Annotated in this window: 58 protein-coding genes and 3 pseudogenes (1 of these 61 running past the window's edge); 36 read left to right on the top strand and 25 right to left on the bottom strand. The window is 44.6% G+C overall.

Features of this window, described 5'->3' with window-relative positions; translation table 11 throughout:
- Nucleotides 1-113: 113 nt before the first annotated feature.
- A complete protein-coding gene (locus FM037_RS19540; RefSeq protein WP_144047366.1) occupies nt 114-707 on the bottom strand; it encodes a LysE family translocator in 594 nt (197 codons plus the stop codon).
- A 327-nt stretch (nt 708-1,034) separates the two neighbouring features.
- Between FM037_RS19540 and FM037_RS19535 the strand changes: the two genes are divergently transcribed.
- Together FM037_RS19535 and FM037_RS19530 are read left to right on the top strand one after the other, a co-directional pair.
- Nucleotides 1,035-1,541 carry a DUF4136 domain-containing protein gene (locus FM037_RS19535; protein WP_229380946.1) on the top strand — a complete coding sequence of 169 codons (507 nt, stop codon included), beginning with the start codon at nt 1,035-1,037 and terminating at the stop codon, nt 1,539-1,541.
- Between the two features lie 30 nt (nt 1,542-1,571).
- A complete protein-coding gene (locus tag FM037_RS19530; RefSeq protein ID WP_144047364.1) occupies nt 1,572-2,000 on the top strand; it encodes a hypothetical protein in 429 nt (142 codons plus the stop codon).
- A gap of 54 nt (nt 2,001-2,054) precedes the next feature.
- Here the strand turns inward: FM037_RS19530 and FM037_RS19525 are convergent, their stop codons facing one another.
- The 3 genes and pseudogenes from FM037_RS19525 to FM037_RS30205 all read right to left on the bottom strand — a co-directional run bounded on the left by FM037_RS19525 (nt 2,055) and on the right by FM037_RS30205 (nt 6,504).
- On the bottom strand, nt 2,055-3,029 hold the full coding sequence (locus FM037_RS19525) for a lipase chaperone family protein (RefSeq protein ID WP_144047363.1): 975 nt from the start codon (nt 3,027-3,029) through the stop codon (nt 2,055-2,057).
- Nucleotides 3,030-3,054: 25 nt separating this feature from the next.
- On the bottom strand, nt 3,055-3,984 hold the full coding sequence (locus FM037_RS19520) for an esterase/lipase family protein (RefSeq protein WP_144047362.1): 930 nt from the start codon (nt 3,982-3,984) through the stop codon (nt 3,055-3,057).
- 364 nt (nt 3,985-4,348) lie between these two features.
- Nucleotides 4,349-6,504, bottom strand: a pseudogene (locus FM037_RS30205) (TonB-dependent receptor).
- Nucleotides 6,505-6,707: 203 nt separating this feature from the next.
- On the opposite strand from FM037_RS30205, the gene FM037_RS19510 reads away from it, so the two are divergent.
- Nucleotides 6,708-7,112, top strand: a complete 405-nt coding sequence (locus FM037_RS19510) for a cupin domain-containing protein (RefSeq protein ID WP_144047361.1) — start codon at nt 6,708-6,710, stop codon at nt 7,110-7,112.
- An 89-nt stretch (nt 7,113-7,201) separates the two neighbouring features.
- Here FM037_RS19510 and FM037_RS19505 read toward each other — a convergent pair whose 3' ends face one another.
- Complete coding sequence (locus FM037_RS19505) at nt 7,202-8,017, bottom strand: DUF2797 domain-containing protein (RefSeq protein WP_144047360.1); 816 nt, start codon at nt 8,015-8,017, stop codon at nt 7,202-7,204.
- A gap of 265 nt (nt 8,018-8,282) precedes the next feature.
- Nucleotides 8,283-8,783 (bottom strand): glycine cleavage system protein R, encoded by a 501-nt coding sequence (locus FM037_RS19500; protein ID WP_144047359.1) that lies wholly within the window; start codon nt 8,781-8,783, stop codon nt 8,283-8,285.
- A gap of 183 nt (nt 8,784-8,966) precedes the next feature.
- Here FM037_RS19500 and FM037_RS19495 point away from each other — a divergent pair, with 183 nt between their 5' ends.
- The 6 genes from FM037_RS19495 to FM037_RS19470 all read left to right on the top strand — a co-directional run bounded on the left by FM037_RS19495 (nt 8,967) and on the right by FM037_RS19470 (nt 18,319).
- Nucleotides 8,967-11,222, top strand: coding sequence for an ABC transporter permease subunit (locus tag FM037_RS19495; RefSeq protein ID WP_144047358.1), 2,256 nt, complete (start codon nt 8,967-8,969; stop codon nt 11,220-11,222).
- 366 nt (nt 11,223-11,588) lie between these two features.
- Nucleotides 11,589-13,241 carry a phosphate ABC transporter permease PstA gene (pstA, locus tag FM037_RS19490; protein WP_144047357.1) on the top strand — a complete coding sequence of 551 codons (1,653 nt, stop codon included), beginning with the start codon at nt 11,589-11,591 and terminating at the stop codon, nt 13,239-13,241.
- 140 nt (nt 13,242-13,381) lie between these two features.
- Nucleotides 13,382-14,200 carry a phosphate ABC transporter ATP-binding protein PstB gene (pstB, locus tag FM037_RS19485; protein ID WP_144047356.1) on the top strand — a complete coding sequence of 273 codons (819 nt, stop codon included), beginning with the start codon at nt 13,382-13,384 and terminating at the stop codon, nt 14,198-14,200.
- Between the two features lie 86 nt (nt 14,201-14,286).
- Nucleotides 14,287-14,997 (top strand): phosphate signaling complex protein PhoU, encoded by a 711-nt coding sequence (phoU, locus tag FM037_RS19480; RefSeq protein ID WP_144047355.1) that lies wholly within the window; start codon nt 14,287-14,289, stop codon nt 14,995-14,997.
- A gap of 834 nt (nt 14,998-15,831) precedes the next feature.
- Nucleotides 15,832-17,808 (top strand): BCCT family transporter, encoded by a 1,977-nt coding sequence (locus FM037_RS19475; protein WP_144047354.1) that lies wholly within the window; start codon nt 15,832-15,834, stop codon nt 17,806-17,808.
- Between the two features lie 148 nt (nt 17,809-17,956).
- The gene (locus FM037_RS19470) at nt 17,957-18,319 is read left to right on the top strand and encodes a YajD family HNH nuclease (protein ID WP_144047353.1); all 363 of its coding nucleotides are present in this window, start codon (nt 17,957-17,959) and stop codon (nt 18,317-18,319) included.
- Between the two features lie 71 nt (nt 18,320-18,390).
- Here the strand turns inward: FM037_RS19470 and FM037_RS19465 are convergent, their stop codons facing one another.
- Nucleotides 18,391-18,636, bottom strand: coding sequence for a DUF1289 domain-containing protein (locus FM037_RS19465; protein ID WP_144047352.1), 246 nt, complete (start codon nt 18,634-18,636; stop codon nt 18,391-18,393).
- Between the two features lie 322 nt (nt 18,637-18,958).
- Here FM037_RS19465 and FM037_RS19460 point away from each other — a divergent pair, with 322 nt between their 5' ends.
- The 10 genes from FM037_RS19460 (at nt 18,959) to FM037_RS19415 (ending at nt 29,820) form a co-directional block, all read left to right on the top strand.
- On the top strand, nt 18,959-20,149 hold the full coding sequence (locus FM037_RS19460) for a chemotaxis protein (RefSeq protein WP_144047351.1): 1,191 nt from the start codon (nt 18,959-18,961) through the stop codon (nt 20,147-20,149).
- A gap of 306 nt (nt 20,150-20,455) precedes the next feature.
- Nucleotides 20,456-21,751 carry a methyltransferase gene (locus tag FM037_RS19455; RefSeq protein WP_144047350.1) on the top strand — a complete coding sequence of 432 codons (1,296 nt, stop codon included), beginning with the start codon at nt 20,456-20,458 and terminating at the stop codon, nt 21,749-21,751.
- 227 nt (nt 21,752-21,978) lie between these two features.
- Nucleotides 21,979-23,028, top strand: coding sequence for a 3-oxoacyl-ACP synthase III (locus tag FM037_RS19450; RefSeq protein WP_144047349.1), 1,050 nt, complete (start codon nt 21,979-21,981; stop codon nt 23,026-23,028).
- Nucleotides 23,029-23,142: 114 nt separating this feature from the next.
- On the top strand, nt 23,143-24,030 hold the full coding sequence (locus FM037_RS19445; RefSeq protein WP_144047348.1) for an alpha/beta fold hydrolase: 888 nt from the start codon (nt 23,143-23,145) through the stop codon (nt 24,028-24,030).
- A gap of 95 nt (nt 24,031-24,125) precedes the next feature.
- Nucleotides 24,126-25,883 (top strand): olefin beta-lactone synthetase, encoded by a 1,758-nt coding sequence (oleC, locus tag FM037_RS19440; RefSeq protein WP_152828935.1) that lies wholly within the window; start codon nt 24,126-24,128, stop codon nt 25,881-25,883.
- Nucleotides 25,884-25,886: 3 nt separating this feature from the next.
- On the top strand, nt 25,887-26,981 hold the full coding sequence (gene oleD / locus FM037_RS19435; RefSeq protein ID WP_144047347.1) for a 2-alkyl-3-oxoalkanoate reductase: 1,095 nt from the start codon (nt 25,887-25,889) through the stop codon (nt 26,979-26,981).
- 58 nt (nt 26,982-27,039) lie between these two features.
- Nucleotides 27,040-27,516, top strand: coding sequence for a hypothetical protein (locus FM037_RS19430; protein WP_229380944.1), 477 nt, complete (start codon nt 27,040-27,042; stop codon nt 27,514-27,516).
- 104 nt (nt 27,517-27,620) lie between these two features.
- Complete coding sequence (locus tag FM037_RS19425) at nt 27,621-28,496, top strand: DMT family transporter (protein WP_185976862.1); 876 nt, start codon at nt 27,621-27,623, stop codon at nt 28,494-28,496.
- A 64-nt stretch (nt 28,497-28,560) separates the two neighbouring features.
- A complete protein-coding gene (locus FM037_RS19420) occupies nt 28,561-29,421 on the top strand; it encodes a LysR family transcriptional regulator (protein WP_144047344.1) in 861 nt (286 codons plus the stop codon).
- Between the two features lie 198 nt (nt 29,422-29,619).
- The gene (locus tag FM037_RS19415; protein ID WP_144047343.1) at nt 29,620-29,820 is read left to right on the top strand and encodes a hypothetical protein; all 201 of its coding nucleotides are present in this window, start codon (nt 29,620-29,622) and stop codon (nt 29,818-29,820) included.
- Between the two features lie 219 nt (nt 29,821-30,039).
- Here FM037_RS19415 and FM037_RS19410 read toward each other — a convergent pair whose 3' ends face one another.
- The 6 genes from FM037_RS19410 to FM037_RS19390 form a co-directional block, all read right to left on the bottom strand.
- Nucleotides 30,040-30,480: a hypothetical protein gene (locus FM037_RS19410; protein ID WP_144047342.1), complete on the bottom strand. Its 441-nt coding sequence runs from the start codon at nt 30,478-30,480 to the stop codon at nt 30,040-30,042.
- A gap of 8 nt (nt 30,481-30,488) precedes the next feature.
- On the bottom strand, nt 30,489-30,650 hold the full coding sequence (locus FM037_RS28595) for a hypothetical protein (RefSeq protein WP_185976861.1): 162 nt from the start codon (nt 30,648-30,650) through the stop codon (nt 30,489-30,491).
- Between the two features lie 269 nt (nt 30,651-30,919).
- Nucleotides 30,920-31,417: a DUF417 family protein gene (locus FM037_RS19405; protein WP_144047341.1), complete on the bottom strand. Its 498-nt coding sequence runs from the start codon at nt 31,415-31,417 to the stop codon at nt 30,920-30,922.
- Nucleotides 31,418-31,496: 79 nt separating this feature from the next.
- A complete protein-coding gene (locus tag FM037_RS19400) occupies nt 31,497-32,036 on the bottom strand; it encodes a carboxymuconolactone decarboxylase family protein (RefSeq protein WP_144047340.1) in 540 nt (179 codons plus the stop codon).
- 84 nt (nt 32,037-32,120) lie between these two features.
- On the bottom strand, nt 32,121-32,672 hold the full coding sequence (locus tag FM037_RS19395; protein WP_144047339.1) for a TetR/AcrR family transcriptional regulator: 552 nt from the start codon (nt 32,670-32,672) through the stop codon (nt 32,121-32,123).
- A gap of 106 nt (nt 32,673-32,778) precedes the next feature.
- Nucleotides 32,779-33,126, bottom strand: coding sequence for a DUF6508 domain-containing protein (locus FM037_RS19390; protein WP_144047338.1), 348 nt, complete (start codon nt 33,124-33,126; stop codon nt 32,779-32,781).
- A 184-nt stretch (nt 33,127-33,310) separates the two neighbouring features.
- On the opposite strand from FM037_RS19390, the gene FM037_RS19385 reads away from it, so the two are divergent.
- From FM037_RS19385 to FM037_RS19375, 3 genes and pseudogenes are all read left to right on the top strand, one after another.
- A complete protein-coding gene (locus FM037_RS19385) occupies nt 33,311-34,102 on the top strand; it encodes a substrate-binding periplasmic protein (protein ID WP_185976860.1) in 792 nt (263 codons plus the stop codon).
- 202 nt (nt 34,103-34,304) lie between these two features.
- Nucleotides 34,305-35,066: pseudogene (locus FM037_RS19380) on the top strand (alpha/beta hydrolase family protein); the annotation flags it as partial.
- Nucleotides 35,067-35,335: 269 nt separating this feature from the next.
- On the top strand, nt 35,336-36,091 hold the full coding sequence (locus FM037_RS19375) for a putative porin (RefSeq protein WP_144047335.1): 756 nt from the start codon (nt 35,336-35,338) through the stop codon (nt 36,089-36,091).
- Nucleotides 36,092-36,352: 261 nt separating this feature from the next.
- Here FM037_RS19375 and FM037_RS19370 read toward each other — a convergent pair whose 3' ends face one another.
- Both FM037_RS19370 and FM037_RS19365 read right to left on the bottom strand, forming a co-directional pair.
- Nucleotides 36,353-37,216: an RluA family pseudouridine synthase gene (locus tag FM037_RS19370; protein ID WP_144047334.1), complete on the bottom strand. Its 864-nt coding sequence runs from the start codon at nt 37,214-37,216 to the stop codon at nt 36,353-36,355.
- A gap of 95 nt (nt 37,217-37,311) precedes the next feature.
- Nucleotides 37,312-37,638 carry an SMR family transporter gene (locus tag FM037_RS19365; RefSeq protein WP_144047333.1) on the bottom strand — a complete coding sequence of 109 codons (327 nt, stop codon included), beginning with the start codon at nt 37,636-37,638 and terminating at the stop codon, nt 37,312-37,314.
- A 383-nt stretch (nt 37,639-38,021) separates the two neighbouring features.
- On the opposite strand from FM037_RS19365, the pseudogene FM037_RS19360 reads away from it, so the two are divergent.
- A pseudogene (locus tag FM037_RS19360) lies at nt 38,022-39,742 on the top strand (phospho-sugar mutase).
- 102 nt (nt 39,743-39,844) lie between these two features.
- Here FM037_RS19360 and FM037_RS19355 read toward each other — a convergent pair.
- From FM037_RS19355 to FM037_RS19345, 3 genes are all read right to left on the bottom strand, one after another.
- A complete protein-coding gene (locus tag FM037_RS19355; protein ID WP_144047332.1) occupies nt 39,845-40,129 on the bottom strand; it encodes an HU family DNA-binding protein in 285 nt (94 codons plus the stop codon).
- Nucleotides 40,126-40,413 (bottom strand): HU family DNA-binding protein, encoded by a 288-nt coding sequence (locus FM037_RS19350; RefSeq protein ID WP_185976859.1) that lies wholly within the window; start codon nt 40,411-40,413, stop codon nt 40,126-40,128. Before FM037_RS19350 ends, FM037_RS19355 begins: the two co-directional genes overlap by 4 nt.
- Before the next feature lie 245 nt (nt 40,414-40,658).
- Nucleotides 40,659-40,883: an amphi-Trp domain-containing protein gene (locus tag FM037_RS19345; protein WP_144047330.1), complete on the bottom strand. Its 225-nt coding sequence runs from the start codon at nt 40,881-40,883 to the stop codon at nt 40,659-40,661.
- A gap of 244 nt (nt 40,884-41,127) precedes the next feature.
- On the opposite strand from FM037_RS19345, the gene FM037_RS19340 reads away from it, so the two are divergent.
- The 9 genes from FM037_RS19340 to FM037_RS19300 all read left to right on the top strand — a co-directional run bounded on the left by FM037_RS19340 (nt 41,128) and on the right by FM037_RS19300 (nt 49,935).
- Nucleotides 41,128-41,436, top strand: coding sequence for a hypothetical protein (locus FM037_RS19340; RefSeq protein WP_144047329.1), 309 nt, complete (start codon nt 41,128-41,130; stop codon nt 41,434-41,436).
- 283 nt (nt 41,437-41,719) lie between these two features.
- Nucleotides 41,720-42,535, top strand: a complete 816-nt coding sequence (locus FM037_RS19335) for a GNAT family N-acetyltransferase (RefSeq protein WP_144047328.1) — start codon at nt 41,720-41,722, stop codon at nt 42,533-42,535.
- A gap of 136 nt (nt 42,536-42,671) precedes the next feature.
- Nucleotides 42,672-43,562, top strand: a complete 891-nt coding sequence (locus FM037_RS19330) for a helix-turn-helix domain-containing protein (protein WP_144047327.1) — start codon at nt 42,672-42,674, stop codon at nt 43,560-43,562.
- Nucleotides 43,563-43,896: 334 nt separating this feature from the next.
- The gene (locus FM037_RS19325; RefSeq protein ID WP_229380943.1) at nt 43,897-44,916 is read left to right on the top strand and encodes a hypothetical protein; all 1,020 of its coding nucleotides are present in this window, start codon (nt 43,897-43,899) and stop codon (nt 44,914-44,916) included.
- Between the two features lie 244 nt (nt 44,917-45,160).
- Nucleotides 45,161-47,479 (top strand): M16 family metallopeptidase, encoded by a 2,319-nt coding sequence (locus FM037_RS19320; protein ID WP_185976858.1) that lies wholly within the window; start codon nt 45,161-45,163, stop codon nt 47,477-47,479.
- Complete coding sequence (locus FM037_RS19315) at nt 47,473-48,015, top strand: M16 family metallopeptidase (RefSeq protein ID WP_185976857.1); 543 nt, start codon at nt 47,473-47,475, stop codon at nt 48,013-48,015. The genes FM037_RS19320 and FM037_RS19315 overlap by 7 nt, the downstream gene beginning before the upstream one ends.
- A gap of 122 nt (nt 48,016-48,137) precedes the next feature.
- Nucleotides 48,138-48,521 (top strand): VOC family protein, encoded by a 384-nt coding sequence (locus FM037_RS19310; protein WP_144047324.1) that lies wholly within the window; start codon nt 48,138-48,140, stop codon nt 48,519-48,521.
- A gap of 99 nt (nt 48,522-48,620) precedes the next feature.
- Nucleotides 48,621-49,115 (top strand): GyrI-like domain-containing protein, encoded by a 495-nt coding sequence (locus FM037_RS19305; RefSeq protein ID WP_144047323.1) that lies wholly within the window; start codon nt 48,621-48,623, stop codon nt 49,113-49,115.
- A 133-nt stretch (nt 49,116-49,248) separates the two neighbouring features.
- Nucleotides 49,249-49,935 (top strand): helix-turn-helix transcriptional regulator, encoded by a 687-nt coding sequence (locus FM037_RS19300; protein ID WP_144047322.1) that lies wholly within the window; start codon nt 49,249-49,251, stop codon nt 49,933-49,935.
- 22 nt (nt 49,936-49,957) lie between these two features.
- Here the strand turns inward: FM037_RS19300 and FM037_RS19295 are convergent, their stop codons facing one another.
- From FM037_RS19295 to FM037_RS19280, 4 genes are all read right to left on the bottom strand, one after another.
- Nucleotides 49,958-50,299 carry an NIPSNAP family protein gene (locus FM037_RS19295; protein WP_144047321.1) on the bottom strand — a complete coding sequence of 114 codons (342 nt, stop codon included), beginning with the start codon at nt 50,297-50,299 and terminating at the stop codon, nt 49,958-49,960.
- 15 nt (nt 50,300-50,314) lie between these two features.
- On the bottom strand, nt 50,315-50,617 hold the full coding sequence (locus tag FM037_RS19290; RefSeq protein WP_144047320.1) for an AzlD domain-containing protein: 303 nt from the start codon (nt 50,615-50,617) through the stop codon (nt 50,315-50,317).
- Nucleotides 50,614-51,330 (bottom strand): AzlC family ABC transporter permease, encoded by a 717-nt coding sequence (locus tag FM037_RS19285; RefSeq protein WP_144047319.1) that lies wholly within the window; start codon nt 51,328-51,330, stop codon nt 50,614-50,616. The genes FM037_RS19290 and FM037_RS19285 overlap by 4 nt, the downstream gene beginning before the upstream one ends.
- A gap of 85 nt (nt 51,331-51,415) precedes the next feature.
- A complete protein-coding gene (locus FM037_RS19280) occupies nt 51,416-52,291 on the bottom strand; it encodes an AraC family transcriptional regulator (protein ID WP_144047318.1) in 876 nt (291 codons plus the stop codon).
- Between the two features lie 199 nt (nt 52,292-52,490).
- Here FM037_RS19280 and aroQ point away from each other — a divergent pair, with 199 nt between their 5' ends.
- The gene (aroQ, locus tag FM037_RS29995) at nt 52,491-53,387 is read left to right on the top strand and encodes a gamma subclass chorismate mutase AroQ (RefSeq protein WP_267874788.1); all 897 of its coding nucleotides are present in this window, start codon (nt 52,491-52,493) and stop codon (nt 53,385-53,387) included.
- Complete coding sequence (locus tag FM037_RS29990; protein WP_267874787.1) at nt 53,384-53,761, top strand: type 2 periplasmic-binding domain-containing protein; 378 nt, start codon at nt 53,384-53,386, stop codon at nt 53,759-53,761. The genes aroQ and FM037_RS29990 overlap by 4 nt, the downstream gene beginning before the upstream one ends.
- 125 nt (nt 53,762-53,886) lie before the next feature.
- Here the strand turns inward: FM037_RS29990 and FM037_RS19270 are convergent, their stop codons facing one another.
- On the bottom strand, nt 53,887-54,366 hold the full coding sequence (locus FM037_RS19270; protein ID WP_144047317.1) for a hypothetical protein: 480 nt from the start codon (nt 54,364-54,366) through the stop codon (nt 53,887-53,889).
- Between the two features lie 157 nt (nt 54,367-54,523).
- Here FM037_RS19270 and FM037_RS19265 point away from each other — a divergent pair, with 157 nt between their 5' ends.
- Nucleotides 54,524-54,925 carry a thiol-disulfide oxidoreductase DCC family protein gene (locus FM037_RS19265; protein WP_144047316.1) on the top strand — a complete coding sequence of 134 codons (402 nt, stop codon included), beginning with the start codon at nt 54,524-54,526 and terminating at the stop codon, nt 54,923-54,925.
- Nucleotides 54,926-54,970: 45 nt separating this feature from the next.
- The gene (locus FM037_RS19260; protein WP_144047315.1) at nt 54,971-55,597 is read left to right on the top strand and encodes a GNAT family N-acetyltransferase; all 627 of its coding nucleotides are present in this window, start codon (nt 54,971-54,973) and stop codon (nt 55,595-55,597) included.
- A gap of 81 nt (nt 55,598-55,678) precedes the next feature.
- Here FM037_RS19260 and FM037_RS19255 read toward each other — a convergent pair whose 3' ends face one another.
- Both FM037_RS19255 and FM037_RS19250 read right to left on the bottom strand, forming a co-directional pair.
- Nucleotides 55,679-56,605 (bottom strand): metal ABC transporter permease, encoded by a 927-nt coding sequence (locus FM037_RS19255; protein WP_144047314.1) that lies wholly within the window; start codon nt 56,603-56,605, stop codon nt 55,679-55,681.
- Nucleotides 56,589-57,107, bottom strand: the 3' portion of a protein-coding gene (locus tag FM037_RS19250) for a metal ABC transporter permease (protein ID WP_144047313.1). 435 nt of this gene lie beyond the right edge of the window; 519 of the gene's 954 nt are visible here — the last part of the coding sequence; the start codon falls outside the window, past its right edge; the stop codon is at nt 56,589-56,591. Before FM037_RS19250 ends, FM037_RS19255 begins: the two co-directional genes overlap by 17 nt.

The following is a 57,107-nucleotide window of genomic DNA, read 5'->3' as shown; positions in this document are numbered from 1 at the left end:
GGGCTAGCCTTAATCTGTTTTGGTGATACATCGTGGGCAAGGATAAGGAGGAAAGGCAGAGTGCGCAAGCGTTCAGTGCTGAACTTACTACCTATCCTACTAAATAACTTGGCTTATGGCGACACCATGGGGATGATCGACACCACGAGTAAGAGTGCCATAGAGATGTTGAAGATTTTCTGTTGCCGTTCATTTTTGAGTAGGCGTTTTAAGGCGACGCCAAAACCTAACCAAGTCATGGCGCAGGGAAAGGCCACGCCGAGGAAAACAGCCGCGATAGTCAATACTTGGGGTGTTAATGCGGTATCAAGATTGGTGAAGGTGGCTATTGCGCCCACGGCCATGATCCAGCCTTTAGGGTTGACCCATTGAAAGGCTGCCGCCTGTATGAAACTTAATGGATTCGATGTCTGTTTGCCTTCCATCTTACTGCTGCTATTGGCGATAAGCCATGAGAGGTAGAGCAGATAAGCAATGCCTATATATTTGATGACTAAATGAATGACCGGATAGGTCTGGAATAAGGCACTCATGCCTAAACCTATGGCAAGTACCATACAAGGGAAACCAAGGCAGATCCCAGTTAAGTGCGGCAGGCTACGTTTAATGCCAAAGTTGACCCCTGAGCTCATCAACATAACGTTGTTTGGCCCCGGAGTTATCCCGGACGAGAAGGCAAACAGAGCAATAGCTAAAATGAGTTCCATGCTGGACCTGTAGGGGAAATCGGGAAGCCATATTAGCTAAATTGGTGAGACAGTGAAGCTAAATTTGCAACTGGGACTCACTTTCATAACCTGGTCGATAGTTAAGCATGCTAAGACAAGTATTCTAAGTGCTAATATTCTAGATGGCCCATAGGCAAATGTTCTCCATTTTGGTTACTTATGAGTCAGGTTAGGTTAACCTTTGCAATGTTATTGTTGATGCATTGAAAAATTGTTGAGTGCCAAGCTCTGATATCGAAAAGGAACCTCATTATCAAAAAACTAACCTGTTTATTTTTAATCACATTTTTGACGGCTTGCGTCACTGTGGACCATGTTGAAACCAGCCCAATGCGCACGACTATGGTGACTACGGGTGATCTAGGTTTCATTTCTGAAAAAACTTCTCGTTTTGCCTGGCATCCCTCATTGGAAAATGTGGTTGCGGATGAGAGAATTAACAGTGAAAAAGTCGTTCGTCATATGCGCACCTCGATCACTCAGATGATGGAGTCTAAAGGTTATCGACTCGTGTCCATCGATGAGTCTCCGGATCTGCTGATAGGGTTTGGTTTGGCACTCGAGTCCAACATGAGTGATGCCGAGATCTTGAAGGAAGCCGGATTAGTGGCTGGCTTATCGACTGCTGGTATCGATAGCGATCAGTATGAGAAAGGCTCAGTGTTAGTGGCGCTATTTAAGCCTATGCAACTACAGCCAGTTTGGCGAGTGTTAGCACAAGGTTTTACCGACTTTAAGCAGTCTGGTGAACAGAGACAGCAACGTTTTGACGAACTTATCTCTTTAATGTTGGGAAGCATTCCTAGCGTTTAATTTTAAAGATAGAAGTTTAGGAGAAGGATTTTGAAATTTTCAATGACACGAATCTTGGTATTGGCATTAACGCTGATTTCGTTTCAAGGTTTAGCGTCTGCAGACTGGGTTAAAATTGCAGATAAGACCGTCGATTATAAAACTGAAACCGATACGGTAACTCCTCATTACAGCGAGAAAAGTGTCACTCATATCAAGTTAAAGTGCACCCAAGGTTCGGTGAACCTGCATAAAGTCGTACTGCATATGAGTGACGGCACGAGTAAGACGGTGGACAACTTAGGTCTGTTAACCAAGGGACTGTCGAGCCGTAGTATCAGCGTACCTAAAGGTGATATTAAAATCGAGTCTATCGATTTAACCTATGACAGCGTCGGTAGCCAGACCTTGGCCATTGCCGGGCTTTCTAAGAAAGGTAAGCTGGACATTATGGGCAAGAAACCGGCAGACAAAGACTAATTCGTATTAGACCCGCATAGAACAAGCCCGCAAGGGCTTGTTCTATTTGGGGCTTTAGCTGGCATCATATAGACTGGGATTTGTTAAAAAAACCTGCAATCGCTTTACCTCTGTCGAGGTGAAATTCTGCTTAATATATATTGCAATTTTTAGCTCGTACTCCTCTGTATCCGCATACTCTTCCTTTATCGTCAGCTGAAACTCTTGATAGCCTCTTACCCGCGTTTTCCACTCATCTTGCGCTATTCTTACTTTCTCTACTCTGGCTGAGATTTCCGGTGTCATCTCCGGTGGTTGAACTTGCCTGTTATCGAGCATAGCGGCAATTTTTTCGGCTTGAAAGCTGGGAAGCAACGCTTGTTGCTCTGACTCATCTAACTGACTTATCTGATGTGCCAGTAATTGCTGCTTTTGTGCTGGGGTCAGGGAGTTATCTTGTCTGATGGCCGCTCTGGCTATCGCCTGTTGGTCGTAAGCATTGTCCTGTGCGAAGAAGGCTTGGATCTCCTGCTCACTGAAAAATTGAAATTGGCTATCGTGAGCCTGCTCGATAAACGCAAGGCTTTGGCTCATCTGCATATCTTCATCTATGCTGGGACTGAGATTTTTTATCTCAATAAGAGCCAATTGATAGTCACGATAACGTCCGAATAAGGCCAAAAGGTAGGCTAGTTCAGTCGAGTCTAGCGCTAGAGTATGAGCCAGCTGGATTAGCTGAGATTCTAAGGGCGTTTGATTTTGTTGGTATTCTAAGATGATGTCATCGAACTTCCATCTTAGTGCCAGCTCCATTTTTAATGGCTGCCAGATCACTTTAGGTGACTGTGAGGGTTGAGCATCTTCAATCTGTAACCTAAGTGATGGCTCTTGTTCTGGTGTTTTATTGGTTAACTTGGCTGCCGAGCTTCGATTTTCTGTAGTGATAGTCGGATACAGAACCAAACCAAGGCTGAGTAATATTAACGAAATCAGCCCAAGTATGCCGATAAGCTTAGTGAATTTCTGGCTTGGCTTAGTTCTGTCGTTCATGTTTATACCTATCCTATTAAATAGATTAGAGTCCGAGTTGGGCTAAGCGGCTTAGGTGCTGTCTGTATAGAGTGACAGGATTGGTTTCAAACCAGCTAACCAGACCGAAAGTCTGATTCACTTCATCTAAGTGATTCATCTTGTAGTTATCTTTGATGACTAAGCCTAAGTGCGAGCTACAACTTGATACCAGTCCATCGTTGGGCTCATTAAATAGCAGACCCGTTAGACTCAATGGGTAATCGCTGACATCGAACACGTGGGTGAGTTGACCGGAACCCGACCAGGAGAAGTAGTACACACCGTTGTCGGCGAGTGCTGAACCTTGGCCACAGTATTGGGCTGGTATGCCTTCTGGATAGCGCTGATTAAATGCGATAGAGCCGGCCGTAGTGAGTGATTCCATCGCTGCTATAGTGTCAGTCGGCAGACCGCTATTGCCGGAGATCCCGGCAATGATCGAGGCTAAGGTATTAAAACCTTGCTGAGCAAGCCATTCTATTGCCGAGTCGGCTGGTATTGCACTGCGAGCGAAGTCGGCAACATTGCTGCCCCAATTTACGCCGCCGATAGAGGTCACCGATGCCACCATTTCAGGGCTGACACTGGCGACGTAACGTATGGTTGGGCTGCCGTGACTGTGACCAATCAGGTTGACTTTATCGGCGCCAGTTTGTGCAAGAACGGCTTGGACGTAACTGCGTAATTGCTCCCCTCGCACCTCGCTTGAATTCGCCGGTGAAACATTTGCGACAAATACCTGTGCGCCTTGTCGCTGTAGTGCTTGTGGTATCCGGTAGAAGTAATCTATACCCCAGATATCATCGAAACCAAATAAGCCGTGAACCAGAACTATGGGATATTGTGTTGCCGATGTTGACGTGCTGGCCGTCGCATTGAATGAACTTGATAAGCTCAAGAGCAAAATTGTCAGTGTGTAGATCCATCTGTTCATATTATTCCCCAGAGTGTTGTGGATTGTCTTGTTACTTCGTCTTGTTGTTTAGTATTTTATTGTTAGCGGTTCTGTATGAAAAACGACCGCCTGTAATTATTGTTATCTCAATAATCTGATTGGATCAAGCTATGTTTTCTATTAAAAGTCAGGCTGGATAGGAGTTGTAGGTGTGTTTAAAACTAGCGATTGTTGTGTAAGCTGAGTAATAGCGTTAGATGTCGGACCTGTTTAAGACAGATCATGCTTTAGCAAAAGCTAATGAAATATTTTTGTTTTGCCAATATGAGACTCTGAAAATATTGTTAATGCAAAAAGAGGCAAGCCATTGCTTGCCTCTTTTTCAGTTATCTTGAGATTACGGCTAAAATGTTGCTTTTACCCCAAGGTTCACTGAGGTGCCAAGACCTTTAGTGTTAAAGCCTGAAAATGTGTATGCCTGAGAGCGTGCAGAGTAGTAATTTTGGTTGAACAGGTTTTCAACTCCCAGAGATAGCTGCCAGTTATTGATCTGATAGCTGCTGCTCAAGTTAACTAAGTTATAGCTGCTGACAGGCCCTTGTGTGCCGAGGTATTTACCATTGACAGGTTCGAAGCGTTTACGCTCGCCAACATAAAGGTAGCTAAGGCCGATTCTTGCTTCATTTACGGGTTGCCAGTCGAGTGTTGCCGTGAACTTAGGTGGTGAAATAGTCCTAGCTTCGAGATAAGTATCCTTGTCAGTGTTTTTGCCTTCTACCCAGCTGTAACTTACGCTAGTGGCCAAGTTGTCTTGTATCTGATAGCTGAATTGAGCTTCATAGCCCCAGATCTTCTGTGGTTCACGAATTGGCATGTATACGCCAGTTTCTTGATTATATTCACTGCGGGTGCCCAGTTCAGAATAACTTCGATATGCGGCAACTTCATAACTAAAATCTGCTAAATGTCCCGATATACCCACTTCGAAGTTGTCGACGATGGAAGCTTCTGTACGAATAAGCGAGATATCTTTAACGGTTGCGCTACGCAGTAAATCACCAAGGTCTGAGATGTCAGAGCCCTGAGAGAAACTCATAAATGGGTTGAAATACTCGTTCATATTGTACCTGACACCTATATTAAATGTTGTGGTGTCATAATCAATATCCCCCCTTTAACGTCCATAGGGACTGAGCAGGTATTGGCATCTTTGCACATTTTCAGTGTCTGGTAGTCATCGACGCTGACATTGACACTGTCTTGACGAATTCCAGTTTTGATTATCCAGTCATCATAGAACACTATTTTGGTCTGTAGGTAAGCCGCTAAGTTTGTCATGTCCATCTCTGGCACCCAGATCCGACCATCATCCAACGGCTGCGAGCTAACATCCTTGAGGGCATCCAGGCCATAGATGAAACTGACTTCGATATCATCCCAGTCTATTTGAGTATTAAAGTTAACTCTCAGACCTTTTTTATCGGATTTTATCAGCGATTGCCCGCCAGCATAACCTTCACTTGGGTTTGAGAGTACAGTGGAGTAATAGAACATGTTTTCGATGATTTGTGCGTAACCATCGAGTGTGAGTTGCGTGTTAGTCAAAATATCTTCATCGACATATTTCAGCATTAGGTTATGGTTACCGCGGGGCCCCTGAGGCTTACCCACCCTTGGATTACCTGAGGTATCTTTGATGGCATAGGTCTTAATGCCTGTATTAACGCTACCTACTACGTCAACATAATCGGTTTCCTGCTGGGAATCGTAATAATTGTAGGTAAGCTGAAGATACTTTTCCTCATCGAATGAATAGCCGAATTTAGTGAATAAATTTCTCGACTTACTCTCAGATAGACCATATTTTAGGCCGATCACATCGCCTTCAGAATCACGCTGTAAACCAGTTTCTTCTATGGCAGCATTCACCACGTAACTGAAATTATCGACAGTACCGTCTATGGAGGCATCGAAGCGATAACCTGGAGTATCTTCGAATTTTACCGCGCTGAATTTGCTCGATGCGCCTATTTGAATTCTGGCTTTATCCTCGCTGCTGGCCTTCTTGGTGATGTAGTTGATGATGCCACCCGATGCGCCATTACCATAAATTGAGGTCGCGCCCTTAATGACTTCGATGCGCTCTATGGTACCAGCATCGATGGATCGAATGCCTAACAGACCATTTCTTAGCGGTGTCGACTGTGGCACGCCATCGATCATTATCAGTGCCTGACGGCCACGTAATGTTTGCCCCGAGTTACTCGAGCTTCCCGTACTCGGTGCCATTCCGGGGACTCGGAACGCCAGTATGTTCTGTAGTTCTGAGCTGACTAGCATATCTTGTGTAAGCATCTTGTTGTCGATCAAGGTGATCGAAGATGGCACTTCATCGATGCGTTCAACACCACGACTGCCAGTTATTATCATTCTCTCCAGTGAATTAGAGGTGATGGAGTTAGCCTGATCATCGGCTTGGACTGAAAGTGACGGCAGAGCGAGGAAAAACAGTGCACATCGCGTGGTTATCGCTGATTTTTTTAATGAAAAAAATGACATTGTAGTTCTTCATGTAATAAAAGGTGATGAGAATGATAATGGTTACTGCATTTATTTAAAGTGTATTTACGTTTGTTTCCCCAGTGTTGATTCTGGTTCTGGATGGGGAATATTTTTACTCTGAATGTATTTTTTATGTATGATGCCGGTGTAAACTTTCTGATTTTTTTGATTAGATAAATTTATTAATCGTAGGATATTTTATGTTGAAGCTCATGTTCACCACGCTCGTGTTCGCATCATTAAGTGTGAGTGCCGCTACCTCTAAAGATCTAATCAAGTCTACTGAATCATGGGACGGCAATAAACTGCCTGCATACTCATTGACCCAACCTGAAGTGACCATTAAAGAGATAGTGATAGCGCCCGGTGAAGAATTGCCCTGGCATCAACATCCGGTAATTAATGCCGGCATACTTCTAAGTGGTGAATTGATGGTGTACACCCGCGACGGTAAAAAGAAAAACCTGAAAGCCGGAGACACGCTTATCGAACTGGTTAATACCTCTCATTATGGAAAAAACATCAGTTCAGAGCCGGCCAAAATCGTGGTGTTTTATCTGGCTGAGCAAGGGGATAAAGTGACTATTTTAGATCATAAACATTAATATTTATTAGGAATAATCCATCTTAATCGCTAAACAAAAAGCTCATGATTTTCATGAGCTTTTTTATTAAAACTGTTTATTGACTCAGCTTAGCCGACGCTAATCTCATAGGAGGTGAACTTGCGTAGATTGATCACACCAGTATCGAAGATTAAATACTGACCTTTTATGCCGAGCAATATGCCGCTGACCACAGGCTCTTTGTCGAAGTTATGTGAACTTATTTTGGTTGGAAACTCGGTGACGGGGAAGTGGATACTCTGTATCTCTTCATCGAGCTTCTCAATGGCGTAGTCGCCATGTGCCATGCATATTTCATGGATCTTGTTTTCGACTTCCGGCAGTAATTCTGCGGCTTTCGCTTTTAGATCTATTTCTTGTGCATTGCCCTTTAACATGGTGCGCCAATTGGTCTTATCGGCGATCATCTTGGCTAGTTCGACTTCGACGAGTCCAGAGATCTGTCTGGTCGACACCTTCAAGATAGCTAAACCTTGGGTGGCACCCTGATCAATCCATCGGGTCGGGAGTTGGGTGTGACGTGTGATGCCAACTTTGAGTCCTGAGGTATTTGACAGGTAAACGTAATGGGGCACGAAACAGTTAGCCTCTCCCCATTCAGGCTCGCGGCATGTCCCCTCGGCGAAATGACATGTTTCGGGCTTCATGATACACATGTCGCAGCTGGCCAGCTTTCTCATACAGACGAAACAATGGCCCTGAGAATAGCTCTTCTTGGTGCGCTTACCACAGTTACTGCAACATATTTTGCCTGTATGTGTGAGGGTGACACTGGTGCCGATTAGCGGATTCATGTCTAATAAATCATCGCCTATAGGCAACTGATACTGCACCTGCTGGTTATCATCCAGTGTGGCGCGCATCTTCTTGATGGTTCCTAACATATTTTTTCCTATCATTGGAAACTCTATCGTTCCCTATAATTTTGAGCATGACATTAACGATCTTATGTTTCTCATTATATCAGATTGTTGGTTTGATTCTTGATTGATTTAACCGATTGCGAAGTGATTATGTAAAGAAGCATTCTGAAGGCTAAGTGAGCAGGGGAGTAATCGAAGATAAAGTCATCGAAGAGAAAGGTTCTCCTCGATGTAGAGACTGAGTCTATTTTTTCTTGGGTCGGATAGCTATTGGGTCAAGTCTGCTTTAGCGGCTTATCTTATCGAGTACCACATCATCACCTAATGCATAAAGTGCTTCACATAGTTGTTCCTCTTGCTCGGGGTTTTTCATGCCGAGATCGAAGTTTGCTCTGAATAAGGCGATGCCAGTGTGGCAGGCTGTCTCATAACGACTGCTGAAGTGTTCGATATTGATACCCAGGGCGCTTATTTTGTTGGAGATCTCGTGTACCAGACCGGGTCTGTCATAGGCGACGAGTGAGAAGCTAAGATGTTGTAGTTTATTGGGCTGTTTGCTGGTCTTGGCATAGGTCAGGCTCAAGCCTTCGATACATTCCAGGCTTTCGATTAAGATGTCCCAGTTGGACGAAGGCACCTCTAACAGGAGTATGGCGGCGAAGATACCATCGATATGACGTAGTTCAGAATCCAGCCAATTACCGCCATGGCGACTCACCGCGTGGGCTATCTGTTCAACTAGTCCTTTTTTATCTGCAACCTGCAGTGTAACTAAATAACGTAACATATTGATATTTCTCCTGTCTTTAATTGTTTTCATCCTTGATTAGGCACTGTAACACTAGTGTCATCTTTACGTCATATAATGCCACACATCAGAATAATGAGAATGTTTCTAAGCTATTGTTAGCATAGCAGTTGAAACAATCCCAGTGAAAAGTCTACTGGCTATTTAATAAACGAGGTTCTAATGGAAACTCAGGTAAAACAACCTGATTCTAAGGCTCATAACCTACTGATGGGGAGAGGCTCAAGCAGCAGGGCAATTAAGGATAAGTTGACTCAAATTGGGGTGACTATCGGCGGAGCTATGGTATTTATCGCTCTGTTGTTAATTTTCTTTTATCTGCTCTATGTTATCAAGCCTATCTTCGATGATGCCGAAGTGTCACCAGTATCGAGCGTGGACCTCCAGGATTCAGTTCCGGCCCTGATGGTTGGAAGCGATGAACAAAATGAGATCATGTACCGTGTCTCTCAAACTGGTCGAGTCGATTTTTATGATGTTAGCTCATCAAAATTAATTGAAACTGAACAGCTGGAATTTCCCGAGGGTAGTCAAGTTGTCAGTAGTTCAGCCTCGGTGCCAAGTGAGCAGAGGTTTGCTTTCGGACTCGATAATGGTCAGGTGATCATTGCAGGTATCGAGTTTGGTGTGACTTATCCAGACAATAAGCGACTCATCACACCTAATTTGAGATTCCCTAACGGCAAGACGCCTATGACTGTCGATGAACAGGGGCAATCGATAAACAATCTCGCATTCGATTACAGTAGCGATAAGATGACCTTTGCTTATCAGGGAGATGATAATATTTGGCGTCTGTCACGTCAGGAGGGTGAAGAGAACATGATGACCGAAGAGGTCGAATGGTCTGCTTATAACGGCATCATCGACGATGCTCCGGTACGTGTTCAGCAACAATTGATGACTCCTAATCAGCGTCAACTCCTGCTCAGATCAGACAATAAACTCTTCGTCTATGATATTCGAGATGCCGAAGCTGTCTCCCTGAGTCAAGTATTAGAGTTGGGGCGTACTGGTGTCAACGTCACAAATGTTAGCCTGCTAGCAGGGGCAAGCTCTCTGTTGGTGAGTTACGATTCAGGTTTGGTACAACAGTATTTTCAGGTGAATGGTAAGCAAGGGCGTCAGTATCAAGAGATACGCGAATTTAGAAATCATGGCGGCATTAAGAGTGTTGCCTCTGAATTTTATCGAAAGAGCTTTGTCACTATCAGCGATAATGGCCAGTTGTCGTTGCTTTATACCACGAGCCAAAGAAAACTATTTTCCAAAGATTTTAACTTAAAGAATCCCAGCACCCTGGGCTTCAGCCCACGCTCTAACGCCTTAGTGGTCGAAGCTGACAACAAGTTACATATGTTCAGTGTTTCAAATACTCACCCTGAAGTGTCATGGAGCGCCATGTGGAGCAAGGTGTGGTATGAAAGTTATCCTGAGCCAAAATATGTGTGGCAGTCGACTTCGGGATCCGATGATTTTGAAGCTAAGTTGAGCCTGATGCCATTGGCGTTTGGTACCATGAAAGCCGCTTTCTATGCCATGATGTTTGCCACTCCTTTGGCGATTGCCGGTGCCATCTATACCGCCTATTTTATGACGCCTAAAGTACGCTCCATCGTCAAGCCAACCATCGAGATCATGGAAGCCTTGCCTACGGTAATACTCGGTTTCCTTGCCGGTTTATGGCTGGCGCCCTTGATAGAGGACCACTTGCCGGGGATCTTAGTCTTACTCACTCTCTTGCCGCTCTCGATACTAACCAGTGCTTTCATCTGGCATAACTTGCCAGGTAAGGCTAAAGAGTACTTGCCTGAAGCCTATCAGGAGTTGATGTTGATTCCGGTGATTTTATTCGTCGGCTGGTTCTCTTTCGCTATCAGTCCAGCATTGGAAATCGCCTTCTTTGATGGTGATTCAAGATTATTTATCACCAATGAACTCGGTATCACCTTCGATCAGCGTAATGCGCTGGTTGTGGGTATCGCCATGGGATTTGCAGTCATACCAACTATCTTCTCGATAGCCGAAGATGCGGTGTTCTCTGTGCCTCGTCATCTTTCCAATGGCAGTTTGGCGCTGGGTGCGACCACCTGGCAGACTCTCACTCGAGTGGTATTGCTTACTGCAAGTCCGGGCATCTTCTCCGCCATCATGATGGGAGTTGGACGCGCGGTTGGTGAAACCATGATCGTACTCATGGCGACAGGTAACACGGCTATCATGGAGTGGAGTGTGTTTCAGGGCATGCGCACCCTGGCGGCGAATATTGCCGTCGAAGTACCTGAGTCGGCCATAGGCAGTTCTCACTATCGGGTACTCTTCCTGGCGGCTTTTGTACTGTTTATTTTCACCTTTATTTTCAACACTATTGCCGAAGTGGTGAGACAGCGTCTACGTGAACGCTATAGCTCACTTTAATCGCTCATTTTAGTAGCAAAGAAATGATGAATATATATATGAACATGAATATATGGGTTTTACAGTTGAACTTATGGAGACACTCTCATGGGTAATTGGTTTAAATCTGTTTCTCCTTGGGCTTTGGGAATGAATGACATGGTGCTTGTTGCTAAGTTTGATCTACTTCTTGGGAGTCAGTGTCATGGGTAATTGGTTCAAGTCGGGTTCTCCTTGGGGCTGTGATATGACAGGTGGTGCGGTATGTTCAGCACTAGATGTATGGAGAAACTCACATGGGTAATTGGTTTAAGTCAGGTTCTCCCTGGGACTGTGATATGACAGATGATGCGGTATGTTCAGCACTAGATGTAGGGAGTCAGTGTCATGGGTAATTGGTTTAAGTCTGGTTCTCCCTGGATCTGGATGACAGGTGGTGCGGTCAGCATCAGTTTGATTGCAGTATTGGGTCTACTCTTGATGATTGCATGGCGGGGCTTGAGTTACTTCTGGCCTGCTGAGATCTATCAATGGGAGATGCAAGATCAACAGGGGACCCAATATACGCTTATCGGGGAGATATACGACACCGAGCAGGTGCCCACAGAGCAGTTGATCTCGGCTGGTCATGTGTTTGAAGAGGCGCCGGGTGATACGGTTACCCGTTACCTAGTTAAAACGGGTAACCGTGAATTTGTTGGCCTGGATTTTCGTTGGATTCTAGCCACTGATATCATCTCTCGCAGTCGACCCGAAGATATCGCGGTCATCGAGCGCAGCAAAAATGGCGATTTTTACGGCTACCCTGTTGCAGTCATCGAAAATGGTAAACGACTCGACTTCGATAATGTCGAAGCCTCGTTCGAGTCGCACATAGATCGTTCTGTGGCGCTCAATGATAAGGCGGTGGATCTTCAGAAGGGGGAGATTGGTTCGATAAACTACGCCATTGAGAAGCTTCGTCTGCAGGGACGTGGTTATGAACTCGATGGTAAGCTAACACCAGTGATTAAGGCCGACTTAGCCCTGAAACGGGCGGACCTACAGGCTCAATATCTGATTGTAGAGAAAAAGTTCTTCGGACTCAGGAAAGAGGCGGGTCGGGATTCGGTCGTTATCAAAGACATGCGCGGCGTGGAGGTTACCCTCAAGCTGGACAGCATTTTGGATGTGACTTATTCCAATCGTCTGGGCCCGCTGGATAAATTGGGCCATTGGTTCGTCGGTGTTGGTCGTTTCGTCAGTGACGATCCTCGTGAAGCCAACACTGAGGGCGGAGTATTTCCGGCTATTTTTGGCACTGTCTTTATGGTGATGTTGATGGCTGTGATCGTGACGCCTTTTGGGGTGATTGCGGCGGTTTACCTGCACGAATATGCCAAGAAAGGCCCGGTCACTAAGATGATCCGCATCGCCGTGATTAATCTGGCTGGTGTGCCCTCGATTGTTTACGGGGTATTCGGATTAGGCTTCTTCGTCTATATGTTCGGTGGCAGCATAGATCAGCTCTTTTTTCCCGAAGCGCTGCCGGCGCCGACATTTGGCTCCCCGGGTGTACTCTGGTCTGCATTGACCTTAGCTATCTTGACCTTACCTGTGGTTATCGTGTCGACCGAGGAAGGCTTGAGCCGTATCCCAAGTTCGGTACGCCAAGCTAGCCTGGCACTAGGGGCTACCAAGGCGGAAACTCTGTGGCGCATTATCTTGCCTATGGCGAGCCCGGCGATCATGACAGGACTCATTCTGGCTGTGGCGCGCGCCGCGGGTGAAGTGGCTCCCTTGATGTTGGTGGGTGTGGTTAAGCTTGCGCCAACCTTGCCCATAGACATGAACTTTCCCTTCGTGCATCTGGAGCGAAAGTTTATGCACTTAGGTTTTCATATTTACGATGTGGGCTTTCAAAGTCCGAACGTAGAGGCCGCGAGACCTCTGGTTTACGCCACCTCGTTCCTGCTGGTTACTGTCATTGTGTCATTGAACCTGACGGCGATTGCGGTTCGAAACCATCTACGTGAGAAATATCGCTCACTCGAGCACTAATATTGGCTAGCGGAGTAATGCAAACCCAGTATGATAGAGAAACAGAATCATACTTTTAAGTTGCAGTTATAAACCAAAAAGTTGTCACACAGTGACTCAAATAGAGATGCGTAGCAGATCTATAAGTGATAGGACATAAAATGATTTCGATAGATAAGTCAGCGATGAGTACTAAATCAGTGGACCTGAAAAACTTGAGCCAGGAAGAAACAGCCCTGGAGATCCGTAACTTAGATCTGAAATATGGCGATAAACAGGCCCTGTTTGATGTATCGATGAAGATACCGGAGAAACAAGTTACCGCATTCATCGGCCCTAGTGGTTGTGGTAAGTCGACTCTACTGCGTTGTATTAACCGGATGAATGATCTGGTGGATAACTGCCATATTAGTGGTGATATCCTGCTTCACGGACAAAATATCTATGACAAGAAGATCGATGTTGCCGCCTTGCGTCGTAACGTTGGCATGGTATTCCAGCGTCCTAACCCTTTTCCTAAATCAATTTATGAGAATGTGGTCTACGGATTGCGCCTCCAAGGGATAAACAATCGTCGCGATCTTGATGACGCTGCCGAGCGCTCTCTTCGCGGTGCCGCGATATGGGATGAAGTGAAAGACAGACTTCATGATAACGCCTTCGGCCTTTCAGGTGGTCAGCAACAGCGTCTGGTGATTGCTCGCGCGATAGCTATCGAGCCTGAGGTATTACTACTGGATGAACCCACATCGGCTCTGGATCCCATCTCGACCTTGATCATTGAAGAGCTGATCAGTGAGCTTAAATCAAAATATACCGTGGTGATAGTGACCCACAACATGCAGCAGGCGGCTCGGGTGTCAGATCAAACCGCATTTATGTACATGGGCGAGCTGGTTGAGTACGCCGATACCAACACCATTTTTACCACGCCGCAGAAACGTAAAACGGAAGATTACATCACCGGCCGTTACGGGTAATTAAGGCTAATTAGAGTGAGTCAACCAATCCAAGTCCAGTGAGCTAAGCTCCCTGGGGATGAGATACTGAAAAAGGGTTAACACCGATGGATAATATGAATTTAAATAAACACATTTCGGGTCAGTTTAACGCCGAGCTGGATGATATTCGTAACCGCGTCTTGGCCATGGGTGGCCTGGTAGAGCGTCAGTTGGAGCAAGCTCTGGATGCTATTGCAACCTTAGATGCTGAGCTCGCCCAGAGCGTGATCGAAGGCGATCATAAGGTTAATGGTATGGAGGTCGCGATCGATGAGGAATGTGCCCGTATCATCGCCAAAAGGCAACCTGCGGCGAGTGATTTAAGGTTAGTGCTGGCCATCTCTAAAACCATCACAGATTTAGAGCGTATCGGTGATGCTTGTGTGAAAATTGCCAAGGTTGCTCTGGATAAACGTTTGAAAAAGCAACAACCTCTTCTGGTGAGTCTCGATAGCATGGGACGCCACGCGACCCGCTTTCTTCACGGCACCCTAGATGCCTTGGCTCGCATGGATGCTGATGCAGCTTTCGCGCTACATAAGGAAGACGCTAAGCTAGATAAAGAGTATGAAGGTACCATCCGCCAACTTATGACCTATATGATGGAAGATCCCCGTTCAATACCTGAGGTGTTTGATGTGCTTTGGGCGACACGAGCGGTGGAGCGTGTCGGCGATCGCTGTCAGAATATCTGCGAATACATCATCTATTATGTTAAAGGAAAAGATGTACGCCACGTTTCTTATGAAGAGATGGAAAAAGACCTGAACTTATAACTTGGCTAAGCGAAAAGTCTGGTAATAGAAAAGATGCCCGGCAATCTCATATCTTATGAAGAGATGGAAAAAGACCTGAACTTATAACTTGGCTAAGCGAAAAGTCTGGTAATAGAAAAGATGCCCGGCAATCTCATATCTTATGAAGAGATGGAAAAAGACCTGAACTTATAACTTGGCTAAGCGAAAAGTCTGGTAATAGAAAAGATGTCCGGCAATCTCATATCTTATGAAGAGATGAAAAAGATCTGAGTCTTTAGGCTAAATTTTGAGCCCACAATGGTGTAAATCTTGATTAAAAGCAGCTTATCGCTGCTTTTTTGTTTTAATTGTCTAGCCGCACATTACTGGATCGGCATAGTAGGTTATTATATTAGCGAGTTTTGTGAGTATCTGTTTTTTTGACAGAGCAAGGATATGATTACCGAGCTCTGTAGATAAATCGATACGCAAATTCTATTTAATAGCTGGGCAGCAGCCCGCTCTAACACCTGGAGTCTGCAATTTGGATTCGGATCTTGTGTTCAGGAGCTGGCGTGAGCCGGACTCACTTTAGTGAGAGTCTTGGGCTGGGTTATTCAATATGATTTGTTTCAGCATCTTTTACGCTAAATTTCCTATTTTTATCTATTAAGCGGATGAAAGGCTTTTAAATACCTAATCGTATGCCAGAAGGATTTAGTGGGCTTTACCACAAAATGCAACTTCCCGGTTGCTGCATATACTTAACCTGTGTCGGATTTGATGCGTCATGGTGTGAGTGTGTCGTGCTTCGGGATCCGAGTGGCGTCATCATTACTTGTGTGCCGCCGCATGTTAACGTGCGGGAGCTATATGTCTATTAAGACCAGTATCAATCCACCTGTTTTTTTTCCATCGTTATTTCTCATCATCTTGATGGTGTTCGTCGGCTCTGTGTGGCCAGAACAAGCCCAAGATGTATTCAAAACGGCTCAGACTTGGTTTCAGGTTAAAGCTGGTTGGCTTTACATCTCAGGCGTAGCCATCTTCCTTATTTTTATCATCTTTGTCATGTTTAGCCGTTTCGGTGATATCAAACTTGGGCCAGATCACGCTGAACCCGATTACAGCTATAAGAGCTGGATAGCCATGCTGTTTTCTGCTGGTATGGGCATAGGCCTGATGTTTTTCGGTGTTGCCGAACCTGTGATGCACTATATGTCGCCACCTGATGCTACTCCTGAGACGATTCAGGCGGCAAAAGATGCGATGAAGATAACCTTCTTTCATTGGGGGATCCATGCTTGGGCCATCTATGCCGTCGTTGCCCTGAGTCTGTCTTATTTCTCTTATCGTCATAAATTACCTCTGTTGCCGAGAAGTGCCCTTTACCCCTTGATTGGTGAGCGTATTTATGGACCCATAGGTCATGCGGTTGATACGTTTGCCGTGCTAGGTACCATGTTTGGCGTAGCTACCTCTCTGGGCTTCGGCGTACTGCAGGTTAACTCGGGTCTTAACTATCTACTCGGTGTGCCGGTGAATGCTATGGTGCAGGTAGGCTTGATCATCGCGATTTCGTTGATAGCTACCCTGTCTGTATTCTCAGGTTTGGATAAAGGGGTTAAACGACTCAGTGAGCTCAATTTGGGGCTGGCAGTGCTTTTGTTGATTTTTGTGCTTATTTTTGGACCAACGGTCGAATTACTACAGGCTTTTGTGCAAAATACCGGTGCCTATCTGAGTGATATAGTGGGTAAGACATTTAACTTATATGCTTATGAACAGAAGAATGATTGGATAGGCGGTTGGACCTTGCTCTATTGGGGCTGGTGGATCTCCTGGTCACCTTTTGTCGGCACCTTTATCGCACGAGTTTCCCGAGGCAGAACCATTAGGGAGTTCTTGATTGGCGTGTTATTTGTGCCATCGGCTTTTACCTTCTTATGGATGACGGTCTTTGGTAATACCGCTATAGATGCCATCATGAATCATGGCGCTACTTATCTGTCCGAAGCGGTTTCATCGGACGTGTCTGTCGCCCTGTTTGTCTTCTTCGAACACATGCCTTTCTCGACGCTGTTGTCGACTATTGCCCTGTGCTTAGTGATCACCTTCTTCGTCACCTCGTCAGATTCAGGCTCCTTGGTGATCGATAATCTGACTTCGGGAGGTGATTTAGAGGCTCCTGTGTGGCAGCGTGTCTTCTGGGCTCTACTTCAGGGTGTGGTTGCTTCAGTGCTCTTGCTGGCAGGTGGTCTACAGGCCTTGCAGACTGTGGCTATTGCCAGTGCGCTGCCATTCTTGCTAGTGATGTTGTTGATGTGCCTAGGTCTTTATAGGGCACTGCGAGATGATTGGATCAAGATCAATAGTGTGCAGTCACATAATACCAGTGTGCAGTACAGTAAGACCGATGTGGACTGGGAAGATCATCTCGATGTCCTGGTGTCCCATCCCAGTGAAGATGATGTACAGGAGTTCCTCGAGCAGGTGGCGACGCCGGCGCTGACTAAGGTGTGTGAGAGCTTCGTTCGTCGTGGTATTCCGGCTAAGTTTGTCAATTTTGATAATCGAGTCAGGTTTGTTATCCCTAGTGAAGATCATAACGATTTTGTCTATGGTCTGCGTATCAGAGCCTTCACCATTACCAATCCGTTAGTCAGCGAAGTCGACGATGGTGAGACTGATTACTATCGCGCCGAAGTTTTCCTTGAGCATGGCGGCCAGCACTATGACGTGATGGGGTTCACTCAGAAACAGATCTTGGCCGATGTAGTGACTCAGTATGAGAAGTATAACTATTATCTGCATATCTCAAGTTCAGAATATCTGGGTGGGGATGCATAAGCTTTTTAGCAGTAGGCTTTTCGTGGAAAGTCGGTTAAACAGTTAAATTTACCCTGTAGCGATGTTATTATCGGTACAGGGTATTTTTTTGCTATCGTGCCGGTAATGATGAAGTCAGTTTCGATAGCTGTGAGCAGGATTAAAGTATATGTCGGTAAGCCAAGGTCAAAGTAAACTAGATAAAGTATTAGCTGAAGCCAGAGATTATAAAGCGAAGCGCGAAACGGGCTATCGTGAGCAGGCGCTGAAGTTATATCCATGGGTGTGTGGCCGTTGTACTCGTGAGTTTACTCACTCAAATCTGCGAGAGTTGACCGTACATCATAGAGATCACAACCATGATAACAACCCATCGGATGGCTCAAACTGGGAGTTACTCTGTCTTTATTGTCATGATAATGAACATTCGAAATTTGAAGAGTTGATTCAGTACGGTGCGACGACTGAAACAAAAGTAGAATCGGCAACCTATAATCCCTTCGCCGATCTTAAAGGCATGATGAAGAAGTAGTTTACCGGCAAGACGATTAAGAGATATGTGCCAGTATCGCCTATATCTCTTTTTATTGATTTTTACATCAATTAACGTTCGTTCAGTGCTATCCGAGCCTCAGTTTCTAGCCATTTCTGTCGACTGATGCTGTTACTTTCGCTGAACTCACCTTTGGCTAGTTCGGTCTTACGCAGGGCTAGTTTCTCCCATACTTGAGTTTTAAACCCATCGTCACCCGCACTCCAGCCGACAATCTCATCGATAGTCCGGTAACACCCCATACAGATGTCATCATCGTTTAAACCACATTTGGCCACGCAAGGCGAGTGAATCATAGGTTTCGGCTCAGATTGTAATTCCAAAATTATTGACCGAGATTTTAGTGATCCTTGTCACGATTTTCAAGGGGGAGTGAGAATAATCCTCAGTTAGCTAAAGCCTATGGTTGTTTGATTGTAAACTTGATGTTTATTAGTTTGTTAATATTTTAATCCCAATGAAAACAGAGTGGGGTATATTGAGCTGATGAATGATCTATAGCACTGTAAGCTATAGGTAAAGCAGACCTCAAATGTTAGACTCGATTGAATTTTTTATCGATTTGTTTTTTCATTTATTTAGCTTTTCAATGGATTGTGGAAAGTTACTGGGGGCTTTATGAAAGCGTTGCTACGCTTAAGTGTTTTTGTCGTGCTGGGTCTGCTTACGACGGCATGTTCTCTGTTAGAGGTAAAACTTGAAAGTGGTGTGGTGCCTCTGCCACAAGAGCAGCTAAATATGCGGGTATTTAGTCGTGATTTTAGCAGCACTTTTTACAGTCAGGTCGAACAGACTGCCGACCAGATTTCAGCGATCGAATCTAACGACGAGCAAGATATCTATCTGAAATCTAACGCTCTGATGTGGAAGATAAATGCTGAACAGGCACTACAGAGGACTATTTTCCAGGCCTCACCAGTAGCAGCCATGGTCGATACCTGGGCATTTACGGCGCAGATGAGTGACTTTTATGACACTGGCGCGGGTAAAGCCCTGTTTGGCGAGCAACAAGCGCTGGTTATTGAGACCAGCAGGGCATTAGAAGCTCAGTTTGAGAAAACAGTTAAAGGTTTCGTCTCCCAGAGTGACTTCAACAAGAATCGCGAATTTATCAAGCAGTACGTGCTGGATAATCCCCTTACTGATATCACATTTAGTCGCAAGTCGGCATTCAATGACTGGTTAACATTCAGAGAGATCAATGAATTTGAAGCCGTGACTACCTTCGGTTCAGTGCCAGAAGTGATGAGTGATATCTCAGACCGTATGGCGATGATCTCTGAACAGATGCCCAAAATTTTAGGTTGGAAAGCCGAGCTCTATGCGCTGCATTCCAATATCAATGCCGAAGAAATCCAGGCAACGCTTGTGAGCATAAGTGAGACATCAGCAAGGTTCCAGGAGCTGATGGCACAGAGCCCTGAGATGATGCAAAGCTTAGCCGTAGATATGCGACGTGAGCTGAGCCCCTTACTGCAGCAGCTCAGCGATTCGACCGACGACAAGCTTAAGCAACTATCGGTCGAACGTCAGGCACTAGAGTTAATGGTGAAGAATGAGCGCCTGGCTTTGGAAGAGATGGTAGCCAGAGAGCGTGTCGCCGCGGCGGCTAATCTGGATGAGATCTCCAAACACACGGTAGAGGTAGTGTTTCAGGAGCTGACCAAGACTCTTAAGAGTCTGATCCTCTATTTCGTGCTCTTCTTGCTAGTGGTTTTCTTCGCTCCTCTTGGTCTAGGTGTTTTCTTGGGTAAACGCATGGAAAGCAAGAAGACGAGTAAGCTGAGTAGTAAGGTTATAAAAACTTAATTGCTAGAAGATTCATAGCTAGAACAGGCTAGTGGTTTTCTTCGTCTCTCACCTAATTGGGTCTCGGTGTTTTCTTGGGTAAACGCATGGAAAGCAAGAAGAGTTAATTGAGTAGCAAAGCAGTAAAAAGCTAATAGATAGCAGGTTGCTAATGAACAGGCTAGTGGTTTTCTTCGCCTTTCAGCCAATTGGGTCTTGGTGTTTTCTTGTGTAAACGCATGGAAAGCAAGAAAGCCAATAAATTTAGTAAAGAGACAGTTCCTAGGGCCTAGGAACTGATTTTGTTCCTGTTTTTCACCTATAAAAATGAGTGCCAACACCTTGCAAGCAACCTCCCATCGCCATCGACTCAAGCAACTCGATACATTATTAGTTCAGAGCCGTGCGCTATGGCAGGTGAAGGCGTTCGACTGCACCCAATTACCTTGGGAGAAACAGTTCCCTGGTTTGGCGGAAAAAGTGTGGTCGATATCTGATGTCGATATCGATGAACTCGATAAGGGTCAAGCTAAGCTCAACGCTGAGCTGCTGCCAGCGCTACTGCGAGATTTAAAGCGAAATGGGTCGGCGTGGCAACTAGACTTGCTCCTGCAAGTGGACCCCGTGTTAACTGGTGGGAACACAAGCCAATTGCAACACTCGGTTCAGCAGTTGTCGGATAGGGAAGTCTCCCATTTAAGCGCTGGAATAAAAGGGCGCAAATGGTCACAGATCACGGCATTTGCGGCTCAAATCAAGCAAGATAGCAGCGAAGTACTGGAGTGGTGCGCCGGAAAGGGCCATCTTGGTCGACTCATCGCCAAGGCTCATTCTCGTCCTGTGGTGAGTCTGGAATGGCAGCAGAGTCTGTGTGATGAAGGAGCAAAATTTGCCGGTAAGTGGGATCTGCCTCAAGAATTTATCTGCGCCGATGCATTTACGCCTCAGCAGTCCAAGCTAAAGAGGGATCAGCAGGCCGTTGCACTTCATGCCTGTGGCGATCTCCATGTGCGCCTGTTAAGGCTGGCATCTCAGGCAAACACCCGATCTATTATTATTTCTCCCTGTTGTTATCATCTTATTCAAGCTGAGCAGTATCAGGGGATGTCTGAAGTGGTACTAGATAGTGAATTGATGTTATCTCCACATGATCTGCAAGTGCCACTGCAACACAGCACCATTGCCAATGCGAAACAGGTTGAATATCGCCACAGAGAGATCGTTTGGCGTTTGGGATTCGATTCCTTGCAGCGAGATGTGAACCGAAGCAGGCGATATCTCCCGATTCCATCAATAAAGCAGAGTCAGTTGAACCAAGGTTTTGAGGCATTCTGTCACTGGGCGGCCGGGAAAAAGTCTGTAGAATTACCTGTTGCTCTGGATGTTGATTTTTACCTTGAGTTAGGCGTTCAGAGACAGAGACTCACTCGACGAATCGATCTGGTTGCCCATCTGTTTCGTGACATTCTGGAACATTGGTTACTGCTCGATAGAGTCTGCTTTCTCGAAGAGCAAGGTTACTCGGTAAAGCTCACCAGGTTCTGCAGTGAGGCCATTACCCCAAGGAATTCACTGATTTTGGCGGAAAAACCAGCAAACGAATGTTTAACCGATAAAGGATGAACTAAGTCTATGTTTTTATAGTGAAGATATACTAAGTCATATGAATTTATTTCTTTTACACTGCATTTTTTTGATGAAAAATGCAGTTTATTAGTGAATAAATCGCACCTATGACGGTTTTTTATTGAATCATTAGCCTTTTCTTGCTCAAATGATGGGTTAATACTAAATAATAATACTTATTGGCTGAAGTCGCGCCGATATTGTGAGCGAAATAATACTGTTTCATGAAATATTCCCGAGTATTTATCAATAGCCTGGCATATGAACTGGCACCTGAAGTTGTGTCAACTTCCGAATTAGAATCTCGTTTGGCACCTCTATATAAGAAGTTTCGAATCCCAATGGGGCAACTTGCCGCATTAACTGGGATCACCGAGCGTCGCTGGTGGCCAAAGGGCCATAGATTATCAGACGGTGCTCTGGCAGCGGCTCATAAGGCTATTGATGAAACTGGCGTGAAAGTGAGTGATTTAGGCGCTGTGGTTTATACCGGCGTTTGCCGTGATCAACACGAGCCGGCTACGGCGTGCCGTATCGCTGCCGAGCTTGGAGTATCGAAAGACACCGCCATCTATGACATTAGTAATGCTTGTCTGGGTGTGCTCTCTGGGATCTTAGATATCGCTAACCGCATTGAACTCGGTCAAATTAAAGCCGGCTTAGTGGTCTCCTGTGAATCAGCCCGCCATATTGTCGATATCACCATAGACAATATGTTGGCCGATCAAACCATGCAGAACTATGCCCAGTCTCTGGCAACCCTAACTGGTGGCTCGGGAGCGGTAGCCGTCTTGCTTACCGATGGCAGCTTGCCATTGAGTACCGAGCGTCAACATCAGCTTTTAGGTGCGAGCCACCTTTCTGCACCTGAACACCATAACTTGTGTCAATGGGGTCTTCAGGAAGCGGGTTTACATCTCTACCGCGAGTTTATGCGCACCGATGGTGTGACTCTACTCAAAGAGGGAGTAGAGCTTGCCCGTCATACCTGGAGCCATTTCCTCGAACAGCGTGACTGGGTGGTGGAGCAGGTCGATAAAGTGATTTGCCATCAGGTGGGGTCATCAAATCGCCTGAAAGTGCTCAATGCATTGGCTATTCCCCAAGAGAAAGAGTTTCCTACTTACCAACTACTGGGCAATATGGGCACGGTTTCTCTGCCTGTCACGGCAGCAATGGCCCACGATCAGGGTTTCCTTAAGAAAGGTGATCAGGTGAGTTTTCTTGGCATAGGCAGCGGACTTAACTGCATGATGCTTGGGATCAAGTGGTAACGAGCTGCAGCCAACTAGTGCGAACTTTGCGCGTTTCAGTTCCATACCTCACATAATCACGTTATGCGCCTCAAGTTTGAGGCGTGATGATGCAAAGAATATTTAGGAAGAGTCATGTTAGACACTCTGTTTCCCTTCAAGCGAAATTATCTCGACAGAAACGGCCATAAGCTACAGTACGTAAATGAAGGCCAAGGTGAGCCTGTAGTCATGGTTCATGGTAACCCTAGCTGGTCTTTCTATTATCGAAATGTGGTGTCTGCTCTGAGCAGTAACCACCAGTGTATCGTGCCGGATCATATCGGCTGTGGCCTGTCTGATAAGCCGGATGACAGTGGTTACGACTACACATTAAAGAATCGTATCGACGATCTCGAAGCCTTACTCGAACATTTAAACGTCAAAGAGAATATCACCTTAGTCGTACACGACTGGGGCGGGATGATAGGCATGGGTTATGCTGCGCGCTACCCTGAGCGGATAAAACGTCTGGTTATTCTCAATACCGGCGCGTTTCATCTTCCTCAATCTAAGCCGTTTCCCTGGCCCTTATGGATCTGTCGTAACACCTTACTAGGCACGGCCATGGTCCGAGGTTTCAACGCGTTTTCATCCATAGCCTCCTATGTCGGTGTTAAGCGTAAACCTATGGCGAGTGAGATACGTAAAGCCTATGTGGCGCCTTTCAATTCCTGGGCTAACCGGATCTCGACCTTGAGGTTTGTACAGGATATTCCCCTCAAAGAGGGTGATAGAAACTATGAGCTGGTCTCTGAAATAGCCGCCAGTCTGCCAAAGTTTGCTAATGTGCCGACTATGATCTGCTGGGGCCTGAAAGACTTCGTTTTCGATAAGCATTTTCTGGCCCAGTGGAAAGTAGAGATGCCCCATGCGAGCGTGCATGAATTTGCAGATTGCGGTCACTATATTCTTGAAGATGCCACTGATGAAGTCGTCGGACATATCACTCAGTTTATGAACAGCGACTCTGCCGCTGTTTAATACTCGCGGTCAGCTTTTAGCGAGAGGATAAAATACAAATAAGCGGTCAAGATTGACCGCTTATTTCATATAAGCAATGAGAAAGGTCATCGAACATGTCAGCCTCTTTAACTGCCAGCCATTCTTCAACAGTACAAAACAGCGACATTAACACGAGAGCGGACGCTAATCTCTGTCGTCACCTCATTAGCGCCGCAAGCCATTCCCCTAAAGATCTCGCCGTAGTGGTACAAACAGCTAGCGGGACTATTTTCTCCGTCAAGACGCTGGAATATCAAGAGCTCAACTTTTCAGATCTCAATCAACAAAGTGATCGTTTAGCCCATGGCTTAAATGCTTATGGGATAACGCGTGGCATGAAGGCCGTGTTGATGGTGACCCCGAGCGTCGACTTTTTTACGTTAACCTTCGCCCTGTTTAAGGCGGGTGTTGTGCCTATTTTGGTGGATCCGGGCATGGGAGTGAAGAATCTCAAGCAATGTTTCATCGAATCTGAGCCCGATGCCTTTATTGGTATTCCTAAGGCGCATCTGGCCCGCAAGCTCTTTGGTTGGGGCAAGGGGTCGGTTAAGCATCTGGTGACCGTAGGCGGTCGCAGTTTGTTTGGAGGAGTGACACTGGAAGCCATCGCAGCACGCGGCTCATCAGAGCCCTATGACATGCACTGGCTAGACCAAGATGAGATGGCCGCTATTTTGTTTACCAGTGGTAGCACAGGAACGCCCAAGGGTGTGGTCTACTCCCACAAGATGTTTGAAGCTCAGATAAGCGCTCTGAGAGATGATTACGGCATTAAGCCTGGTGAACGTGACCTGGCTACTTTTCCGCTATTTTCTTTGTTTGGACCCGCACTGGGTATGGCCTCGATTATTCCAGAGATGGATGCCAGCAAGCCGATAACGGCCAATCCTGATTACTTGTTTGCCGCGATCGAGAAGTACCAATGCAGCAACATGTTTGTCAATCCGGCTTTGATCGAGAGGTTGGGGCAAGCGGGCGTACAAGAAGGACTGGACGATGAGGTTAGTTACCATAAGTTGCTAAGCATCAAACGTGTCATATCCGCAGGTGCTCCGGCGACTATCTCTTCTATCAAGCACTTTAGTAAGATGCTGAGTGATGGTGTGGAAGTGCTTAACTCTTATGGTGCCACTGAATCTTTGCCCCTGAGTAAGATGGGCAGCCAGGCATTGTTTGACACCAGTGCCATCACAGATAATGGCGGCGGGATTTGTGTCGGTGACGCCATCTCAGGGGTGGATATTGCCATCATAGAGATCACCGAGAAACCGCTCACGCACTGGAGCGAGTCATTGAGGTTAGAGGCCGGTCAGATAGGTGAGATAGTCGTTAAAGGACCTATGGTGAGCCGCAGTTACTATCGCCGTGATAGCGCGACCGAGCAGGCTAAGATTCAAGATGGTGAAACGATACGCCATCGTATGGGCGATCTCGGTTATCTCGACAGTGAAGGCAAGCTATGGATGTGTGGCCGTAAGGCCCATAGAGTCGATGCCAGTTGTGGTAAACGCTACTTTTCCATCCCCTGTGAACGTATCTTCAATACCCACCCCCAAGTAAAGCGAAGCGCGTTAGTTGGGGTTGAGGTTAATGGCGACGCTGGTACCCCAGAGGTTGTGCCTCTATTGTGTATTGAGCTGGATAAATCTCTGGCATGCTCGTTAGGCGCCGGTTTATATGCTGAGCTTAATGCCATCGCCGAGCAACATAGCCAAACTCTGGGTATCAAACGTTTTCTCATTCATCCTGAATTTCCTGTCGACATTCGTCATAACGCTAAGATTTTTCGTGAGAAACTGGCAGTCTGGGCCCAGAATAAACATAAGGAGTAATCCATGTCAGCGACTCATGTCTCAGTCGATACACACGCTGTTTCATCTGCTTTAGAAGCGTTTCATGTTCTGGAACAAGCAGCGGTCCTGGCTCTTAAAGGTAAGGTGGATCATGCCTTTGTCACAGGTGCTGGCGGTTTTTTAGGTAAGGCAATCTGCCAACGTTTATTGGCGGCGGGGATTAGGGTGACAGGCTTTGCCCGAGGTGAATATTCTGAGTTAACGGCCATGGGCGTGACTATGGTTAGAGGCGATATTGCCGATGAGGCTGCTGTTGTTGATGCAATGAAAGGCTGCGATCTGGTTTTTCATGTGGCTTCCAAGGCGGGTGTCTGGGGCAGCAAACAGAGCTACTTTTCACCAAATGTGGATGGCGCGGCCAATATCATCAGCGCTTGTCAGCAGCTTAAGATCAGCAAACTTATTTACACCAGTACGCCAAGTGTGACTTTTGCCGGTGAGGATGAATCCGGGATCGACGAGAGTGCGCCTTACGCCGCTAACTATTTAAATCATTATGGTGAGTCTAAGGCGGTTGCGGAGCAGATGGTGCTCGAGGCCAATAGCCAAGTATTGAAGACTCTGGCGTTGCGCCCTCATCTTATTTGGGGGCCAGAAGATCCTCATTTGGTGCCGCGTGTCATTGAGAGGGCAAAAGCCGGACGACTCAAGTTAGTCGGCAAAGAAGATAAATTGGTGGATACCATTTATGTGGACAATGCTGCATATGCTCATATCCTAGCCGCCGTTAACTTGTGCTGTGAGGATGCGTCGGCCGCGGGTAAGGCTTACTTCCTCAGTAATGACGAGCCAATCACCATGGCTGCCATGCTGAATAAGATTTTAGCCTGCGCTGACTTACCGGAAGTGACCAAGCGGGTTCCTGCTGGCCTAGCCTATGCCGTCGGTGTCGTGCTCGAAAGCGTCTGTGGTGTCCTTGGTAAGACAGATGAGCCTATGATGACCCGTTTCGTGGCTAAACAATTGTCGACCAGTCATTATTTTGATATTTCGGCGGCGAAAACAGATTTCGGGTATTCTCCTATCATTAGCATTGACCAAGGAATGGTGAAACTGAGAGAGTATCTCAAGTCTTAACTCAATTTAGCTTAGGCATGCTGAATGAAACATGCCTAAGCGCTATCAAGGAAGATATATGCTCGCTCCAAGTCGTCTACTCTTATCTGCTTTAGTCCCACTCTCGTTGATTTTATCTCTACTACTCCCTCTAACTTCCACGGCACTAGCAAGCGAACTAATGGCTAACCCATTTATCGGTAGCTGGCAGCTAGCATCGGGCAAGTACCTGGATGACAAGTATGAATGGCAGGACTATAAAAATCTTAACTTGACAGCCATCAAGGTTATCTCGTTCTCTCATTTTAGCTTCACTACCATGAAAGAGATTGAGCAAGCTGATGGTAAGAAGAGGCAAGAGTTCTGGGCCGCAGGTTCGGGGCGCTATGAGTTCACCGATAGCCAATATATCGAGTATCCTCAACTTAATTCTTTCGGCGTAACGCCAGGAGAGTCATTTGTGTTTGAGTATCAGATGAAAGGCCAACAGCTGCATACCAAACGTATCGAGCAGGGCGTGCTTAAAGAAGTTGAGGTCTGGCAGAGGTTGGACTAATTATCTATTCGTTTTTCGAATGCTATTATCCATTATTATTCGTTTTTATAATCAGTTCTGTTTGGTTAAGCTCTTCTGATAAATTCTAACTAGGGTGAATGCTAATGCATTCTAAGTATCAGCTTTCGTTACAGACAGCGGCTTTTATTTTTGGCGCTTCAGCATTAATCGCTGAGCAACTGGCGGTCGGGGTTGTGGTGATAGTGTTCGCTCGTTGCCTGTTTGCCTCACTCACTCTTACTGCCTTAGTGCCGTTTTTTAGACATCAGTTACTCTCGCCATTATCTGTCAATGAGATGCTCAAATTATCTGTGTCTGCCACTCTACTAGCACTGCACTGGTTCAGCTTCTTTATGGGAGTCAAGCTAGGAGGATTAGCCATAGGTACATTGGGCTTTGCCTGTTTCCCGGCTTTTGTGATCGTGTTTGAGGCGCTTTTCTTCAAAGAGAAAATTACGGCTCATGATGGGGTTATCATCCTGTTGATAGGTATTGGGATATGGCTAATCACACCAAACTTTGATTTGTCAGATGAATCAGCCCTAGGCATGCTGTGGGGGCTGGGATCCGGTGTGATCTACAGCATCATGATGCTTACCAACCGCTATCTGGTTGACGGGGTTAATCCTATGCAATCATCTTGGGTTCAATGCCTGGTTATTACTTTTCTGCTGTTGCCATTTTCCTTCGAAGGCATGTTAAATATCACCTTAGAAGAGTGCTTATTACTCGCTGTGTTAGGTATCTTATGCACCGGCATTGCCTATACCTTGTTTATTTATGGCGTATCAGGCGTTAAGGCTAAAGTCGCCGCCACTGTTATTGCATTAGAGCCCATTTATGCCATCTTGTTAGCCTGGATTATTTTTTCTGAGCAGCCTTCTTTAGTTGTATTATCTGGTGGCTTTGCCATTATTCTTGCTGTAGTCATTTCGTCACAGAGACGTGTATTTAAGCAAGAAAAGACGGCTAGTATTTGAATAATTCTTTTTGGTTACTTCTATTTCAGTTGCTATGTAAACCATGTCGCAAAGAGAAATCATAATGAGTGAACTTAACCTTGAAATAAGCTGGCTCCACTCGTTCGTGACAGTCGCCAAGACTGGTTCTATGACGGAGACGGCAAAGATTCTGCACCGCTCACAATCTGCGATTAGCATGCATATCAAGAATATCGAAGACACTCTAGGGCGAGCCGTGTTTAGCCGTGAGTCGAGACGCTTGAGCCTGAATGCATCGGGGCAAGAGTTGCTGGTTCACGCGCAAAAAATTCTTTATGTTTATCGCAATTCTATGCGGGAACTTATGGGATCTGATGTCCAGGGACATATCAGCTTAGGTATTCCTGACGATTATGCCATGGCTTATCTGCCTGCCTTACTCAGCATATTTTCCGAGAAATACCCCTCTATAGAAATTACCTTATGCTGCGAGCCTTCGTCACAACTCATCCCTAAGATAGCAGCCAATGAACTGGATATTGCCGTCATCACACAAGATAAAGCCGATCGCGGGGAGTCTCTTTTTTCCGAAGAGCTGGTCTGGGTTGGCAAGCAATCTCAGCAGATTTGGAACCGGAGTCCGCTGCCCGTCGCCATGTATGAGTTTGGCAGTCAGGCTAGAGCTAAGATACTTGATAAACTCGAATCACTTAGCTTCGGGTATCGCATCGTCTACAACAGCCCTAATATTGCCGGTCAGTTGGCCGCCGTCGAGAGTGGCATGGCCATCGCGGTGTTAACAAGATGCAGCGTGCCGGCGCATCTTCAAGTGCTAAACAATACTAGGTTGCCTAAATTACCGGCCCTAGATGTAGGTGTTATGACCAGCTCTTCAGTCACTAAAGGGTCTCTGGCGAACTTGCTCTATGATGAAATAGTGTTAACACTAAGGAAAGAAGCTTAGCTTTCGGTATTTGTTGATGGGGAAGTTACTCTAACTCATCTATAAGCATTCTTCTCCAGAATTGACTCTTCGGCTTTTAAAAATTAGAACTTCTAGATTAAGTCACCTGGATACCTTGCAGAAACAGAAAAAACTTATGACTTACAGTAGTTTGTTACTGAATTTATAAGCGGTTGTTTCTATAAGGATGTAGGTAAGATGCGATATCGTGCTGTTAATGTGTTGAGTGTGGCCCTTCTGTGCTCCTCTCTAAGTTCTGTGATGCTCATTCCACAGGCCCAGGCTATTGAAAACAGCACAATATCCTTATCGGGGGCGTTCAGCGTCAGCCAGCAAGGCGCGGCAACTTATAGCTTACCTATTGATGTGCCTATTGCCCGCGGCTTAAAACCCAATTAAGACGCTCAGAGTTGTCAGGTGATACACAAAATACCAAGGAAAGTTTGATGACTAAAGTTCTATTTATCTTGATTGTATTTTTATTGGGGTGTGAGCTTGTTATTTTCCATTCCTGTATTTTGGTTAGCGGGAATAATATTTTCAGCTTTATGGCTTCACAATAACCTCTAGGCGATTATGCACTGACATGTTGCCATAGTTGTTATGTAGTAAGTAAGGTTAGAATAATACTGATTGAAATCTGTTACCCAAGCTGCATAAGAAAAGCTTCACACTCCATGGCTGTGCACATTTCAGTCTATCTGAATTTTGTGTGTTGAGTGCTGAGTAACGATGATATAACTCGCTTTGGTGTACCAATAACAGCTCGAAGCGATTAATCAGTGTTTGAATCGCCTCGACTAACACTTGCTCTAGTCTAGCTAAGTTTTCATGGGTCTCCTTTATCCTTAGAGCAAATTCAGGTTTATCGGTTTTGAGGCTGGTCAATGTTTCTGAAACGAATTGACTCAAATGATAAAATTCATCAGAAGCAGTATTGAGCTCTCCAACCTCATCAATGTAACCATAAAGCAATCGCTCCGAACGTTCAGTTAAATAGTTAAATCGGGCATTAAGCAGGCATAATTGTTTTTGTGCCGCGCCTGCCTGAACGCACACGGCATCACTCAGTGATACTTCGGGAGGGTGAGTAACTCATCAGTCTTTAATTCATCATGAGCTATTTTATAGAGCGACAATGTGTTCTTAGCCGCTAATAGAGTTTCTGCTGTGCCTTTGTTGATTAACGACTTAATTGACTGCTCTGTTTCTAATAATACATTTTGCATATTCCCTCCCTTTGTTCAGCTAGTAAGACTTGCTTTCCTTTCGTCGAGTAAGCTATCAAGAGGCTTAATCTATGTGTTACTAAATAGGCTTCATTTTGCCAACTATTTCTCTTGGTTGTGCATCCTATTTGTTATCGGGTTGTGTTTTATTGCTGCCGCCCCATAAAAACTCGGTGGAGCGGTGCAATAAAACGTTCTACGTCCAGACTTCATTTCATTACTGCATGACATAAGCGAGTTTGTTTGCTCTAGTGTTAGTTTCAAGGTTATTAGTCTTGACGTTGTGCAGCTGCCCATGTTGTTAGACTATGCCCAAGTACAAAGAGAGAGGCGGCAAATAATCCCGCATCTTTGAGTAAAAACTCGCCGAAGAAACTCAGTGCCGGAAAGCCTGCTTCGGTTGTGATACCAGGCAAAAAAATCATCATACTTAGGGTTACCGTAAATAGAGTGATTGAGAGTAGGCCGCCAATAGCGGACAAAGCAGGATTAACAAATCGCCCAATAATCAAGATACCGATAAGCACTTCCAGGCTTCCTAGAAAATCAACTAAACCTTGTTTAGAGAAAATGATATACATCCACGAGACTAAAGGGTTATTAGCTATCATGCCGTACATGCCTTCGGCCTGGCCAGAGGTGAATTTCATTCCCCCAAACCAAATATAAATAATTCCTAGCGTGATATAGATCAGGGGTAAGCCCGTCTTCTCAATTTTTTGGCCAAGGGTCGATAAGGTTTGCAGTTGGATGGTATTAACGTTCATGGTTCACTCCTGTGGCATGTGCCTGATTATATTTAGGGCTCTATGGCCCAACATGTGTTTGCTATGTACTTGGCGGCGATTATTCAGTTAGGCTGATTTTTGGAAAATCGATGTCAATCTCAAAAGCTTCATTGAAATAATTAGTGAAGGTGTTTAGCGCTATATGTGCTATGACCTCAACAAGTTGCTCTCGGTTAAATCCTGCAGCTTCTGTCGCTGCGAGTTGTTTCGTCGTGACACGGCCTTTTTGCTCTATCACCTGTCTAGCAAAACTCAATATGGTGTTTGTTTGGCTGTCTTCAGAGCGGGCATTTAAATTCGCTCTTATTTCTGCCTCTGACAAGCCGAGTTTTCCACCGATAAAAGCATGAGCTGATGCACAGTAGTGACAACCATTAGTCCCGGCGATAGTTAACGCGAGTTGCTCTGACAATTTTTTGCTTAAAACGCCTTTTTCAAGGGATCCCTTAAAATTTAAAAAACCTTCTAATGCACTGGAAGAGTTGGCTATTGCGCCAAATAAATTGATTTCGGCGCCCATCGCCTTTTTTAATGCTGTGAGCTGAGTTTGTGCCTGACCTGTCGCGGTATTAACAGTTAACGTAGTAATGCGTTGCATAATAAAATCCTTAATTAATTAAAGTTAAGCTACCTTCTAGTAGGTAGGTGTAATGGTTAAAATTTTTAGGGTTTCCCCTCCTTCTTAGCTAATAATATCCAAGCAGGCGTCACAGGTTTGCTTATATAACCCTTGCTGGTTACGGTTTAACATCAGCGCACCTTTAATCGCGCAGCAGATAATGACAGCTTGTTGCTCTGGTGCCCCATTAAAGCGAAACTCACCCGTTGTTAAGCCCTTTAGCAGCACACCACTGAGTATCTGTAATTCTAATTGAACCAGTTTATTTACTTGTTTTTGCAACTCTGCACTCAGGAGTTTCAAATCTGTTTGCATAGAAAATATTCCACACATGCCTCCAAGCTCAGCACAATCATCAAACACTGAAAAGTAACCTTGTAATTGTGCCCGGGCTGTTTTTTTCATCGATAATTGCTGTTGTAACTCACTGAGCGCATCACTTTTTTGCTGACAATAAGCAATCCCCAAATCCGCTTTGGTAGGAAAGTGATGATGTATACTGGCTTTCTTTATACCCAGCTTTTTGGATAAGTCAGCATAACTAAAACCATTAAAGCCATTTTGCTGAATTAATTCATCAGCGTACTGTAAAATATCTATGTATGTAGTGTTCATGCAATCAATGCTACCTACCAGTTGGTAGGGTGTCAAGGTTTGTTATATCAAAATACGCTGGCCATAACGTTGAGATATTTCAAATCAATGAGTTTCAGGCACTCAATCAATGGCTACTAGCAAACCAACTTAGCCGATCCATTACAGCTTTTAGTACGCCAAGTTGCCGCATGTTATCCAGAGTCTTAGGGCTAAACCGTTCAAGCCTGATAATAGCCGTGAGTATCAGCTGACATTCAAATATCGTGGAATCAGAGATATAATCAGGTCTATCAATAAAATGGCTATAATTATACCAGTCTTCCCAGCGGAAGCTGATTAGTAATAGATTTCTGTTCTCTAATTCTTTTTCAAAGTTTTTCTTATTACACAATAGTGATGAGCCAGATTTTTCTAAGCAGCTTCCAAATCTTTCGTGAATAAATGAAGTGTGTTGCAATAGAGGTTTGTTCATGTTTATTCTTTCTCCTATTTAATAAAGTAGCAATAACAAGCATTAGACAGTAAACAGAGACCTGTACAATCAAAATAAAATTTCAATAGTTATTTTTTGGGAATGGTTTTATGTATTCTCCGGTCTTTATATCTTGAAGTATGGTTAAATAATCGATTTGTAGTGATTAACACTGGGGGTTAAGGTGAAATTAAATATTCTCGTTCTCATTTATGTTATTCCACAGCTTTCTCTAGCTGATTGTCTAGTTAAAGTTGGAGTTGAAGATTTTTTCCCTCAATCTTATTTACATAGTAGCGGGCATTGGCAGGGGATGAATATTGAACTCGCAGAGGCCTTACTCGATACGATCAACTGCACTCCGGACTACACGACTATCCCTAGGAAAAGGGCTCTTCACCTGATGATGAATGGGGAAATAGATATGTTACTCAATGTTTCTATCACTGAAGAGAGAAAGCAAGGGATGTATTTTATTGGGCCTCAGCAGAATGAGGCCATCGTACTTGGCATAGATGAAGATTCAAAATTTTCGATAAGCTCAATAGATGACCTCACCCATTTAGGTGGATTAATTTCCATTCAACGTGGTGCTCACTATGGGGATGAATTTTCTCTAAAGCTAGAAAATGAGCCAGATTTTTCTCATTATTTTGTCACTGTAAATGGCAATAAGGATAAAATAAAACTCCTAAATTTAGGCAGAACAATAGGCTTCTTGGAAGAGTATTATCAGTTGCGCCACGCCATTGCTATTCATCCTGAATACAAGAATGTTAAGATACATCCATTTGTTATTCATACAAACTTGGTTTACTTTGCCTTTAGTAAAAAATCAATTAAACCTGATGTTTACCTGAGTTTGAAGATAGGTTTTGAGAAGGCGAAAGAAAGTGGGAGCTTTCTAAAAATAATAAATAAGTACAACCGAGTTGATGTTCCTATAGAGGGAGAACCTACAGGGGATTTTAAATAATATTACGCCACTAACAAGTATTAATGGGTGCTATCCTTTTAAATAGGAAGTTTAATATGTCTGAGGTCAATATTTAAATGTCATTTTAGTGAACAGAAAAGACCATTACTCTTATTATTTTTCAGCGTTAATAAATACAAGTGTTTTTTGAGCTAGTCGCGGCCATAGATGGGCTAAATAATCAGTAATTGAGGATGCCAGCATGAAAGAGAAAGTTGAATTTATCAGTAATGGTCAGACATTAGTCGGTTTATTAGAGCAACCAGCTGGTAATGTTAGTGCTTTTGCCTTATTTGCTCACTGCTTTACTTGTGGCAAAGATATCGTTGCCGCCTCAAGAATATCTCGGGCTTTAATGGAGAAAGGTATAGGTACACTTAGGTTTGATTTTACTGGACTTGGTAGCAGTGATGGTGATTTTGCTAATACCAATTTCTCCTCAAACCTTGACGATCTCAAAGCAGCAGCGGATTTTTTGAGACGAGAGTACGATGCGCCGCAGCTATTAATTGGTCATAGTTTAGGTGGTGCCGCGATGCTGTCAATCGCCGATGATATTCCAGAGTGTAAGGCTGTTGTTACTATAGGTGCGCCTTCAACTGCCGACCATGTGATCCATAACTTTTCCGGTTCAATTGACGAAATCAACACCGAAGGGTTAGCTCATGTGACCTTGGGGCCGCATACATTTACCATTAAAAAACAATTTCTAGATGATTTAGACTTGCATGCTAAAAAAGGTTTTACCCTAACAAAAAAAGCCTTGTTGGTTATGCATTCTCCAGTGGATACCACAGTGTCTATTGCTCAGGCCGAGAAGGTATACCTTCAGGCAAGACACCCTAAAAGTTTTATCAGCTTGGACACTGCAGATCACCTAATAACACGCAAAGAAGATGCAGAATATGTAGCGATAAACATAGCCAGCTGGAGTAGTCGATATTTATGCTTCTCTACGGCTCATAAATAGGGCTAGGAGTTGGTCATGACTGGGTTAAACGGTTAAAGAACCGTTTATTTGTAGAACAGCCCATTGATTGAGAAAAATACGACTTAAATTCAAGCTCTGAAATACAAAACCGTAAACATTGAAGCACTGATCCTTTCTTTTCCTACCCTTAGGAAACAAATAAAAAATATTTTTATCAGATAGTTATGGTTGTTTTACATTGGCTCAGTTAAGTCATCGAACACCATCAATTATTATGTCATTAGACATGTCAAGGAAAGAGAATGAAATTAATTACTGCTTCAACATTGGTTATAGCCCTATTGAGTGCAAATGCAATGGCTGTACAGGATAATGCATACCAGCATGAAGCTAGCGTGGGTTATCTTACCAATTCAGATGAAATGGGTGACGGCATTTTGGGTGTTAATTATCGATACTATGCCAATCCTGTCGCACAAAATACTAGCCCTTATGCGCTAAACGGTTTTCTTGCCCAGGAATCTAATATTGGAGCGCATTATGCTAATTTTGATGCTCTGGACCTTGATACCGTAGGCGTTGATGGTACTTATGTCTTCGATTCTAATTGGTTTGTGGGTCTAAACTATCAACGTAGTAGTATTGGTAATGTGGATCTCAACACTTATGGCGTTGAGCTTGGTTATTATGTTAATGAGCAGACATCTTTTTCAGCTTTTTTTGATGGTGGTACAGATGATAATGCAGAGGAAAACTACGGCTTAAATATTCGTCGTTATTTAGAGCTAGACTCAACACCTGGAATTGATCTGTCGGCGGGCTGGGTACATGCCAATTCGGAGAATAACTATAACTTAGGCGCTGACTGGTATGTAACGAACTCATGGTCCGTTGGATCTGGATATACACGCGATGCTGAAGATGGTGACTTCGACATTAGAACCGCTTATTGGTTACGTATTTCTGATGATTTCTCTGCTAATTTCGCAATATCAAAAATCATTAACGAAGATATCGACGGTGTCGGTTTAGGTATTACGCTCACTGGTCGATTCTAAAGGCTTATTTATAGTCGATTCACTTATCTTGTTTGTGTCTTAATGGTTTCAATCATTGGGTGAGATTTGTTTTCTGCATGTCTACACTTAAGAAACATGCTTAGGTTTAGCTTGGGCTATTCTTGATGTGAGTCAGTAGTGCGGCTCTCATCAACATGCTTGTCTTGGATGTTTTTTAGCTCTATTCCGTCCGAATAGAGCTTTTTTTTTTGTGAAAAATTGAGACTGAGAACGGTGGGAGACTTATATTTTCATTCTGTATCAGCACGCGATGAGTTTAGGCTTTAACCTTTCAGGCAGTTCAAATTCTTTAATTTCATCTGTGATGGGACAAGTGAATTTAAGATAGCAAGAGGTGAGCTGCAGATTCAATTCACCTTCTTTCGCTACGCCGTGGAGTCTGTCTCCTACGACCGGATATCCAATAGATGCCATATGAATACGGATTTGGTGCTTACGTCCCGACTCAATTTTCACCTGTACTAAAGAGCGTTTTTTCTCTTCATCAAAGGCTAACAATCTAGCGTGTGAACGGGCTGCTTTGTTATCCACATCTGTCGCTATGGTGACTGACTCCAGATTTCCCGAGTTAAATTGACCTTCTACTATTACCTGATAGTACTTATCGAGTTGCCTTAGCTCAAAGAGCTTAGCCAGGGCCGCGGTGGTTTTTTTGCTGTGACCGATAAGAACCAAGCCTGTCGCGGCTCTATCTAGCCTATGAATGATAAATGCCGGACGATCGGGGGCGAGGTGAATCTCGGCGTAGCGGTTAATAGTGGTGTGATCGCCCCATTTAGACCCCTGACACAACATGCCATAGGGCTTGTACCAGATACTGTATTGACCCCCATCGAATATCAATTCGGCTGCATCGACACTGTGTGCTAACACTTGCGGGTTGTAATACAGATGTAGCTCATCGCCAAGCTTTAAAGTCCGTTTAGCACGGCGAAGTCTCTGGGTCTGTTTGCCTCGTGTAAGCCAAACGGCTCCCTTGTTCATCGCCTGCTTTATCTGTTGCTTAGACAGTTTTGTCTCTGCTGCCAATAATGAAGCAGCATTAAGTTCGAGGTTATTAATGGTCAAGTGGGATTCGAGCACATTTTGAGTGACTTGGGGCATAAAATATAGGCATAGCTGATAGTGTTAGACGCTATTTTACATCATTTGATAATGAAATCTGCTGATTATTGTGCCCAATCACTACTGGTGTTATTTCAACATATGGCTTTAGTATTCATATTGATTAAAGATACGCCTATGATGATCAATATCATGCCGAAAATGGTGTCCATATTGGGTATATCTCCTCTTATTGCTCCGATAAGTGCGATCAGCACTATTCCAGCTCCACACCAAATAGCATAAACCACGGCAGTAGGAATATTGGCTGTCGCTAATGAGAGGAAATAGAATGCACTGGCATAACCTATAGCGCACCCAAGGGAAGGCAATATCCGGGTAAAGCCCAATGTAACCGGGAGTAAGGTGGTAGCAATGACTTCTGAAATGATAGCGATACTTAAATAGAAGTAACTGTTCATTTTTAATCTCTGGGGGTCAATGTAGGCTTTAGAAGTGGCTCTATGAGTTTAAAAAAACGGCCCTGACAAACTCAGGGCCAAAATAAAACCATAAAGGAGAAGCTAAGACGAATAACGCCTCTGCAGGGCAAGCCTACTTAGGTTAAAACCATCAGGATTTAGTTAAGTAGGGTTGACGACTTCGGAGGGGATAATGCCCTATGCACGTCTATTAGGCATCATTAAGGATTTTGATTAAGCTTGGTAGTTTTCATTAATCATTTTTTAAAGTGCAAATTTGCTTGTTCTCTATAGATGCTAGGTTTAGGGTTAATGATAACTATTTCCAGCTGCCGACGGTAATTTAGGCCAGGCGGCACAATCTATACCAGGTGAAGTGAATTATGGATACACAGTTAAAGTTTAGGGTTAAACATTGGCTTGATTATGATCCAGATCCCCGTACTCGACAGGAACTGCAGGCGCTCATAGATACTGGCAATGAAGCTGAGTTACAGCAACGTTTTTCGGGTCGACTCGCATTCGGTACCGCCGGGCTAAGAGGCGTCGTCGAAGCGGGCCCCATGGGGATGAATCGCTTGGTAGTACAGCAGACATCGGCAGGGCTTGGAGCCTATCTTAAGCAACAGGTTAGCGATGTCGACACTCGTGGTGTGGTCATCGGATACGATGGACGCCACGATTCAAAGCAGTTTGCCCATGATGCGGCGGGCGTACTCACTGCCATGGGAATCAAAGTCTATTTGACCTGTAAGGTAGCGCCGACTCCTTTAGTGGCATTCGGGTTAATCATCTCGATGCGGCGGCAGGAATAGTGGTGACCGCGAGTCATAACCCACCTCAGTACAATGGTTATAAGGTGTACTGGGGCAACGGGGCACAGATCATCCCGCCTCACGACTCAGGTATTGCGGCGTGTATCGATAAGGCGGCGACAGAGTCAATCCATTTATTGGATCTCGAATCTGCCAGGGCCAATGGTAAGCTAGTCGTGTTGGAAGATGATTTCTATCAAAGTTATCGTCAAGGGATCAAGGATGCATCTGTGCTGCAAAACCACACTCAGCCTGAGCGGGTAAGCCTGTCTTACACCGCCATGCATGGTGTCGGCGCGGAGATGGCCGAGACTGTACTGGCCGATGCTGGCGTGACTCAGGTCTATTCTGTGGCCGCTCAACGTGAGCCCAATGGTGACTTTCCTACGGTGAATTTCCCTAACCCCGAAGAGAAAGGGGCTATGGATCTTGTGATAGCCGAGGCGAAGAAGCACGGCGCCATGTTGGCTTGTGCTAACGATCCCGATGCCGATCGTTTTGCGGTTGCCGTTCGTACAAAGGCCGGTGATTATCAAATGTTAACCGGTGACCAAGTGGGTGTGCTGTTTGGCCATTACTTGATGACTCACGCCGCTAAAAATCAACGTCTGACCTGCACAACTATCGTGTCTTCAAGCCTATTATCGAAAGTGGCGGCGAGTATGGATGCGACCTGTTTGACGACACTGACAGGCTTTAAGTGGCTGACTAATGTCGGCATGGCGGAGCAAACTGAGGATAACCAATGCCTGTTTGCCTATGAAGAAGCCTTAGGTTACATGGTTGGCTCTATGGTGTGGGATAAAGACGGTCTATCTGCGCTGGTGGCGTTTGCTCAGTTAACTGCTGAGCTTGCCAGTCAAGGCAAGACCATATGGGACAGATTAGAAGCCATCTATCGTGAGCATGGGTTTCACCTCAATGCACAGGTGAGCATAGCGCTTAAGCCCACTACGCCTAATATTGGCGCATATCTACGTAAGGAGCTACCGAGTGTGATTGCCACAAAGCAGGTATTGAGCACAGATGATATCAGTTGTGGTTTGCGAACCTTTAAAGACGGCACCACTGAAGTTATCGATCTACCTGCCAGTGATGTGCTTATTTTTAAGCTGGAAGGAGGGGGACGTGTCATCGTCAGGCCGTCAGGCACAGAGCCCAAGATTAAGTGTTACTACGAAGTGGTCGCGAACATGACGAGTGATGACAGTTTAGATAGCGTTCAGATCCGTGCTCAAGCAGAGATGGATACCTTTATCTTGGCTCATCAGGCATCTTTACCTCAATAATCGCTATTGATATAAGGCGTTTTACGTTTTCTTTTCTGAGCCTAGCAACTGTGAATAGTCGCTAGGCTTAGAAATAATTGGGAGTTGGTTGCTAGGTAAATGCTATGGGCTTATGTCGGTGGTGGAGCGGGAAGGTACAAACCAAGGGACAATTTTTTCAGGAACGATTATTTGTTGATCTGTTTTGGGATTGCGTTTAATCCCCGAGGGACGGATATTATACTTTATGACCCCAAAACCTCGAATTTCAATTCTCTGTTGTGCCCTGATTGATTCAATGAAAAAGTCTCGTGTTGCCTCTACTATCAGCATGGCATCTCTCTGGGGAATGGAGAATTCATGGCTTAAACGCTGAGCCAAATCTATGAGGTGGATTTTCACGTTCATGTTTCCTCCGGTGTCTGTGCGAGATTAGGACGAAATTTAAACGTTAATCGACTTCTGGCGGCTATGATCACATCTTCGCCCGTTTTGGGGTTTCTTCCCGGTCTAGCCGCTTTATGAGATTGCTGGATATTCCCTAGGTTTTTCAAACTAACGATATAGCCTGACTTCGCTATTTCAACTATGTCGTTAAGTAAAAAATCAGTCATCTCTTTTAGCTGTTCGGCTCGATATTTTGATAAGTCTTGCTTTACTCGGACCACAAGATCTTTTTTTGTTTTTGTCATTTGATTTATCGTCATAAGAGTTTGTAATCATAAAATAGGCAAGGATTGCGCAGTCAGTAGGGAATAACATACTCGCTATCTGTTGAAAAAAGGCTCTAAACAGAGAGAGTAAAGAGCATTAAACAGCAACAGGGTGAGATTTCTTAAGAATCTCTGGGTATATTTATAGTCGAAACAGTGGCCTTTATTGTTTCTTTAGCGTTTCGGGCTGAGGTTTTCATTATGCCTTTTGTGGCCATGAATGTTTAAACGTTAGTCCATTTTATCTGGAACTCAATTTCCTCTTCGTCTCCCTCACGTTCATGCTCTATGTTGTACTTTGCACGCACTGGCACATAGATACGCTCGCCGGCGATCTGAATCTCAAACTTACTCTCGCTTTCCAATGAATCAGCCAGTCGGCGAAGTTTAGCCACGAACTCTGCCTTTGGGTAATCCTTCTCTATGTCTCTATCTGCTTTATTCGTCATGTGTATTCCTTCATTGAGAGTGAGAAATTGTCCAATATCACTTTACTTAAAAATGGGCTGGTTTCCTCTTATTTTAGGGAAAATAAATTATTTCTAGATCCATGCTTGACCCTCCACTAAGGGGAGGGATTATCCTGCTGTTATTGAAAACGAGGAGGCTAGTTGGCAAACTTTATAGCCCTCGTGAACAGCAAATTATTAGCCCTTATTTATAATTAATCGAACCTAAATTGTGGAGTTAAACATGAAATTATTGATCAGCGCAGCCCTATCAGCCATCTTAGTACTCTCTTCTGCATCCGCCTTTGCCGAGACTCCAGATTTCTCAAAAACAGCTGCTGCGCAATCTAGCTATGATTTTTCAAATAATCAGCCTGCCAAGGGAAATAATGTGCAACAGAGCTCGGCACAGCACGATTTTTCCAAGACTGCGGCAGCGAGTCGCCAGTATGACTTCTTAAACAATCAAGTTGCCGAGAAGAAAGCACATCACCTTCTTGCTTCCACACAACATGATTTTTCGACAACAGCGGCAATAAAGCAGGTTTGTTAATTCAGTGAGCTGTCACTGTTTCAGGTGAAAAGCCAAGCGTGTCTTGGCTTTTTGTTTAAGAACCTTTGTTCTCCCTGAATGCGGGTCATATTTTCAGAGTAGACACCTTAGAGAAAAGCTCGACAACAGAAATAGTACTCACATCTAGTTCATGCGATTTATCACTTTATTGCTCAAAGTGTCGTTTTTATTCAATCTTATATTCCGGCCATCTCGTACTATTTTCCTATCGAAAGCGAGTTCCCTCGTTAGTTTTTCAAATACATTTGTTAGGTACAGAGCCATGTTAGAAATTAAAAAAATTGTGTCATTAAGCGAGATCTGTAAACTAAAACTGCAATATTTTTCGCTATCAAGGGCCCCACTCGATGGCATGTGGCATTTCGGTTTTGTCCCCATGTCTGACCATTTTGCTTTTTACGAGAATAATCGCCTAGTAGGTTTCTGCTGCATTAATGGTGAAGGCTATATGTTGCAATTTTATCTATCTCCAACAGCGAAAACCAAAGCTACAGAATTGTTTACTTTGATTGCGAAAGAAAATATTTCTGAATTTGGGAAAGTACTTGGGGCATTCGTGAGTACTGCAGAGACCGATTATTTATCACTTTGTTTAGATAACACGTCTTCAGTTAAGGTCAATGCTTTAATGTATCAGCACAATAAGGTACAGAATATTGAGACAATAGAACCGTTGGGAATGACATTAGCGTATCAGGAACAACTTAATGATTTCGTTGGCTTTGCAGCGACCAATATTGGTGCGCCAGAACAATGGTTGTCGGCATATTTTGGTAACTTGATTCAGCGCCAAGAGCTATGGGGCTACTGGTATGAAGGCACATTATTAGCAACTGGTGAGTGCCGGTTATTCGATGATTATCAGACTGACTATGCGGATCTAGGTATGATAGTTGCTGAATCTGAGCGAGGTAAAGGTGTTGCGACTCGTGTTCTTTATCACTTAATTAATCAGGCTTCAAAGCAAGGGTTAATACCGATTTGTTCGACAGAAAGTAGCAATATTGCTGCTCAAAAAGCCATTTTTCGTGCAGGATTTATCTCCTCAAACCGAATAATTCAGTGTGAATTTACCTAGGGTTAATGAAGGATTCCTATAGCTTCATTCCTATTTAGGGATGAAGCTATTTGCCTTAAATGAGTAAGCTAACTGTAATTAGTCATGGTTTAGCATATAGTAACAATGTAATCCAAGATGATGGTTATAGACTACAATGATCAACTGGCTTCAGGCGCCCAAGTCTCAAGACGTCGCCAAATATATTGAGTGTTATTGGCTTATTGAAAAATGCCCTAGTGTAGAAAGTTATCAATATCCCAAGTTAAACCCAGATCCATCGGCTCACTTAATCATATCCCCAAGCAACCAAGCCTATGATTATGGTATGGACCTTGGCACAGTTGATGGCCATGGTAGTCATTTGTTGTTTCCTCATCTGCAAACTTTTCAGCTCGATCACTCAAAACCATTTATTCATTTAGGAGTCAAATTTCGTGTTGGCGCATTGTACTCCCTTGGTTTTCCACTCTATTCCCATTCGATGTTAGATGTTATTGAAGAAATTAATCTTGCTAACTTATTTTATTCAAATGAGTCAAATGTAAATGAACTTGATGAAAATAAACTTATAGAAGTGGCAAGAAGTGATTCTGAACTATGTCGTAATCAATTAGATGCTTTATTTTTGCCTTGGCTTGGGAACTGCAAAGAGGATCAGCATAGCAGGCTTACTCGAAAAGTACTTCAGTTACTGGACGCATCTCCAATCTCTAAACTTGGCAATATGCTTTTTTGTTCTCAAAGAACTTTAGAGAGAAGCTTTAGTCGGGTAACAGGCCTAACATTGAAACAATGTCAGACGATGAACAAGTTAGAGGAGATGCTGGAATATCTTTATCAACGTAGTGCTAATGAAATTGATTGGGTTGAAGTCGCTTTTGAGTTTGGGTTTAGCGATCAGCCTCATCTTATTCGTCACTTGAAAAAGCAGATAGGTTTAACACCAAAAAGTTACGCTAATGAGAGGGGCTTAACCATAGATGTTTATGGTGGTGTTCGTTCTTCCTTAGCCAAGACTTCAACTATTGCTATTCCAACGAACTGACTTATTTAATACGCTAGCCATACAGTTGGTTTTAAATGAGCTATTTAGTATTTCGCCTTTTTTCAAGAAGTTGCACTTATTTCTGGAGTGGCAGGCACATCAGGGAATCTAAATAGGAAAATGAATCTAGTTAAAAATGTAATCAAGCTTTATTTCAACCTTTCTCTACTTTGTTAACGAAATTAGGTACTAGATGTTATTATCTGATATCTCATATTTGTATGACATTGGATAACAGTTGTTGCAGGTTAGAAGCTTACTACTTTCACTATCGCTTACCTTTATGGCTTTGACAATTGCTGAAGCTCAGGGTCAAGCTCTGGAACCTGTTCTGATGCAATCTCGAACTCAAGTGAATAAGCCTGTTGTGGCGAGCAATGCTGGACTATCTCTTGAGCAAGAAGCTATGGATCCAGAACCTACTGAACAAGACGCCGATGCACAAGAAGATGTAGAGCCAGTAAAAGAGAAAGCCTCACTCGATAAGGCTGAAGAGGCTCTTGATCCCTGTTTAACCCACTCGGCAGATAGTACCGCTTTCGATCAAGCCTTTGATTATCTCAATACTAAGTTTTGTCAGCCGGCTATCTGGTTCGACAGCTTTTTTGTCGATGATCGTACTCAGGAAGATGCTCGGGCCGGGACCTTAGTTCGCTGGACTAATGATTTCTCTTATTACTTCAAGGAAGGGTTCAAATATAGGGCAAACCTCAATGCCAGGTTCAATCTTCCCGGGGTCAACCAGAAGCTTAAAGTGATCATCGACTCTCAAGGGGAGGGCGATCCGTTCGCTTTCCTAAAAGGGCCCGATGATGAGGGGGAACGGGATATCGGGCTTAGATATGATTGGTATGCTAAGGACAGAGTCAGTTTCAATATTAAGGCCAACTTTAAACCTAAGTTAGAGGCGAGGTGGCGCTATACCTATCCCATCTCCCAGGGCACCATTACTCGACTCACGCAGAAAATCTATCAAGAGAAGAAGGTGACCGGAGAGTCTACCGAGTTCGATATTGAGCATTCCTTCGATGAAGATTTTTTATTGCGTTGGAGCGTGGTCGCTCAGTATGAAAATCGTGATAATGGCTGGGAGTTTGGCAGCAGTGTTAACCTTTACCATTACATCAGTAGTAAGCAAGCACTTAACTATATTGCCAGTATCTATGGTGTTGATACGCCTTATCATTATGTGGAGAATGCCAGAGTCGCCGTCACCTATCGGCAAAATTTCGCCAGGGACTGGTTATTCTTCGAAATTACCCCCGAGTATAACTGGAGTAAAGAGATCGACACAGACAGGTTAGATCAAGCCATTATCACCTTTCGATTAGAAGTAATGTTTCAGAACATCTGATCTATTGTATCTATTTTGTTTAATACTTATCCGGATTTGGGTTGGTTGTTGTTTTTACTGTGATTAATTGATCTTATAGTGATCTACTATTGGCCTTTACATAGTATGCCACCCTATATTGAAACAGTTTGTATCCACCTCGTGCTAATCTCACGCCAATCTTTTAGCAGTAGTATAAAAATAGAGACTTTAAAATACTATTCGCTTCTTATTTTAATTATATAAATTCATGAGGTTATGGAATATGTTGCGTATTCGATCGAGTTTACTAGTCATCATTTTTACACTGGTTATTCCTATTGGATTTATCGATGCTGCTCCCTTACAGCCAGTAGATAAGAATGATGCACTTTGGTATCCGAAAACTGATCTGACACTGCATCCCAGAGTTAAGCCATATGTGTTAGAGAATGGTATGAGATACATACTAATTCAAAGTCAATCTCCGAAAGATGAGGTGGAAATCCGGCTGCATATCCGTGCAGGGTCAGCATTGGAAAAAGGCCCGCAGCCAGGTGTGGCACATTTTTTGGAACATATGGCATTTAATGGGTCTAAAAATATTCCTGAAGGTGAAATGATCACTATGTTGCAAAGGGATGGGCTCGCTTTCGGTGCTCATACCAATGCGTTCACCGATTTTACGCAGACGGTTTATCAGTTGTCACTGCCTAGCGCTGAAGAAGAGCTTATTGAAAAAGCTTTATTTATTATGAGGGAAACCAGTAGTAACCTGACGATTGATAAAGCTGCGGTTGCAAGAGAAAGAGGGGTATTAAACGCTGAGGTTAGAGGCAAGCAGGGGCCTGAATTTAACAGTTTTCTTGATTGGATTCGGTTTGCCTATCCGGGGACTGATTACATCAACAAGATCCCGGTTGGTTCATCTCAAGGTATTAAGTCTGTTACTCAAGATATTCTGGTGGAGTTTTATCACAGGTATTACACACCAAAGCGTACAACATTGATTGTTACAGGAGACTTTAACCCTGAACGGGTCAAAAAAGCGATTCAAAAGCAGTTCTCAGATTGGACGGCGGATGAAAGCCTCGATGAACCGGACTTTGGGAAATTGGTCGTCAATACTGAAATTAGTACCCATGCTTTTATCGATAAGAGTATCGATAGTCGTATCTCCATTAATGTGATCACACCAGCTAAAGTTGAGCCAGATAGTCGTAAAAAACGTCTTGGTGATCTGTTAACTTATCTTGCTAATACTGCCCTGTCTATTCGACTCAATGATATTGCTATTAACAGCGATAACTTGATGACGGGAGCTGCGGCCTATCAAGAGCGTTCGGAACTGGCAACCATTAGTAGTGTTTCAAGTTATATCGATGCAGAGCAATGGCCATCAGCACTTGAGTTGATTGAGCAAAGCTTAGGTCAAACCTTAGAGTTTGGTTTTACGCAAAAGGAGATAGATCGGTTAGTGGCAAGCTTTGAAGCTGATTTGAAACTGGCTGTCCAATCTGAAGAGACTGTTCCGAATTATGTTATTGCGGACTCGGTGACTCAAGCTGTTGAAAATCGAGAATCAGTGTTGTCGGCGAAGGATAATTTAGCGTTCTTTCAAAAGAACATTGTGGGTATTAAAGCGGAACAGGTCGCTGAGCATTTTAGACTGTTATGGTCAGGGGCTGCTCCCAGTGTTTATCTCACAAGCAATATTGAAATTGAAGATGCAGAAGCAGCAATATTAAAGGTATATAACCAAAGCTTAAATACTCAAGTTTATCCCTTGGAGGCACGTGAAGAAGTCGAGTTTCAATACGTAAACTTTGGTGATAAAGGGAAAGTTGTATCTGAAAAAACAAATAAAGTGAGTGGGATAAAATCTGTCCAGTTCAACAACGGTGTTGTAGTAAACGTAAAGCAAACAGAGTTTGATAAGGGACAGGTGTTTATCTCTTTACGTGTTGGTCATGGCCTTGAGGATTTTCCTGCTGACAAAGATGGGTTAATTAATCTTTTTGAGTATGGTTACCAGTCAGGTGGGTTGAAAAAACACACATTCGATGAGCTGCATAATATCTTTCTCGATAAGAATGTCTCAATGGCTTTAGGCGTCGGGTTAGACAGTTTAGGTGGAACTTACAGTACGACGCCTGATGAATTAAAGCTGCAGCTGCAAGTATTGACTGCACTCTTGACGGAACAGGCTTATCGTTCGGAAGGGGAATCTTTTTTTAGACATGAGATCAAAGTCAGTGAGCAAATGGCTAGCTCCAGTCCAGAACATGTGATTGATACACAATTCATGCGCACTTTATATGGTGAGGATAAGCGTTTTGGGCTTGGACCCTTATCTGAGATTCAGCAGCGCACATTTGCTGAACTTAGACCTGTTATCGAACGGATCATGAAGAATGGGCCGATTGAAATTGCGATTGTGGGTGATATCAATAATCAAAAAGCAATTTCAGCGGTAGCTGAAACATTTGGCGCCTTGTCACAGCGGTTTAAGCTCCCAAGTCACCATTATCTAAAGGGAATAGATTTTCCTGAGCCCCAAACTGTTATCTTGTTTCATCGAGGGGGGTGGACACCGCGTTGCTAAACACCTATTGGAAAACTGATGACGATCGTGATGTGAAGAGCATGCGCAGATTGCAACTTCTGCAAGAGATACTCACATTAAAGTTGACGAAAAAGCTAAGAGAGTCAATGGGCGTTTCTTATTCTCCCTATGCATTTAGCACTAATTCAGATTCTCTGGATGGTTACGGTTTCATTGGTATGAGCAGTAACATAAAGCTTGGTGATATAGATAAAGTTGAGGCGGCTTATAAACTGATAACTGACGAGGTGAAGAAAGAGGGCGCAATTACAGATGATGAGTTATTAAGAGCCAGAGCTCCTATCATTAAAGATGTTAAAAATGCAGTGAATAGTAACTGGTTTTGGTTAGACTTGGCTAGCCAAGCTTATAGCGCCCCGGCTCGTTTTGATCGATTTAATCAATTTACACAAGAGTTGAGTGCCGTGACTGTGGCCGATATCACTCAAACTGCAAACCGGTACCTAGTTCAGGAAAGAGAAGTGATTGTTAAGGTTCTTCCTGAGAAAATATCTAATAGTGTTATAAAGCAATAAATTTGTCCTGTCTGAAAGCCTACTGACACTATGCTGTCAGTAGGCCTGGTTTATCCTTGTTTCGTCGCTAAGGGAGAAGCACTCATGTTGAGTGTGAACTTAGTAATTGAAAGGAGTTCAATATGTTACATCAAGCACCGCTAGTCTGGGGCGAAATAGCTGTCGAAAACATGGATAGAGCCGTTGAGTTTTATGGCAAGCATTTTGGTGTCAGTTTTAGACGCGAAGTCATGAACGATATGGAGATGGCGATTCTAGAAACTGAGGATAAGGAAGCGGCCAGTATTGGCTTGGTTAAACATGAGATGATGAAGCCGTCGGCCCATGGTAGTGTGCTTTATCTGCACTTGAGTGAGAAACTGTCTCCTCTGGTTGAGAGTATTACCCAAGCTGGCGTAAAAGTGCTCCTTCCTGTCATGCCTATCAAAGAAGGCGAGTGCGGTTTCATCGCGTTATTCGAAGATAGCGAAGGCAATACTGTCGGCCTGTGGTCAAAAGATAAATAGTGGCTAGTTGTAGGTTGCGAGTGGGTGGGCCGGATTAGTTCCGGCTCATGCTTGGTATTACTTGAGTGAGTAAAATGGCTTTAGGCTAAAGGAAAGCAGATGACTGTGATAAAGGAAGATGTGGTTTCGCCGGTTTTGGTAACCCAAGAGGTGATTGAGTTAAGGGGACTGGCGGTAAGAACATCAAATCGTGCCGAGCAAGTTGCCGATACTCAGAAAATTGGGCCGCTTTGGCAGCAGTTTATAAGCTTATCTGATGTTCAGAGCAATATGAGTTCGCCAGTTTATGGCAGTTATTACGACTATGAATCCGATCATAATGGTGAGTTCTCTGTTCTCGCGGGATTAGTGGTAGGGTTAACTAAAGTGGGAGCCGATAATTCGGAGCTGACTGGACTGACGTTAGCCGCCGGAGAATACCTGCGTTTTAGTGCTATTGGTGAGATGCCTGCCGTGGTGATCAGTCTTTGGGGTCAGGTATGGCATTATTTTAATGATGAAAATTGCCAATTTGAGCGGAGTTATAGCACAGATTATGAGTGCTACACCTCCAATGACGGTGTAGATATTTACATTGGCATCAAGCTTAGATAGCCTTAATTTCGTACCAAAGAGTGTGCTAAGTCAATCGGGCTTGGCACTTTTTGTTTTGTTAGAGATATGTTTTGCAGAGCCAGTGTTTTAGAGCTGGATGTCATCTGTTTGATGTTCAATATTGAGGTGACTCATGCGCCGAGCCGACAGATTATTTCAGCTAGTTCAACTACTGCGTCATCGCCGTTTAACGACGGCCAAAGAGCTGGCTGAGAGGCTGGAAGTGTCGACCCGAACCATATATCGCGATGTGCAAGATCTCTGTCTCAGTGGTATCCCTATCGAAGGCGAGGCCGGTGTCGGTTACCTGCTGCGCCATGAGGTCAATGTCCCACCTTTGATGTTCAATGAAGCCGAGCTTGAAGCGATTCAAGTCGGCATGCGTATGGTACAAGCCTGGGGCGGTAAAGAGCTCTCCAGCGCCGCCAAGCAGGCGATGATCAAGGTTGAAGCAGTCTTACCTGCACGTTTGCAGGATTATCAGTCCCTGATGTTTGCTCCGGACTTTTATATCGACACCGATGAGTTTAAATTTCTCGATGTGTTGAGAATTGCATCCAGATTACGGGAATACCTGTCGATGGAATATCGGGATGTCAAAGAGGCTAATACTCAGCGAGAGATCCGCCCTCTGGCCATCTATTTTTGGAAGGGAACCTGGACCTTGCTCGCCTGGTGTGAACTCAGAGATGATTTTCGTAACTTCAGGGTCGATAGGATCACCGGACTCACCAATTTAGGCCGGCACTTTTCAGTGACGCCCGGTGAGGAGATGCAGGACTATATCGAGGCGATGGAGGCTAAGTACGGTTACAATTAGGACGCAATAGTGTCCATAAATATTAGCCTAGTACAGGACGCATAAAATTACGCTCATATCTTAAAATGAATTTATGTTTTTTGGCGAAGTCAAATGCAGCGAGACAATCAGCATCTTTGGCTGAATCATTCCGATAGATTTCGTAAACAGCCAAACTAGGAAAAGAGAATAAGGCTATAGCGATATCATTTGCTCCCTCGCCAGGCAGAAAGTAGCCATGATGTTGGCCACCAAACTTTTCAACTAGCGGTATCCAGAGTTTGGCATAGTGTTCAAACTCCTCAATCATTTCCGGGTTTATTACGTATCTAACATGACAAGTGACCTGCATTCTTGGGTGTTCCAAATTTTCGTTCGAAGTCATTTTTATTCCTTTACCCTAGTGAATAACGAAGAAGAGCCCCATGCTCAGTACTGTGGTTAACAGTACGCTGCGTGTGGTATATGCCAAAAATGCGGCTAAGATTGCGCATATCAAATAGCTGTTATCTAAACTCAAATCTAACTGATTTTCTCGAATAAAGACGATGGGAGCGAAAATGGCTGTGAGAACAGCTGGGGCCGAATAACTCAGGAATGCTAAGGTGTTTTTGCTTAATCGTACCGGCAGCCTTGGCTCCAGAAACAGATATCGACTGCCAAATACTACTGCTGCCATGGCTAAAATAGTCAACCAAATCATGTTTTCTCTCCTGTCAGCTTGGCGTAGAGTGTGCCGGAGGTCATGCCAAGCAGTGCTGCGATGAGTAGTCCAGCGGGGATGGCTAATAGCTCACAGACAACGGCGCCGACGAGAGAGACTAGTACACAAAATAGCATTGAAGGTTTCTTTACCGAAGGAACGACAATGGCGATAAAGGTGGCCGCGATGGCAAAATCCAGTCCCCAGCTGTCGAGGTTTGGGATTGTTTGACCCGCGATAATACCGGCCGCCGTGGCTAGGTTCCAGCCCAGATAAAAGCTAAATCCGCCGCCGAATGCATACCAGGGATCCAGCTTGTGTTGCTTGCCTTGATTAGCGATGGCAAAGAGTTCATCGGTAAGCAGAAAGCCTAAGACTAGCCGCCACTTGAGTGGCAAGGGACTAATTTGGGGGCGCATGGCCATGCCATAGAGAAAGTGCCGCGAGGTGATGAGTAAGGTGGTGATTAAGATGCTGGTTAAGCCAACACCAGCTTTGATCATGCCAAGTGCAACCAACTGGGCCGAGCCTGCGAAAATGATGGCCGACATGGCCTGACTCTCGAAGGGAGACAGTCCGGCGTCAAGTGCAAAGGAGCCTGCTAAAATGCCCCAGGGAATGACGGCTATGGTTAATGGCATCACAGCTAAGGTGCCCTTTAAGAAGCCGTTAAATTTCCCCTCAGCCTTTAATGTTTGTATTTGGGAACTCATTAATCTTTTGAACACTTCTATTGGTAACATTAACCACTAAGTTAACCTATCTGAGATCCGCTGGCTTGTACAAACTTGCACTCATTTATCTGGTAAACTCTTTTGCATATTGGCCTGGTGTGACCCCCATGGTGCGTTTAAAGTGACGGTTGAGGTGGCTTTGATCGTGAAAACCACAGGCTAAGGCGACATCCAGTAGCTTATCGCCACTTCGGATCCGTTTCTTGGCGAGTCTGACTCGCGCTTGGATCTGATAGGCATGGGGCGGTAGGCCAAAGGTGCGCTGAAATTGTTTGATTAAATAGAAGGGGCTGAGCCCGGCTAACACTGCCAACTCTTCCAGAGAGATATCGGCGTTGGGGTGATCGTCGAGAAATTGTTTAACCAGTGCCAATTGAGGCTGAGCCAAGGCCTGTGTCTGGTTTTCTCCTCTGTGTGTGCTGTGGCGTGCCATGAGTTTAATCATGGTGGAGTAGACAACAGATTCCCGCAGCAGGCGGTTATCGGACTCTTTAAGAGTCTGAAACGTCATGCGGAGCATGTCGGCCATCGACTTGTCGTGGACCACAGCGTCGGGAAAGTAAGGTGCGCCTGTCGAGGCCAGTCCTAATTCTTGGTTGATCGAGGCAAATTGCTCGGGAAGAGGATACATGGCGCGATAAGACCAGCCATTCTCTGTGGCAGAGCAGCCGTTATGTACCTCATCGGCGTTGACTAAGATGATACTGTTCTGCGGCGCTAGGTGATTGCTGCCGGTACGAAAGAACTTCTGGGCACCTGTATCTATCACACCAACGGTGTAGCCTTCATGACTGTGACGGGAAAAGTTCTGTTTTTGATAGCTGGCATCGAGTAGCTCAATACCACCCAGCTCTTGGGCCAAGGTAAATTCCGCTTTTTCACTATTGTTTCTCTGTCGGGCAGAATCTTGCTTGTCTGCCTTAGGTGCCGCTTGTTCCATGATACTCCTCGTTGTACTGAGTCATCATAGCGCATAAATGGCTAATGCTTTTGTACAAAATTGTGCTCATTTAATGCCAGTACTAGTGCTAGGTAATGTCGTTACCCTATCGATTAGTCAGGCTAGCTTGTTGTCTCTGTTGCAATATTAGGTGTAACTGATATCTTTGTGCTCCATTTCAGTCATCTTGATCTTTTTTATGGCCTCTCTTCGTTTTTATACCCTTAATTCCGTCCGTCTATACGCAGTATTATGCTTAAGTTTACTGACGCTCTTGTCTTTCTCTGCTCATGCCGAGGATGATGAAAATCAGGCGCTTTATTCAGAAATGAATACACGTCTTGGCTACATGAAAGCTGTGGCCTTATATAAATGGCAACATAAGTTAGCGATTGAAGACCTCACCAGAGAGAAATTGGTGATCGAGAAGAGCGTCTCGATGGCAAAGGAGCAAGGGATAGCATCTCAGGCGATCGAGAACTTTTTTCGGGTTCAAATCGAATTAGCTAAGAAGATACAGGGGAAATATTATCAGCAATGGACCGAGCATGGTTTGCCTCCTGAGTTACAAGGGGCCACTCGTTCCGAACTTAGCTTGTCTGAAATTCGTCCCAAACTGATAGTACTAGGCAAATCGATTATTCAAAGGATTGCGAGTCATCAGGGGGAGCATGACTTTGTGATATTTAATCATTCCATAGATACCCAGTTTGTGAGCCTTGAAGAGAAAGCCTTGTTGTTCAGAGCATTAACTTCAGTGAAGCCTAAAGTTTATTCGTCGGCATTAGACAAGATACTGGCTCAAAAAATTATGATAGTCGGTACCACCGGCGACTATGAGCCGTTTTCATATTTAGCGGGGACGCACAGAAGAGGGATAGACATAGAGCTGGCAAATCAGTTGGCCGCTTCTTTGGGGGCCAAAGCTGTATTTTTATCTACGAGTTGGACAGATCTGATAGCAGATCTGCAAAGCCAAGATTTTGATATCATGATGAGTGGCATTTCGAAGAAGCTATTTCGTCAACAGGTAGGTTTGATGTCTGATGTTTATCTGGAGGGGGGAAAACACCGATTAGCCTGTGTGCTAACGTGAGTCAGTATGATTCCTTAGCCAAGATAGATACGCCGGACACGCGAGTTATCGTCAATAAAGGTGGTACGAATCAGCGCTTCGTCGATGGCAATATTAAGCAGGCTAAGGTCATTGTTCATGGCAGTAATGTGACAGTATTCCAAGAGATCATCGACGGCCGCGCCGATGTGATGTTCACCGATCGTATTGAGGTACAGGTGCAATCTAAGAAACATCCTAAGCTATGCGCCGCAATGCCTGATACTAACCTGAGTTATTCGGCCAAGGCGTTCTTGATGAACAGAGATCTTATTTGGAAAGAATACGTAGACACTTGGCTAGAAATTACGATCAAGGACGGCACTATGGCGAGAGTTTTCGCTCGCTATATTTAATTATTTTCAAGGATTGGCTGCTGGTATTTATTTCTTGCCGTTATTGCGGCTAATCCTTGCCTGCAAACGGCATCCGCTTTGCCGCTATCTTTAGTCGCTATGAATGTTGCGCTAAACATCGGTGGCTATGACGTGATTTTATTATCGTATTCTTGCTGGTTTTGTTCGTTTTTCTCGACAAACTCTTGAATTAGTTGTGTCTTTTGCTCCTCTAACAGTTTGATCTGTGCCTCCTTCTGCTCTTTGCTTAGGGTGTCACTCTTTGCAATAGCCTGTATTTGAGCCTCTATCTCATCTAATTTATCACGGTCAATGCCAGTGCGTTTATCCAGTATGACCTGCATTATATCTTGTAAGCTGGCTCTTTGTTTGGCTTGTGAGCCAAGTTGTTCATAGGTGTCGGCCTCGGGACTTTCAGCGGTTTGAGCGCTCGATGAAAGTGTGACTCGGTCTTGATATTGGCTGTTTGGGTCGATGATATGACTCTGGGGCTCCGGAGATTGGACTGAATTTGACGCAATATGATGGCTAGCTTGAACCTGTGATGGCTTACTAATATGTGTGTCTGTATTTAAATAAGCATTGTAGCCATTAACTGTCATCATGTTACTGTCCTTCCATTGGAACTATGGGATATCTTTGCGTATATTATCGAGTCGACTTCGTCTCAGTAAACCGAGCAATTTCTGAACCAGAAATCAGGATTTAAATGTAAATCTTAAGCCCAGCAGCCACTTTGTATAAGAAAAAGTAAGGAGTGCCATGGAAACCAGAAATATCATCATCTTCGATGGTGTGTGTAATCTCTGCAATAACGCGGTCAACTTCATCATTAAGCGAGATCCTAAGCAAATTTTTTGCTTTACGCCTATGCAAAGCGAGGCTGCAAAAGACTTGATGGCTAGGTATTCGCTTGTGAATGATTACGGCGATACCTTCTTTCTTATCAAGCAGGGAAAATGTTATACCCGTACCGATGCGGCGCTTGAGATCTGTAAAGACCTATCCGGTTTATGGCCTCTGCTGAGGATATTTTCGGTCTTGCCTCGTTCATTCAGGGATTATTGCTATCACTGGTTGGGGAGTCGGCGTTATTCACTCTTCGGCAAACGCGATGCCTGTATGCTGCCTACAGAAGATCTGCGTAGCCGGTTTATTGATTGATATTAACTTGTATTAATTAGATTGATTGATATTAAGAGAGGGCATATGGAAAATTCTGCTTTATTGTACCAATTCGAGACCCCAAGGTTGGTTATTTCAGCTTGGCCTGACTCAGCCAATCATCAAGTGCCGGATATGGCAGAGCTTGCCAGTATGACACTGGATATTCTCACCCCAAATGTGACCCGCGCCTTGCCGCCGGGTTGGCAAAATATTCATAATCTCGAGGAAGCTAAGATCTGGCTAGAGGCCAGGGTCGAGGAGTGCAGTTTCTTAGTGGTGAGAAAGCGTGAAACCCGCCAAGTGATAGGTTTCATCTTCTTACATGAGGAGCGGCATCAAGAGCAAGAGTTGCCAAGCGATAAAGTGGTTACATTACACTTAGGTTATCTGCTCACGGAGTCACAATGGGGACAAGGCTTTGCTTGTGAGATGATTAAGGGGCTGGTGGCTTGGGCAAAATCTCCAGTCAATAGTGTAAGGTCTTCTGTTAAAGATAGTCTGATTCATGTTTGCAAGATCGTCGCCGGTGTTGAAAGTAGTAATCTGGCATCGATTGCTGTGTTAGTTAACACTGGATTCAGCCTCTGCTTTGTGTCGTCAGAAGATTCTGAAAAGGGCGTTGACGATACAGACCAACAGGTATTTTACCATATCGTTTTTCAAGATTAGCGGCTTAGTATCTGATACCAATCGGTATAAGCCAGCCGCTCCTTGTTTATCTCATTTCATTTATCTGACCTGATTGACTCGTTATTCGGCGAACGCCTCTTTGGGCGTTTCTAAACTGTGCTGCTGATCTTGTTGGTTTTTCTGGTCTTTTGGGTCTAGGGCGGCGGAGGCTCGTTTCGTCTGATAGCCGGAATAGAAGAACACACAGATGAAGATCAGCGTCATCAGCATGATGATGGTGGGCGCGGGGGCACTATCGATGAAGAAGCTGAGATAGACGCCCAGGAAGGAGGTCAAGGTCGAGATAAGCAGGGCGATTAGCATCATAGATTGAAACTTACGGGTTAACAGGAAGGCGGTGGCCCCGGGAGCTATCAGCATGGCGACAACCAGAATCATGCCAACGGCCTTAAGTGCGCCGACTATGGTGAGGGAGAGTATCGACAGCAAACCATAATGCAGCAGACCTACGGGCAATCCTATGGCTTTGGCATGTTGCTGATCGAAGACAAACACCAGCAGATCCCGCCCCTTGAATAGGATGAAGCTTATTACCAGCAGCGCAATGCCCCCAGCTTCGAGCACGTCTGTCCAGCTCACTCCGAGCACATCGCCGAACAAGATATGGTCCAGATGGACCCCAGTCTCAACCTTAGTCATCAGCACCAGACCTAAACCAAACATGCTGGAAAACACTACGCCCATCACAGTGTCCTCCTTGAGACGACTGTTGTCCTTGATAAACCCCGTGGCTAAGGCGCAGAACATGCCGGCGGCGAACGCGCCTATGGCGTAGGGGATAGACAGCACATAGGCCAAGATAACTCCTGGCAGTACCGAATGGGAGATGGCATCTCCCATCAGGGACCAGCCCTTGAGCACGAGAAAGCAGGAGAGCACTGAGGTGGGAATCGCCACTAACAAGACGATCACGAAGGCTTGATGCATGAAGGTAAAGCTAAAGGGTAAGAGTAATGTGTCCAGATCTGAGTTAAATAAACTGGTCATTGGGGACTCCTGTATCGACTGAGATGTTTTTCGACTTTTGTTCTAGCATGCTTGGCGATATTTTTTTAGAGGTCGTTTTTAAGCTTGGAGCTGAGAAGCGTTTCGCCCTGTGCCTCGCCGCCAGGTAACCATGTTTAGGGGCAAACACAAATGTCAGCACGAAGACACATGCCTGTAAAACCACTATGATGCCGCCAGTAGCACCATCGATAAAGAAGCTTAAGTAGGCGCCAACAAAAGAGGTAATAGCGCCTATGGCGACACTCAAGATGACGACAATGCCAAATCGGTCGCTAAGCTGATAAGCGGTAGCTCCGGGGGTCACTACCATGGCAATAACCAGAAACGCGCCCACGGTCTGCAACGCCGCCACAGTCGATGCACTCAGTAAGGTGAAGAAGAGGATCTTCAGAGCATTGGGATTGAGGCCTATGCTTCTGGCGTGGTTCTCATCGAAGAAAACCACCATAAGATCTCGCCATTTCAGTACCAGCACGGCCAA

The organism is Shewanella psychropiezotolerans (assembly GCF_007197555.1).
In the GTDB taxonomy this organism is placed as follows: Bacteria; Pseudomonadota; Gammaproteobacteria; order Enterobacterales; family Shewanellaceae; genus Shewanella; species Shewanella psychropiezotolerans.
This window is presented reverse-complemented; position numbering and strand designations above follow the sequence as displayed.

Coding starts and splice junctions, on each gene's coding strand:
- FM037_RS19540 (WP_144047366.1), bottom strand. CDS start 707: ATGGAACTCATTTTAGCTATTGCTCTGTTTGCCTTCTCGTCCGGGATA.
- FM037_RS19525 (WP_144047363.1), bottom strand. CDS start 3,029: ATGAACGACAGAACTAAGCCAAGCCAGAAATTCACTAAGCTTATCGGC.
- FM037_RS19520 (WP_144047362.1), bottom strand. CDS start 3,984: ATGAACAGATGGATCTACACACTGACAATTTTGCTCTTGAGCTTATCA.
- FM037_RS19510 (WP_144047361.1), top strand. CDS start 6,708: ATGTTGAAGCTCATGTTCACCACGCTCGTGTTCGCATCATTAAGTGTG.
- FM037_RS19505 (WP_144047360.1), bottom strand. CDS start 8,017: ATGTTAGGAACCATCAAGAAGATGCGCGCCACACTGGATGATAACCAG.
- FM037_RS19500 (WP_144047359.1), bottom strand. CDS start 8,783: ATGTTACGTTATTTAGTTACACTGCAGGTTGCAGATAAAAAAGGACTA.
- FM037_RS19495 (WP_144047358.1), top strand. CDS start 8,967: ATGGAAACTCAGGTAAAACAACCTGATTCTAAGGCTCATAACCTACTG.
- pstA (WP_144047357.1), top strand. CDS start 11,589: ATGGGTAATTGGTTTAAGTCTGGTTCTCCCTGGATCTGGATGACAGGT.
- pstB (WP_144047356.1), top strand. CDS start 13,382: ATGATTTCGATAGATAAGTCAGCGATGAGTACTAAATCAGTGGACCTG.
- phoU (WP_144047355.1), top strand. CDS start 14,287: ATGGATAATATGAATTTAAATAAACACATTTCGGGTCAGTTTAACGCC.
- FM037_RS19475 (WP_144047354.1), top strand. CDS start 15,832: ATGTCTATTAAGACCAGTATCAATCCACCTGTTTTTTTTCCATCGTTA.
- FM037_RS19470 (WP_144047353.1), top strand. CDS start 17,957: ATGTCGGTAAGCCAAGGTCAAAGTAAACTAGATAAAGTATTAGCTGAA.
- FM037_RS19465 (WP_144047352.1), bottom strand. CDS start 18,636: ATGATTCACTCGCCTTGCGTGGCCAAATGTGGTTTAAACGATGATGAC.
- FM037_RS19460 (WP_144047351.1), top strand. CDS start 18,959: ATGAAAGCGTTGCTACGCTTAAGTGTTTTTGTCGTGCTGGGTCTGCTT.
- FM037_RS19455 (WP_144047350.1), top strand. CDS start 20,456: ATGAGTGCCAACACCTTGCAAGCAACCTCCCATCGCCATCGACTCAAG.
- FM037_RS19450 (WP_144047349.1), top strand. CDS start 21,979: ATGAAATATTCCCGAGTATTTATCAATAGCCTGGCATATGAACTGGCA.
- FM037_RS19445 (WP_144047348.1), top strand. CDS start 23,143: ATGTTAGACACTCTGTTTCCCTTCAAGCGAAATTATCTCGACAGAAAC.
- oleC (WP_152828935.1), top strand. CDS start 24,126: ATGTCAGCCTCTTTAACTGCCAGCCATTCTTCAACAGTACAAAACAGC.
- oleD (WP_144047347.1), top strand. CDS start 25,887: ATGTCAGCGACTCATGTCTCAGTCGATACACACGCTGTTTCATCTGCT.
- FM037_RS19430 (WP_229380944.1), top strand. CDS start 27,040: ATGCTCGCTCCAAGTCGTCTACTCTTATCTGCTTTAGTCCCACTCTCG.
- FM037_RS19425 (WP_185976862.1), top strand. CDS start 27,621: ATGCATTCTAAGTATCAGCTTTCGTTACAGACAGCGGCTTTTATTTTT.
- FM037_RS19420 (WP_144047344.1), top strand. CDS start 28,561: ATGAGTGAACTTAACCTTGAAATAAGCTGGCTCCACTCGTTCGTGACA.
- FM037_RS19415 (WP_144047343.1), top strand. CDS start 29,620: ATGCGATATCGTGCTGTTAATGTGTTGAGTGTGGCCCTTCTGTGCTCC.
- FM037_RS28595 (WP_185976861.1), bottom strand. CDS start 30,650: ATGCAAAATGTATTATTAGAAACAGAGCAGTCAATTAAGTCGTTAATC.
- FM037_RS19405 (WP_144047341.1), bottom strand. CDS start 31,417: ATGAACGTTAATACCATCCAACTGCAAACCTTATCGACCCTTGGCCAA.
- FM037_RS19400 (WP_144047340.1), bottom strand. CDS start 32,036: ATGCAACGCATTACTACGTTAACTGTTAATACCGCGACAGGTCAGGCA.
- FM037_RS19395 (WP_144047339.1), bottom strand. CDS start 32,672: ATGAACACTACATACATAGATATTTTACAGTACGCTGATGAATTAATT.
- FM037_RS19390 (WP_144047338.1), bottom strand. CDS start 33,126: ATGAACAAACCTCTATTGCAACACACTTCATTTATTCACGAAAGATTT.
- FM037_RS19375 (WP_144047335.1), top strand. CDS start 35,336: ATGAAATTAATTACTGCTTCAACATTGGTTATAGCCCTATTGAGTGCA.
- FM037_RS19370 (WP_144047334.1), bottom strand. CDS start 37,216: ATGCCCCAAGTCACTCAAAATGTGCTCGAATCCCACTTGACCATTAAT.
- FM037_RS19365 (WP_144047333.1), bottom strand. CDS start 37,638: ATGAACAGTTACTTCTATTTAAGTATCGCTATCATTTCAGAAGTCATT.
- FM037_RS19355 (WP_144047332.1), bottom strand. CDS start 40,129: ATGAACGTGAAAATCCACCTCATAGATTTGGCTCAGCGTTTAAGCCAT.
- FM037_RS19350 (WP_185976859.1), bottom strand. CDS start 40,413: ATGACAAAAACAAAAAAAGATCTTGTGGTCCGAGTAAAGCAAGACTTA.
- FM037_RS19345 (WP_144047330.1), bottom strand. CDS start 40,883: ATGACGAATAAAGCAGATAGAGACATAGAGAAGGATTACCCAAAGGCA.
- FM037_RS19340 (WP_144047329.1), top strand. CDS start 41,128: ATGAAATTATTGATCAGCGCAGCCCTATCAGCCATCTTAGTACTCTCT.
- FM037_RS19335 (WP_144047328.1), top strand. CDS start 41,720: ATGTTAGAAATTAAAAAAATTGTGTCATTAAGCGAGATCTGTAAACTA.
- FM037_RS19330 (WP_144047327.1), top strand. CDS start 42,672: ATGATCAACTGGCTTCAGGCGCCCAAGTCTCAAGACGTCGCCAAATAT.
- FM037_RS19325 (WP_229380943.1), top strand. CDS start 43,897: ATGCAATCTCGAACTCAAGTGAATAAGCCTGTTGTGGCGAGCAATGCT.
- FM037_RS19320 (WP_185976858.1), top strand. CDS start 45,161: ATGTTGCGTATTCGATCGAGTTTACTAGTCATCATTTTTACACTGGTT.
- FM037_RS19310 (WP_144047324.1), top strand. CDS start 48,138: ATGTTACATCAAGCACCGCTAGTCTGGGGCGAAATAGCTGTCGAAAAC.
- FM037_RS19305 (WP_144047323.1), top strand. CDS start 48,621: ATGACTGTGATAAAGGAAGATGTGGTTTCGCCGGTTTTGGTAACCCAA.
- FM037_RS19300 (WP_144047322.1), top strand. CDS start 49,249: ATGCGCCGAGCCGACAGATTATTTCAGCTAGTTCAACTACTGCGTCAT.
- FM037_RS19295 (WP_144047321.1), bottom strand. CDS start 50,299: ATGACTTCGAACGAAAATTTGGAACACCCAAGAATGCAGGTCACTTGT.
- FM037_RS19290 (WP_144047320.1), bottom strand. CDS start 50,617: ATGATTTGGTTGACTATTTTAGCCATGGCAGCAGTAGTATTTGGCAGT.
- FM037_RS19285 (WP_144047319.1), bottom strand. CDS start 51,330: ATGAGTTCCCAAATACAAACATTAAAGGCTGAGGGGAAATTTAACGGC.
- FM037_RS19280 (WP_144047318.1), bottom strand. CDS start 52,291: ATGGAACAAGCGGCACCTAAGGCAGACAAGCAAGATTCTGCCCGACAG.
- aroQ (WP_267874788.1), top strand. CDS start 52,491: ATGGCCTCTCTTCGTTTTTATACCCTTAATTCCGTCCGTCTATACGCA.
- FM037_RS19270 (WP_144047317.1), bottom strand. CDS start 54,366: ATGATGACAGTTAATGGCTACAATGCTTATTTAAATACAGACACACAT.
- FM037_RS19265 (WP_144047316.1), top strand. CDS start 54,524: ATGGAAACCAGAAATATCATCATCTTCGATGGTGTGTGTAATCTCTGC.
- FM037_RS19260 (WP_144047315.1), top strand. CDS start 54,971: ATGGAAAATTCTGCTTTATTGTACCAATTCGAGACCCCAAGGTTGGTT.
- FM037_RS19255 (WP_144047314.1), bottom strand. CDS start 56,605: ATGACCAGTTTATTTAACTCAGATCTGGACACATTACTCTTACCCTTT.